The sequence below is a fragment of the Bacillus sp. HMSC036E02 genome, assembly GCF_001836235.1.
Classification (GTDB): Bacteria; Bacillota; Bacilli; order Bacillales; family Bacillaceae_G; genus Bacillus_A; species Bacillus_A cereus.
The window spans coordinates 209,757-267,427 of record NZ_KV827850.1 but is presented as its reverse complement, the minus strand read 5'-3'; the positions used below and the strand labels follow the sequence as shown (position 1 = coordinate 267,427).

Below are 57,671 nucleotides of genomic sequence, written 5' to 3'. Positions count from 1 at the left end.
AGTCGTGCATAATGTAAATGTAAAGGACCTCGCGGATGAACAACATAATAAAAAAGGTGTTTTAGAAGCGAATCGTGGCACTATCTATGACCAAACGGGAAAGGTGTTAGTACAAGATTCTACAACATATCGAGTTGTTGTGAATTTAAAAGGAAAAGATAAAGTGAAAAATAAAGATGAAACCGCACAACAATTAGCCGATGTGCTTGAAATTGATAAAGAAGAAGTATTAAAAAACTTTCATGAAGGGCGTACGCAAGTTGAAATTGGGAAAATTGGTCGGAACTTATCTAGGGAAACGAAGGAAAAAATTAACGATTTAAAAATACCAGGTGTATCTTTTATGTCGGAAAAAGCAAGAGTGTATCCGAATGAAGATTTTGCATCCTATATACTGGGTTTTGCTAGACCAGATGATAAAGGGAATACGGAAGGAAAGTTTGGGCTTGAAAAGAGTTTGGATAAATATTTGCGCTCTACAAACGGGAATATAGAATATGTGGGTACACGAAGGGGGATTCCGCTTACAAATGATATAGGTAAAGTAGAACCTGCTAAAAATGGGAATAACGTGTATTTAACGCTTGATAAACAAATTAATAGCTTTTTAGAAGAAGCGATGAACAAAGCACAAGAGCATTATGATCCTTCTATGTTAATTGGAATTATTGCTGATCCAAAAACAGGAAAGGTTTTAGCGATGTCTAGTAAACCTAGTTACAATCCTAATGTAGGTGATATCGAATACTTTTTAAATGATCCGATTGCAAATGCATATGAACCAGGTTCAACTATGAAAGTTTTTACGTTAGCAGCTGCCATTAATGAAGGTGTATATAACGGAAAAGAATATTTTCAATCTGGAAAATATTCCGTTGGTTCCTCTGATATAAAAGATCATAATGGTGGATTTGGATGGGGGTCAATTACATTTGATGAAGGTTTTGAAAGATCATCAAACGTAGCTTTTTCTATTTTAGAAGATCAGTTACTGAAACCAAATAAATTTAAGCAATATATGAATAAATTTGGATTCAATCAAAAAACAGGAATAGATTTACCTGGAGAAAGTAAAAATACTTTATTATTAAATACGCAAATTCAACAGGTTACAACTTCTTTCGGTCAAGGTTCTACAGTAACTCCGATTCAATTAATCCAAGCAGCTACTGCTATAGCAAATGACGGGAAAATGATGCAACCATATATCGTTGATAAAGTTGTAAATCCAACAAATAAAGAAGTTATTATGGAAAATCAACCGAAAGAAATTGGGAATCCGATAAAAAAAGAAACAGCGGACAAGGTTAGAAGCTTAATGGAGCGTGTTATAACATCTTCAAAAGGAACTGGTACAATGTATAAAGTAGATGGTTATCCAATTGGAGGTAAGACAGGAACAGCACAAATCCCGAATCCTGAAAACGGCCGATATATGGAAGGGAAAGAGAATTACATTTTCTCCTTTTTAGGAATGGCTCCAATTGATGATCCGGAGTTAATCGTATACTTAGCTATTAAGCAGCCAAAGTTAAAAGGAGATGAGTATGGAGCTCAGCCTCTTGCTGAAATATTTAAACCTGTTATAAAAAACAGCCTTGAATATTTAAAGGTGAAACCGTATACAGAAAAACAAATAGCTGATGCAACGAAGCAATCTCAATTAAAAGTACAAAATTATGTAAATCAATCGATGGGTACAGCAGAGAAAAGTGTAGAAAAAGAGAAGCTACAGCCGGTAATTTTAGGAGAAGGAAAAATAATAAAACAATATCCACAGTCTGGCGAGGTAATGAGTGAAGGTGATCGTATATTTTTATTAGGGAATAACGCACAAATGCCAAATGTAAAAGGTTGGTCCATGCGTGATGTTATGTATTTCTCTAAGCTTTTGAAATTAGATTTGAAAACTTCTGGTACAGGTTATGTAACGAGCCAAAGTATTGAAAAAGGACAAGATTTACATGAAGGAGATACACTAGAACTAGAATTAGAACCGCCGTTACAACCGTTAACAGAGGCGAATACGAATTAATTCAGGTATTTGGAAGGAGCTAGATGCAAATGGCTCTTTCTTTAGAGCTGTAAGTAATTTCACGCACCGTAATTTTCAGAAAAAACAATAAATAAATGAATTAATAGAGACACGTTATTAAATATCTGATTATTTTTTATTTACAGTTAAAAATAATTGTGATAATATGGAAAAAATCAAATGCAGTGAAGAGAAGAGTAAATAAAATGAATTTTTTACAGAGAGCTCCATTTAGCTGAAAAGGAGTAAAAATTCTTTATTGAACCAAGCCTCTGAGCAGCGCATCGGAACCTATTATTAGGGGATGGTGTGACGGGAGCTCCCGTTATAGAGCTATGGTATAAGCATGAGTTAGAATGCAGTACCTGATAAGGTTAATATGGTGACATATTAACAAACTAGGGTGGCACCGCGATGATAAATCTCGTCCCTAAGATTAAAAGTCTTGGGGGTGGGATTTTTTTATTGTTTTAAAACAATTTTGAAAGCGGGGGCCAAAAATGAAAAACTTTCTTAAAGATTGGAAATATCCTTTATTACTACTGTCCGGTGTTGGTATTGCGAATTTAGGGGCATGGATTTACTTAATAGCACTGAATGTACTTGTCTATAATATGGGTGGCTCAGCCTTAGCTGTTGCTGCTTTATATGTAATAAAACCATTAGCCACTTTATTTACAAACGCTTGGTCTGGGAGTATGATTGATCGTTTAAATAAACGGAAGTTAATGATTCACCTCGATATATATCGTGCGTTATTTATCGCTATTTTACCTTTACTTCCGTCAATTTGGATTGTTTATGTATTTGTATTCTTTATAAGTATGGCCAGTGCAATTTATGAGCCAACTGCTATGACGTATATGACGAAATTAATTCCAGTAGAACAAAGACAACGTTTCAACTCATTACGTAGTTTAATAGGATCTGGTGCATTTTTAATTGGTCCAGCGATAGCAGGGGTTTTATTAATTGCGAGTACACCAGAGATTGCTATATATATAAATGCTATAGCATTTCTCTTATCAGGATTCATTACATTACTTTTACCTAATCTTGATAAGAAAGAAGCTTCGGATACAACAAGTAATACATTATCTCTTACAGTATTAAAAAAAGATTGGAACACTGTTATAAATTTTAGTAGAAAACATGTGTATGTCGTATGCGTGTACTTCTTATTTCAAAGTATGTTCGCATTAGCAACCGCTACTGATTCACTTGAACTATCGTTTGCGAAAGAGGTATTACTACTAACAGATAGTGAATATGGTTTTCTAGTTAGTATAGCTGGTGCAGGATTTATTTTAGGTGCCATAACAAATACAATTTTGTCAAAGAAATTAGCACCTTCACTTCTAATTGGAATAGGATCATTATTCATTACAATTGGTTATTTAATTTATGCTTTTTCAAGTGTATTTTTAATAGCTGCTATTGGATTCTTTATTTTATCTTTTTCAATGGCATATGCAAATACAGGATTTTATACATTTTACCAAAATAATATCCCTGTTCATATGATGGGACGGATTGGGAGTATATATGGACTTGTTATTGCGATAGTAACAATCTTTATTACAATATTATCTGGTGTTGCGACTCAGTTCATTTCTATACAACTTGTAGTTATTGTAGGTTCATTGATCATGTTATTTATTACTATCGTCTTATGTGTGTTTACTTTATTCCCAGCACAATCTAAGTTGTATTCTACTGAATCAATAAAGTGAAACTTTAATCAGGGGGCATCCCCCACTGATTATCAGCCCTCACCAATCGGGCTTTTACGGGCAGCAGGGTCCCCACTTAACTTTTTTGCTTTCGCTGAATTTTGAGATGGGGGTCTTACTGCCCACAAATAGCGGGATAAATTCGAAATGAACTTTGTGTTCTCATTAACAATTTATCGTATTTAATAAAAGGGTTCTTTCCCCTTTATATGGAAAAATTAATAAGGGGAAAGAACAATACCGAAAGATAAGGGTGGTTGTCGTGATAAAAACAAAAGATGAAATTGATAAAATTGTAAAAGAAATACAAAAGAAAATAGATTTCTCTGGAGTAGTTTTAGTAAAAAAAGAAAAAGACTTAGTCTATGAAAAAGCTTTGGGTTACGCAAACCAAAGTGAATGTATAAACAATACGATACAAACAAGATTTGGCATTGCCTCAGGATGTAAAATTTTCACTGCAATTGGGATCTGTCAACTTGTTGAAAAAGGTTTTATTTCTTTTCATACAAAATTAAAAGATTGTCTAGAGATAAAATTTCCAAACTTCGATGAAGATATTACAATACATCAACTACTAACGCATAGCGCTGGTATACCAGATTATTTTGATGAAAGTATTATGGATAACTTCGAAGATCTTTGGAAACAAACACCTATGTATCTATTAAAGAGCTTAAAAGACTTTTTATCATTATTCCAAAAAAGTAATATGATGTTTGCACCTGGAACTAAGTTTCACTACAACAATGCAGGTTTTATCATACTTGGATTAATAATAGAAGAACAGACGGGACTTAAATTTACGGAGTATATAGAAAAGAACATTTTTAATCCGATTGGCATGAATGATTCTGGCTATTTTTCGTTAGATAGATTACCAAGACATACAGCTCTAGGATATATAAAGGACGAAACCAACCAAAATTGGAGAACAAACGCCTACTCTATACCGATAAAAGGAGGAGCTGATGGAGGTGCATATGTTACTGCACCAGACATGCTGAAATTTTGGGCGGCCCTATTTAATAATGAAATTTTAGGAAAGGAATATACAAAATTACTTTTAACTCCTCACATTCAAGTAAATGATAAACAGTCCTACGGCTATGGAATATGGATTGAAACACGAGAAAACAAGGTATTCAAATATCATGTAATGGGATATGATCCAGGCGTCAGTTTTCGCTCGGCTATATATCCAGAATTAGGAATCACTTTAGTTATTCCATCGAATAAAGGGGCAGGACCTGAAAAATTAATGACAGAAATAGAAAGAACTTTTTAATTATATGGATTTAAAAGAAGAGATACGAAAATAATTTAAACGAGTTCATGATTGTTTCCGTTTTGAAAAATATTTTAGTTAACGAGGAACCCTTTATTTATTAAATAAGGGGTTTTTGTAATTCTGTACAATTATATATAATTATATGGATTTTTAAATTAGAAAACATTACTATATAATTGTAAATTTTTATTATTAATGCCTTTAGGATTTTTAGCACCTATCCTATGGGATAAATATAAGAAATTCAAAAGTACAGTTTTATTAGGATTTTCTATATCAGCTAGTATTGAATTGCTACAATTAATTGAGTCTTTATTTAGTGGAGTGGGACGTATTACTGATATTGATGATATGATCTGTAATGTTATAGGTTCTATTGTTGGATATTGTATTTATAATATTTTTTTAAAAGCCATTAATAAATTTAACATTCGAGTGTTGGGTAAAGCTAATTCTAAAGGTGTGGAATTAGTTGATAAATAGGAGTTTAAACGAGTTATTAAAGGCGTACGAGTAAAAAGTACGTCTTTTTATTTTTATAAATAATGCTTAAGGCTGATGAGAAATCACATTTTCCGTCTTACACTTGAAAGTAGCTATCGTATTTCAAGTATGGAATGAAAAGAGGAGAATATAATCTTTAAAGATAAACAAGTTTATAGGAGGATTTTAAATGGATATTTTACTTGTTGTTCTTATTATTGTTTTGATGCAAAGTAAAGAACGAAAAGTGAAAATAAACCGTATTTGGCTCATTCCGGCTTTGTTGTGCTTTGTAACAATCCAGTCCATTATTCATATGGGACAAATAACTTTGCTGCAAGGACTACTGTTTGTTGTAATGCTTGGAATTGGCTTAGGTCTAGGAATTATACGGGGAAGAGCTTTAACATTTCGATTTGATAGTAAAACAGGTCATGTACTACGAAAAGGAAATTGGGTAAGTACAATAATCCTTCTTGTTATTTTAGGAGCAAAAATTATGATTAAACAAAGTATGTTTTCTGATAGTACGCACCAGACATTAATGGTTGTAACAAATGCCTTTTTATGTATTACATTAGGCACTGTGATTAGTAGACGTTATTATATTTGGGAAAAATATAATGAATTAACACAAAAAACGTAAATACATTCACCCCTTGTTTAACATTGCTAAGAACGGTAATACTAATTAACATTGAACTTTTACAACAAGGGATGATAATATGATATACATTTATACAGATTTTGGTGGAACACATACTACCTCACTAGCTGCAGCGTATCATTTAAATAAACTACCAACGGATCGTAAGTTAACGAAAGAAGAAATTTTGAATGTAGATTACTTTAATAAATTGAAAACAGAAGATATGGGAAAAATTATTTTTCATGGAATCGATGAACATGGTCATCCTGTATATACGATTGGATGTGGCGCATCAAAAGTTGTTGTACCAGCGATGAAGCATTTAGGAGAAATCTTGCAAAAACATTATCAAAGTCATGAAAAGATTATTTTTTCTAATACATCACCAACCGTACCTTTACCAATGACTTTCGGTGGGCTGTTTTCTAGAAGGTTCCATATCGATTTTATTGGTGTACCGTTACTCGTATGGGGAGCAAAAATTTGCTGTGATAATATACAAAGGCTTGTTAGTTATACAAAAGAAGCTGGCCGATTAACGAATGATTATGTTGTAATTTTAGATAATGAAACTTTTAAATAGTATATGATAACAAGAAAATCGAGCAAATTCCTTGATTTTCTTTTTTATTTGTGAAACAGACAAGAAATAGTCACATTTAATATGCATCTACTATAGCCAAAACAATAAAGTCCTGTTACTATTACAGGGATATTCTCTTTTCGTAACATAAATATATAGAAAAGTCAGAAAAGAGGAATTGAATTAAGGGAGGAACAACATGAAGCGTGTTGCTTGGATTACTGATAGTACAACTGCGAGTTTTAAAACAGAAGGAGATAACTTTGTTATCCCAATTGAAGTTATTATTGATGGTGTGTCGTACAAAGATTGTGAAGAAGGTGTGCGTGAGCGCGTTTATAATGCTTTGAACGAAGGTAAAACTGTCACTACATCACAGCCTAACATAGGGGAAATGGTAGAGTTATTTTCGAAATGCAAAGAAGAATATGAAGAGGGATTTGCAGTTGCTATTAGCGGAAAAGTAAGTGGAACCTATCAAAATATGAAGTTAGCTGCAGAAATGGCAGGTTTCCCATTAACGGTATTAGACAGTGAAACAACAAGTTATCCAATGGATGAACTAATTAGAAAAGCGAAATCGTTATACAATGATGGTATGACTTTACAAGATATACACAAAACATTAGTAGAGGAAAAAAGAAGACCTTTTCATGTATTTCCAAAGAGTTTAAAAGGTCTATATGCAAGTGGCCGTGTAAAGGGTATTCAATTTTTACTTGGAAGTTTATTAAGTGTCAACTTAATATTAGAAGTAAAAGGTGGAGAGCTTTTACTTGAAAAGAAAGTTCGTAAAATCCAAAAATGTCGAGAATATATTAAAAATGAACTTGAAAAAGAATTACCAAAAGTACTTCACATGTTCCATGCTAACGATAAAGCTGGAGCTGAAGAATGGATTGCAGATATTAGACAAGCATTCCCTGAAATGGATTTCAAATTATATCCATTACCAATTTCATTTGCGGTTCATGCAGGTGAAGGTACAATTGCAATTAGTTATTAAAGTAAAACCCGTGAATGATTCACGGGTTTTTTCAGAGTGTCGGGAAAGACCTTATATACTATAAGGTCTTTTGTACCTCTTAAAATGGCTTGAATAGCGTTTATTTGAGGTCATTAGGTAGTTAGAGATTGATGACTATCTTTAACGAAAAAAGTTGAAGTCATATTTTTTAATGTTAATAAATCAGAATCTTCTTTCTTTTATTTCTGCAGTTACAATCTATTTACATATAATATTATTAGGATTATATTGACAATGAAAGAGAAAACAATAGATGGAAGGGGATGTTTTTATGTTTAAAAAAGCAGCACTAGGGATTTCATCGTTAGCAATCACAGCGTTCGTCGGATTAGGGATGGCAACAGAAGCTTCAGCTGGACCAGCAGCACCACTTACTTCACTAAACGTCGTACAAGTAGAGTCTGAGCTAGGCGGGGTAGAAACAATTAATCAGAACAGCTTCAGTACATCGCGTAACCACGGGGGAAAATATTTATATATTACAACGAAAGAAATGGGTTATGGCCAAAACCCATTTGTTAAAATGAATGGTTCTAATGTAAAAAGTATTGATTCCACTATAATTGGGGGAAGACCAATCGTTGGCTGGTATTATAAATGGGATGCTTCTGGACACCAACAAGGAACCTTTGAGTATCAAAAGACATCTATAAATGCACCATTTAATACAATGCGTACATCAATTTATATCCAATAATTTTGAAAGCGTTCGCACATATAGAATAGTAAAAAAGGTACTTCTAGGAGTACCTTTTTTTGATTTGAATCATGTTCATCTATATTTATAATCCCGATTCCACAGCAAGAATGCTTCCCATAAAACAAAATCCTAAATGTCTATAAAATTGTTATGAACGCGTAGTACAAGTCCTCTACAATAAAAGTGCGTAACCTTAAATATTTTAAACTCAATAGTTATTTATTAAGTTCGTTTATTTTATTTAATAAATTTAGTATAAATAGCCAAATTGCACCTAGACTCAGAGTGAATTTTACATCTGTAAAAGTAACGAAAGAAATCCAAAGTTTACAGTTTCAATCGATTGATGAAAGTACTTCAAATTATTTGATACGAGGGGGAAAGTACGAGGATTTCTTTGTTCAAGGAGAAGAAATTTATACATATTCATTTTTCGGAAAAAGATGGGGTTAACCCCGTCATAAAAAGTCCGTTTTTATAACGGGACTATTTATGACGATTCCTATTTATACTTTTTACGATTAAAAGAAAAAGAGAATGTTAATCTAAATGTTTAGCACTCACTGGACAGTCTCTTGTCGGTGTATGTCTAGTAAGAGAAAAGATAGCCAAACCTAAAGATAATAAAACTAAAGATCCACCAACCCAGGCCATATTGGCGACATTATGTACTTGTTTTAAAGCTATACCTCCAACTGCAGAGCCGAGTGAAATTCCTATTTGTAGGGCTGAATTATTAAAACTTTGCTGTATATCTGACGTATCCGGGGCAATTTGGATTAAATAACTTTGTTGAGGTGGTGCAAGCCCCCAACTCAATGCAGCCCAAACTATCATAACAGGAATAAATAGGATAATAGAAACTGCAGTAAACGGTAATATAAATAAGATTAGAGCAAATAGAGTAATAACTATCACAATACTTTTTTGAGCGCCTATTTTATCTGATAATACACCGCCAAACGCTCCGCCACTTACTGCAGCTATACCAAACACTAAATAAAATATGCTAATCCAATAAGGGCTTAGGTGAAACTTATTTTCTAAAAAAGGAGTAAAATAAGCATATAGAGTATAGTGTCCTGCTAACATAAACATGGTAGCTAGATGGGCAGATCCTAGTTTAAGACTACAAACGGCCTTTAATTGGATAGATAAAGGAGTTCGGTTTTCCTCTCCAGGTATTTTATCTAAAAATACTGAAATTAAGATAATAGACCCCAATGATAAAATAGCTATACATAAAAAAATAATCCTCCAGCCAAATGTGTTTGAAATTAATATGCCTAGTGGTACTCCTAGTACAAGTGAAGAGCTAATACCCATATAAATTAATCCTAATGCTTTTGCTCGATAAGCGGGATTAACAATTTTAGCTGCAATTGTTAGGGAAAGTACTACAACTAAAGCAGTACTCATAGCAGTTAAAATTCTTGCTATCATCATAAAAGTAAAGTTCGGACTAAAATAAGTAAGTAGATTACCAATTAGAAAAATGTAAAGTGAAATAATATATAATTTTTTTCTTTCCACTTTACTTGTGAAAATCAATAATACAGGACCTGCTATTGCATAAGTAAAGGCGAAAATTGTAATTAATTGACCAGCGGAACTTAATGAAACATTAAAATCTTTAGCGATGTCTGGCAATATTCCTCCAACGATAAGCTCTACAAGACCTACCGCTATCGTTGCTAAAGCTAATATAAATACTTTGAAATTCATTTTTTATATTCCCTTCTCTGCATTATTTACCGTAGAACAAAAAAACTCCTGACTACAAACGCTAAAAGACGCATTTTGTAGTCAGGAGTTGTTGGTTCCTGGTAGAGACCCCCAAGCCATATTCTTGGAGTTATACATGATTCTCATATGTAATTAATCAACGTAATAGAAGATACCATATTATTTTTTAGATTTCAATAAAAAATTTGCATTTGTACATGTGATCTTATTAATCATTTTATTTTTTATCGTTGTAGGATGCACTAATATCTTCAGTTGATGTGCACGGGGTTAATCCCATCTTTTTTCATTTCTTTGTAGTAATTTTTAAACACAGTGTATTGATATTGGGTTAACCCGAGAATTTACACTTTATGTAATACAAAGAAAAGTGAGGGGAAAGTGATGGGAAGTTTACGATTACATATAGAAAATAAAAAAAGAAACCAAGGACTAAGAAATATTTGTTTATATTCAATTGCAAAAACAGTATCACTATTCGGTAGCTCTATTTATAGTTTTGCATTAGGATTGTATGTTTTACAAATAACCGGATCTGCGTTAAATTTTGCGATTACGCTCATATTAGGAACAATTCCAATGATTGTTATGAATCCATTTGCTGGTGTCATTGCTGATAAGGTTGATAAAAAGAAACTCGTCGTTTGCATGGATGTATTAAGCGGGTGCTTATTAATAACTGTTTATATATTAAGCAGCTATTATGGATTAAACTTATTCATTATTTATACTACTACCTTTCTTATGACAGTATTTACAACGTTTTTTGGAATAGGATTAGAGGCCGTAAAACCGAATATGGTTACTAAAGAACGGTTAATGCGTATTAATTCTATAAGTAAAATTATCGATTCTATATCTTTAATTTTAGGGCCTATGTTAGGGGGCATTGTTTTTGCAGTCTTTGATATAAAAACTTTTATCATTATTAACGGTATTTCATTTATCCTTTCGGCTATATCCATATTGTTTATAAACTTTAAATTGTGCGAGCAAAACATAAATGAGGAATGTTCAATTAGAGAAATTAATTTTATTGAAGATATAAAGGAGGGATACTCTTACTTATTGGAGCGGAAAAGCTTAAAAAATACTTTTAGTATTTTAATTTCCCTTAATTTCTTTTTAGGCTTTGCTGTAACTGTTCCATTGCCATACATTATTAACACAGTTCTCAATCTTAGTTCTAAGCAATTTGGTATGATTCAAGGGACTTTTCCGATAGGTATGATAGTTGGTGCAATATTAGTAAAAAAGATAACTAATTGTTTTTCTTATTCTTATCTATTGAAGAAAATAAGTTTTATGTTGGCAATTTTTATGATAGTTTCAGGAATACCTGTTTTATTTAAATCTATTGTAGTAAATAATTTGGTATATGTTACTACGTATTGCATGATTATGTTCTTTTTAGGATTTATGATAGCACAAATTGATATTCCTTTAATGTATTTCATGCAAAATGAGATTCCTGAAGAATATAGAGGAAGAGTTCTTAGTATTGGATTAAGCTTAGGTAAAATAATGCAGCCAATAGCACTTGCAATATCAGGACTATTATTAAATTTCATTCCAGCCTATACGCTTCCCATTGCAGGGGGGATTGTATTTTTTATTTTGAATAAAATTTTAGCAAATAAGTTAAATTTAGAAATTCATTCAAAAGATTATAGTGTTTAACGTAACTTAAAAAGCGCAGGATTCTAATCCTGCGCTTTTCTATCGTAATTCAGCTGTTTTTCTAATAACAATCTTATCAATTTCATCTTCTTCATCACCAATAAATAATCCTCGTTCTTTTAAATATGCTTCAAAATATAAATCTGCTTCAGCGCGTTCGTCATATGGCTTTACAGAGAGAACGAAACCTAATTTGTTTTGTTCTTCTAAATGAGAAGTGGAGATGTAAGCCGGTACATTATGGCGTAAAAAGAGTTCTTTAACCGGAATAATCATATCTTTCATTAATTTCGTTAGCATACCCATTTCAAACTCGAAATTAAAGCGATCTATACTAGATAAATCAGCAAATACTACACCGATAAAACCTGTATTAAATACTTCTTGATATTCTACATCTTCGTCATGGCCGCCGTAAAAATTCTTTTCGATTAAATAATTGACAAAATAAGCAACGCCATCACTTTGTTCAAATGGTTTCGTTGAAAGAACAAAGCCAATTTTCTTTTGTTTATGTAAATACACACATGACATGTATGCTGAAATGTTATGTTCTTTAAATAAAGCACTTGTTGCTCCAGAGAGACCATCTAATACGTGATGAACAATTTGAAGTTTTTTACGAGCGAAATAATAGGATTTCTTTTGTAACTCCAATGTATCAATAAAGACAGAGCCGATAAAGCCTGTATTTGAAATAATAGGTGCTTGCTTTTTTCTTCCTCTGCGCTTTAATGGAGCCATTGTTAAAATCATCCCTTCATGTACGTTTAAAATAAAAAGAACATTTGTTCGTATGTTTATATTTTACTATTAAAACGCTATAAAGTAAAGGGTTTTTGATGAAAATATAACAAAAAAGACACCTTATAAAAGGTGCCTTAAACGCTGTAGGGAATAGGGTTTACCCTAACTATTTATATTATGATACAGAAACAATCTCTTCTGTATCTTCTACATCTAAATGACAGTCCATAGTACGAACATCTTGATCTTCATGACTTCCGAAATAAATAGTAATTTTCATATGTATCGCTCCTTTATTCTAGGAATACCTAAAATAATTACTAGTAATGTTAATATTTATTATATACCACTTTTTTCATTCCGACAACGTTATATCATTTTTAATTATTTTAAACTATAGAGCACAATTTAAAGAGGTACTTTTTATAGAAAAAGGTAAATTTCTAATATGTTATATTTAATATAGAAGAATTCGAGGAGTACTTTTTATGAAAAGGAGAACTATTGATGAATTATAAACAACTACTAATAGATAACTTTGCATTTAAAACTTCATATGTTGCGCAATTTGTGCCCGGAATGAGTATAAAAGAAACGCAAGATTATATTGCTGTTGATTGCGGATTACCTGCCGATACATTCAATATCATCACTCTACTAAACAATAATTTAACGGTAGGGATAGAGAAATTATATAAGGAGGTAGAATACTATAATCAAAAGAAATTTCCAATGAGTGTTTGGTTATGGGATGAAGAGCAAGAGTGGGATATAAAAAGTGAGTTAATTAAAATTGGTTTAAAAGAAGCGGAACAGAATATTGCGATGGTAGCAGACTTAAAAACAATTTCTCCAACAATAAACATGCCAGTAAGTTTTACAATTCAACAGGCATCATCACCTGCACAAATAAAAAAATTTGGAGAAATGTTAGCTAATCTATTCGGCACATCAGAAGAAGGTATACATGTACAAGCATTCTATAATCAAATTTCTAATCTTGATTTATGGAACAGTGAAAATATGAAACTATTTTTAGGATTTTATGAAGGGGAAGTCGTAACTGTTGGTTCATTGATATGTTCAAAAGATAGTATTGGTATTTATGACATCGCAACTAAAGAGGAAATGAGAGGACGAGGATTCGGATCTACTATGTTCAATTTCCTTCTGCAAGAAGCACAAAAATTAAAAAATATGTATTGTGTGTTACAAGCTTCACCCGATGGAATCAACATTTATAAAAGATCGGGATTTCAAGCTATTGGCAAAATGACTGTATTGGAAAATCGACATTTAATTGAGTAAATCATTCAAGTTAAATCGTCTTTATATAGGAGCTTATAAATCGTTATGAAAAAGATATATCTCGTTACAATAATTTGTGCCTTTATAGTAATAAGTATCTTTGTTTTTCAGAAAATAAATAAACATAAGTATACTAAAGCTATTAATCAATCAAATCATATAAAAAATATCGCACATAGAGGTGCTTCTGCGTATGCACCTGAACATACAATAGCAGCATATCAATTAGGCCAACAAATGAATGGAGATTATATAGAAATTGATCTTCAAATGACAAAAGATGGACATTTAGTGGCTATGCATGATGAAATATTAAACCGTACAACGAATGGTACTGGGCTGGTAAAAGAGCATACATTAGAAGAAATAAAGCAACTAAATGCTGGCTCTCTTTTCAATGAAAAATATCCGAACTTAGCAAAGAAAGAATTTGAAAATGCAAAAGTCCCAACATTAACAGAAATTATTGAAACGTTTGGGCATAACGCGAACTATTATATTGAAACAAAAACACCTGATGAATATCCAGGAATGGAAGAAAAATTATTAGAAATTATTAATCACTACGAAATACAGGATAAAGTTATTATTCAATCGTTTAGTGAAGAAAGTCTACAAAAGATTCATAGCTTAAATAGTAATATATCCATAGTACAATTATTACCTTATAAAAAAGCAGTTCAATTAACAAAATTAGAGATAGAAAAGTATAAAATGTACTGCATAGGTCTTGGCATGAATTACAAATATATTGATTCAGATTATGTAAATAAAATAAAGAAAAAGGGATTAGAAGTTCATCCATTTACAGTAGATAATGAAAAAGATATGAAAAAGTTACTTTCATGGGGAGTCGATGGGATGTTTACTAATGATCCGGATCGTTTACATTCAATATTATTGGATTTGAAAAGTCATGAATAAGAAGTGTTATTCATAAAGGAAAAATTTATACAACCTGTATATTAGGATTATCAATGCAAGAAGGCATGTGGCATATAAAAAGAAAATACCAAAAACCGCAACTGGAAGACTTAAGTTGTGGTTTTTTTATTGCTTCGATTTCAACTTACAAAGTTTGAAGCTAGAAGTGAAAACCTTTTTAGCTGAATTGGCTTCCTATGTATTTGTACTTCGTATCGTTGTAGGTATATGTACAACCCGTGAGAAGAGTTTTGCATAGGATAATAGAAAAGGAGATGTTGCATATTGAAATACCACAATAGAAATGTAAGTAATCTGAATAAATTAGCGGATAATACGAAAGCTGCAGCTTTTAAGTGGTATCAGTACTGTATCGACAATGGAATTGAAGTATTAATTTATGAAACAATCCGAACGGTCGAGCAACAACGGGAATATGTTCGTAAAGGAGCATCACAAACGATGCGCTCATATCACTTAGTAGGACAGGCATTAGATTTTGTTCCAATTCAGTCGAATGGTACAGAAGATTGGAATGGCTATAATAAAGAACCGTGGGCATCAGCAATTCGTTATGCTAAACAAATTGGTTTTGAATGGGGCGGTGACTGGAAAGGATTTGTGGATAGCCCGCATTTGCAATATAACTACAAAGGATATGGAACGGATACTTTTGGAAAAGGTGCTCAAAACGTAGTGACTCCTTCCACGTCGAATGATAGTGTAGGGATTGCTTATATTAACGGTAGTAATGTAAATTTACGAAAAGGACCTGGTACTGGATATGGCGTTATTCGTCAATTAGGGAAAGGAGAGTCCTACAAAGTATTTGGGCAATCAAATGGCTGGTTAAATCTCGGTGGCGATCAGTGGATTTTTAACGATCCATCATATATTCGTTATACGGGAGGAAATGTGCCAACACCTTCACAATCATCAAATGAGGGTATAGGTGTAGTTACTATAATCGCTGATGTATTACGTGTTCGTACCGGCCCAGGAACAAATTACGGCATTGTGAAAAACGTGTATCAAGGTGAAAAATATCAATCATTTGGATATAAAGATGGTTGGTATAATGTTGGTGGAAATCAATGGGTTTCTGGTGAATATGTTACGTTTGTAAAGTAAAAATAAGAGCCGTCCTGTTGGGCGGCATTGTATTTTAAATATTCATAGGGCGAGCACTCATGATATCATTCGTGATACATAGATTATAATTTTTCATTCTAATAATCAGAAAGTAATCAAAATGTAATTAATTTCAACTACGCTTTTTATATTTTTTTGATACACTGGCTACGAGGGGGATACCAATTAAGGTGGGTAAAAACCAAAACCATATTGGCGGAAGTAAATTTATAATGGGAATATGGATGCCGACATTTACTAAAAGTGCGGTGACTGCACCTATATAAGAACCTAACATACCTCTAATGTGGTGATGGAGCCAATTTTTCCAACGTTTTTTTCGTGCAAGGTATCCATAAATCGCAAATGAATAAGAGAAGATTGCTACATAAAATAAATATGCGATTTTATCCCAGTTTATAATGGATAATATAATGGCAGTAACGGTGATAACGACATAGGATGCGTGATATATTTCACCCCATTCCGTATGTTTACCTTTCTTCTTTTGAGCAACCATCGCTATTATCCCAGTTATTAAACATATCGTTCCAAATAATATGTGGATGGTTAAAAGAATGTTGAAAATGCTCATCATAATTCCTCCCTTTTTATTTTTATAGTATTGCAGCATAGGAGAAAAGTTGAAACATATTGTTTATTCACTTTAATATATTGAAGTAAAGGTACTTCAAGAACAAGTTTAAACGGACAAATTTTTCTTGAGTTTAGTGAGACACGTATTACGTGAAATGAAGGAGAGACTTCCATGTTTACATCTATTACATATTTACAATCAGGGAATGACAAGCAACAAAAAGTATATGATGTTTTGAACAAACTAAATATTATGGAGGGTTTAGCTTTATATAATCCCGTTCTTTGCGGGACAATCCCGATAAGAATTGATACTTCTCAATCTGACTTAGATATTGTAATGGAAGTATATAATTTTGATGTTTTTGAGCAGGAAATGAGATCTTTATATGGTTCTTATAGAGGGTTCAATATAAAAAAGAAAAAAATGAAAGGTACTGAATCGATAAAGGTGAATTTTGAATTCGAAGGTTTTGAATTTGAATTATTTGCTCAACCTAAGCCAGTGCGTAATCAATATGCATATAGACATATGATAGTGGAACACATGTTATTAATGCAGCATCCCCATATAAGGGAAGAAGTTATTCACTTAAAGGAACAAGGTTTAAAAACAGAACCTGCTTTTGCTCAAGTATTAAATATTGACGGAGATCCTTATGAAGAACTTATTTTATTAGGGCAGGAAATGAAATTGTGGTAAATAAGATACGTAAAAAAATCCTCCAAAAACAAAAGAGGATTTTTTTATGCTGTTAACTTCCGAATTAATTCACTGAGCAATTTAATTCCGTTAGTCATTTGTTCTGGAGAAGCATATCCATATGATAAACGAATGTACTGATCTGATTCTTCTTCATAAATACGTCCCGGGTTTAAAAGAATTCCTTTTGATAGTGCCTCTAAAAATAGTTTTTTCATCGGAATGTTATGTACAACCTTTAGCCATATAAAAACTCCACCACTAGGAATATCCCACGATGCAATATCTGCACAATATTTATTTAAAGCTCGTATCATTATTTGTCTTCGTTTTTTCAGGTGCATTCTTACGTTTGCTACATGTTCTTCATAAAAACCTTCATTTATCCATTCAGCAGCTACTCTTTGAGATAAAGAGCTTGATCCATAGTCTGTTTGCATTTTTATATCTGACAATCTATCAATAACAGGCTCAGGTCCAATTATCCATCCAATTCTAAGTCCAGGGCTAAGTGTTTTAGAGAGACTACCAATATATAATACATGTCCATGTTTATCTATTGACTTTAAAGGAGCTGGAGGTGATTCATCAATCCATAACTCTCGGTAAATATCATCCTCGATGATAGGCAACTGCTCTTTTTTACATATTTTTAATATTTCTTTTCTTCGCTCTTTGGACATCAATATCCCCGTTGGATTTTGAAAACAAGGGATTGAGTATAAAATATTATTCTTTTGACTATATTTAATTCGTTTTAATAAGTCATTAGGTAAAATACCGTGATAATCCATTGATATACCGGATAAATTTATATTTGCTGATTGAAAAACATGAAGTGAATATAAGTAAGAAGGTTGTTCAAGTAAAACAGTTGATTTTCTATGTAAAAGACCAATTGATATTAATTGTAATGCTTGGAGTGCACCAGACACTATTAATATAGAACCCGGTGATGCATGTATTCCAAATGATCTTACATATTTGCTTATTGCTTCACGTAACGGATAAAAACCTTTTTGTTCTTCGTATCCGAAATAATCTAATTCCTCACTGACGTTTTTTATTATAGATTGCATAGTTTCGAGCGGGAAAAGATGAGGTGCAAGTTCACCTTTACTAAGATGGATAAGCGTTTTATTTGCTTCTGCTGCATTTATTTCTCGCACCATTAACTTACTTGGTTTATGAATACCTGCCTTTACATATTCACTCCAATCAGGCGGGGGATTAGTTGCTAATAATGACCATGTATTATTTGTTACAATTGTTCCTGCTCCGATTTGTCCTTGAATTAAACCATCTGCCATAAGTTCATCTAGCGCAGTTATTACAGTACTTCGATTTACATGAAATAATTTTGCTAACTGCCGCTGACTAGGGATTTTACTTCCAATTGGCCATTCTCCGTTTTCAATTTTTTCTTTCATATAGTCTATTATCTGCCGATATTTGGGCACTTTTTTATCGTTTGTCATATAAAAAACTCCCTCGTTTATTTAAAAGATTCAAAGTGGTTGGTTTTTCCGATAAATAACTGGTTGAAGACATTGTATCAACTATTAAATATGATGAAAAGAAATAATTGGTAATTTAAAAATGGTTGGTTTATTAGGGAGGGAGAGAAAACATGCATAATAAAAAATGGGATTTACGCATTATATGTGCTCACGCTTTTACAATTCTTATATGGGGAACTGCTTTTCCAGCAATTCGTATGGGGCTTGAATCTTATACGCCTGAACACCTTACTTTACTACGCTTATTAATCGCTTCATTTATACTTTTGTTATTTTCATTTATATACAAACTACGACTACCGGATTTAAAGGATATCCCAGCATTTTTTATATTTGGTGCTTTAGGGTTTACTATTTATCACATCGCATTAAACTACGGCGAAAAAACAGTAAATGCTGGATCTGCAAGTTTAATAATTTCAGTCACTCCAATAGTGACGGCAATTCTTGCTTTTGTTTTTTTGAATGAAAAAATGAAATTAAATGGCTGGATCGGTGGTGTAATGAGTTTTGCAGGAATTGCCTTAATTTCATTTAGCCAAGGCGACGCTATTCAATTAAATAGCGGGGGATTATTTATATTATTAGCGGCGATTTCAGAAAGTCTATTTTTCGTTTTCCAAACATCTTACTTAAAAAAATACGGCTTCTTACCATTTACCATATATACAATTTTGTCTAGTACTATATGTATGCTTATTTTCTTACCTGGAGTTTATCAAGAAATACTAGCAGCTCCTCTTGAAGTTAACTTGAGCGTTATATATTTAGGTGTCTTTCCAACAGTACTCCCGTATATTGCATTGGCCTATATTATATCTCGTGCTGGTGCTTCTGAAGCAACAAGTTCTCTATATTTAACGCCAATAACTGCGTGTTTCATTGCTTGGATATGGTTAGGAGAAGTGCCAACTTTAGTTTCGATAATTGGCGGAGTGATTACTATACTTGGAATTGTGATTGCTCATATACCAGTATTAAGAAAAGAAAAACATGGGAATTTAGCAAATAATCAATCCGTATAATGTAATTCAATAATGACTTTAAGATACTTTTTTATATAGTTTCTTTCTTATGTTGATAAATATAATATTTTGTATTTCAGTTAAATATTGTATGTTACATTTTATGTAGTAAGCATTTTAAAAGGAGCTGACAACATAATGAATGGAAAAAGAAAAATTTTCACATGTATTTCTATTGTAGGAATCGGACTAGCTAGTTTTTCTAATTCTAGTTTCGCAGCAAGTGTAACGGACAATTCAGTACAAAATTCTATTCCCGTAGTTAATCAACAAGTAGCTGCTGCAAAGGAAATGAAACCATTTCCGCAGCAAGTTAATTATGCAGGTGTTATAAAACCGAATCATGTTACACAGGAAAGTTTAAATGCTTCTGTAAGAAGTTACTACGATAATTGGAAAAAGAAATATTTGAAAAATGATTTATCTTCTTTACCTGGTGGTTATTATGTAAAAGGAGAGATTACAGGTGATGCTGATGGGTTTAAGCCACTTGGAACTTCAGAAGGTCAAGGGTATGGGATGATAATTACAGTATTAATGGCTGGTTATGATTCGAATGCTCAAAAAATCTATGACGGTTTATTTAAAACAGCAAGAACTTTTAAAAGTTCTCAAAATCCTAATTTAATGGGATGGGTTGTCGCAGATAGTAAAAAAGCACAAGGTCATTTTGATTCTGCTACTGATGGAGATTTAGATATTGCGTATTCTCTTCTTCTTGCTCATAAGCAGTGGGGATCTAATGGAACAGTGAATTATTTGAAAGAAGCAAAAGACATGATTACAAAAGGTATTAAAGCTAGTAATGTTACAAATAATAACCGACTAAATTTAGGAGATTGGGATTCTAAAAGTTCACTTGATACGAGACCATCTGATTGGATGATGTCACACCTTAGAGCATTTTATGAATTTACAGGTGATAAAACTTGGCTTACTGTTATTAATAATTTGTACGATGTTTATACGCAATTTAGTAATAAGTACTCTCCAAATACAGGACTTATTTCAGATTTCGTTGTAAAAAACCCACCACAACCCGCACCTAAAGACTTCTTAGAGGAGTCAGAATATACAAATGCATATTATTACAATGCTAGTCGGGTACCATTGAGAATTGTAATGGACTATGCGATGTACGGCGAGAAAAGAAGTAAAGTCATTTCTGATAAAGTTTCTTCGTGGATTCAAAATAAAACGAATGGAAATCCTTCTAAAATTGTGGATGGTTATCAATTAAATGGATCTAATATTGGTAGTTATTCAACTGCTGTATTTGTTTCACCGTTTATTGCTGCAAGTATAACAAGTAGCAATAATCAAAAGTGGGTAAATAGCGGTTGGGATTGGATGAAGAATAAGAGAGAAAGTTATTTTAGTGATAGTTATAATTTATTAACTATGTTATTCATTACAGGAAATTGGTGGAAACCTGTACCTGATGATACAAAAATACAAAATCAAATAAATGATGCAATTTATGAAGGATACGATAATTAATTAAATTTGAGAATGGTTACTCAAGAAAGGAATTAGCATACGCTAGTTCCTTTTTAATATTTTGTAAAACATTATCCATTCTAAAATTTGCATAGATATACTTGCTTTTTTCATATACATAGTTACTAATGACTCGTTTTTTTCGTGAGAGGAGCGTATTTCTTGGAAAAAGTATTATTTTTCGGAGACCCAGGTATTGATGACTCATTTGCCATTATGTATGGCTTACTGCATCCCGAAATTGAAATTGTCGGTATTGTAACTGGATACGGAAATGTTGAGCATATACATGCTGCACATAATGCAGCGTATATTTTACAGTTAGCAAATAGACAAGACATTCCTGTCATTAGTGGTGCAACAAAACCACTTACAGAAGAAATCACTACGTACTATCCTGAAATTCACGGAGCAGAAGGATTAGGGCCCATCCATGTTCCAGAAAATATATTATCTATTCCAATATACAATTTTGGCAGTATTGCTGCGATTCTTATAAAGTACGGAAAAGATTTAACGATTGTTGATGTAGGAAGATCTACCTCGTTAGCAATTGCTTTTAATTTGTGGAATGATTTAATGCTAAATGTAAAAGGAATCTATTTCATGGGTGGTGTTTTTTTAGAAGTAGGAAACGTTACGCCGTTAGCAGAGGCAAATGTGTATGGAGATCCTATAGCAAGTAAAATTGTTTTCCATCAAGCAAAGAATTTATTAATATTCCCTTTAAATGTAACAAACAAAGCTGTGTTAACACCAAATGTGTTTGACTATATTCAAGCTAATTCAAAGAATCCATTCCATACGATAATGAAACCAATGTATGATTACTATTTTTCTGCATACCAAAAACTTAATCCATCTATCGAAGGGCCATTGCTTCATGATGTGGTTGCTATAAGTGGATTAGTAAATCCAAACTTTTTTGAATTTGTACATCGTACAGTGAATGTTGATACATACGGAGATACGAAAGGACAAACATTTGCTGATTTTCGCCTTAGCTCTATATCTGAAGGAGCCCGTATAGCTTTAGAAATAGATGCAGAAAAATTCATTCAAGATTTTATAAAAATTATGTTATAAGTTGTTGTCGAAAAAGGGAATTATTTCAATGCGTTGAATATAAACATACATCCTCTATATAAGGGAGCTTACAATATTGAATATCCAGTTAAAGGTTGTTACGAGAGAAAATTGGGAAGAAGCATTAAAACTACAAGTTAAAGAAAATCAGTTGAAATTTGTTCCATCCGTAGCAGTTTCGCTTGCTAAAGTATATATAAAACCAGATGGTGACAATGTAGAGTACATACCATTCGCTATATACCATGGTGACCTTATGGTTGGTTTTGTTATGCATGCTGTTGTAAGAGAGACATCGGATATGTATTGGATTAACGGATTTATTATTGATCAATCGCAGCAAGGTAATGGTTATGGAAAAGCAGCATTACAAGAAAGTATTAATATAATAAAAAATACTTTTAAATCGTGTAAAGAAATTAGATTAACAGTACATAAAGATAATCTCTCTGCAAAGAAATTATATGAACGATATGGTTTCATATCATTAGGACAAGAGTATGATGGTGAGCAAGTATATCGTTTATTTGTTTAACTATTAGGAAGTAAAGGTGTAAATGAAATATGCAATTTACTGAAGTGAAAATTGAAGTGTTCATTCCTGAAGAATATATTGAAACATTAAGGGATGAATTAAATAAAATTGGAGCATGTAAAACGGGCGAATATGACCATTGCCTTTCCTATAGTTCAGTGAAAGGATATTGGAGACCTTTAGACGAAGCATCTCCTCTTAATGGAGAAATTGGGCGAATATGCGAAGGGCAAGAATGTAAAGTTGAAATAAAGTGTAAACGAGAACTTGTAAAAGATGCTCTTGAAGTTATTAATGATATTCATCCGTATGAAACACCTATGATTTATATTATACCAATACTAAATGACTATTTTGAGCAACTATACATTGAATAACTAGGAGGGATTTCAATTGAAAAGTAAATTCCATCATATTGTACGAGCAGTCATGATAAAAGATGGGAAATTATTAGTTGCTGAATATATCGGCCATCATTATTTTTTACCTGGTGGCCATGTTGAAATTGGAGAATCAGTAGAGAATGCATTAATAAGAGAGTTAAGAGAAGAACTTGGAGTAAACTGTAGTATACAACAATTTTTAGGAGTCATAGAAAATCAATGGCAAGATAAAGAAGTGCTCCATCATGAAATTAATCACATTTTTGAAGTAGAGTCACAAGATTTACATACGGACTTAACACCGAAATCGAGCGAGTCTCATTTAGCATTTCACTGGATAGATTATAATAAAGAAGCCTTAAATCATTATGAAATCATGCCAATGCCTTTAGTGAAGGAATTACTAGAAAGAAAGTTAAGTGATGAACTACTAAATTGTTGGATTAGTAATTTTTAAATCACTTTATTTATAGTAAATACGTCCATCGAATAAATATAAAGAAAATAGGCTGAAAAACAAGGTACATCACCTAGTGTAAGTTCATATTTTGTTGATGTACGCATTTAGTCTATAGTCTTGTTTCTATTTTGTTTACAAAAATATATAAACTTTAACGTTTGGGCGAAATTTATATTTATAAATGGAGGGGTTCGTAATGAATCAGTTTCAACATGAATTACAAACATTAAACCTTAATGATTATCAAACTGGTAATGTTGTGTATTGGGATCAACAACAAAGCCAATATCCATATTATTACATCCAAGGCGATGCACGTCGTTGTGGCGGATGCGGAGGTTGTGGTGGACGCTGTGGCGGTTGCGGCGGTGGCAGATGTGGTGGTTGCGTAGGTTGTGCCGGATGTTTTGGTTGCTTTAATTGCTGGAACTGGTGGATTATTTAAATATAGTACATCATTAATATTTTATATGAAAGAAAGGTGTAAATACTGTTTATACTTTTCTTTCATGCTGTAATTTTGATGTGTATTAAGGGGGATTTATTTGTATACATATGATAAGTTGATTTCTTGGGTAGAGAATATAAAAGAAAAAAATCATAGTTCTGCTACAGCAATTTGTATTATAAAAAATAATAAAGTCGTATTAGAGCATTATAGCGGTTATCACTCAAATACATCGACTAATAAAAAAGTAACCGCATCTTCGCAGTTCAACGTTGCTTCTGCTAGAAAAAGTTATTTAGGATTAATGATAGCGTATGCGCTTTACGAGGGGAAAATAAACTCTATTGATGATGAAGCGATAAAATATTTTAAAGACTTTAATCCTGCATTGCTTGGTAAAACAACGATAAGACATTTAGTAACACATTCGCACGGATTAGAGGAAATGAATGACGGGACAATTTTTCGTGAATTTGAACCGGGACAAGCATGGGCATATAGAGATATTAATGTAAGAATGATGACACGTCTTATTTATCAGCTATATAACAAAAGTTTTCCTGAATTGTTAAAGGAGCGTGTTTTTAAGCCTGCTAATTTTCAAGAAACAGGTTGGAGAGTTCAGCGAGATGAAAATTTAGTTGACGTTGTTAATAATCCAAATGAAGACGCGACTAGTGAAATTGGTACGGTAGATGACGGTACTGAAAAAAATCTGTTTGTCTCAGCTAGAGAATTTGCTTATTGGGGCAATCTTCATTTAAATCAAGGTGTGATAAACGGTAAGCAAATTGTTCCAAAAGAAGTTATAAAAATCGCTACGAGTTTGCAGAGTCCAACATATGTAAATAAAGAGCTACCACAAAATGGCTTGTTTTGGTTCGTTCAAAATGAACCTGCACAATTAAGCGAACTTGGTGAACGTGTTCCAAAAGGGTCATATCAAATATTAGGGATTACTGGACCGACTATTTTAGTAATACCTGAATATAATGTAGTTGTTGCAAAAATGTATAACAAAAGATATAACTACGGCGGTGATAATTACTTATATTATTTACGTGAATTTAGTAATTTAGTCGCTGATACATTTAGTAACGGTAATAGGGCATAATTACTCCTATAACAAAAAGGAGTGATTGTAAGTGAAAGATAAAGTGAACAAAAATAAAAAACAAAATATAAAAGATGTAAATACAGAGCAAAATGCAATTTATAGCGATCCTAAAGATGCAGCTAATATGCAAACTGTACCGCAGCCGAAGGATTTTGATGAAATCGAATATTAATTTTTCATCCGACTATATGATGAATGAAAAATACGTCTTAAGTCTCATCACATATAAGAAATTATTTGATAACATATATACATAAGCATTCGAAAATGGCTTATCTTAACAAAGCTTTCTTTAGAAACATCTGATATAACCTGCAAAAGACACTTCTTTATGAAGTGTCTTTTTGTGTATATGAACTTAATTACCATTTTCCGTACAGTATCTTGCAATTTACGATGGATATACTAACTGTGAAAATCTATGTCAAGATAAAAGAAGGGGACAGTTAGTATGAAACAAACTTCTATAAATCCGTTACTAATTGTTCTAGGTACAATCATTGTTCAAATTGGCCTTGGAACAATTTATACATGGAGTTTATTTAATCAACCCCTTGTAAGTAAGTTTGGATGGAATCTTAATTCAGTAGCGATAACTTTCTCTATAACAAGTTTTTCTTTATCATTCTCAACTTTATTTGCAGCAAAATTGCAGAAAAAATTAGGACTTCGGAAACTTATTGCTACTGCAGGAATTGTTTTAGGACTCGGCTTAATACTTAGTTCACAAGTTTCTTCCTTACCACTATTATATTTATTAGCTGGTGTTGTTGTTGGTTATGCGGATGGAACAGCTTATATTACATCACTATCTAATTTAATTAAATGGTTTCCAAATCGGAAAGGGCTTATTTCAGGTATATCTGTATCAGCGTATGGAATGGGCAGCTTAATCTTTAGATATATAAACGGAAATCTTATCGATAACCTTGGTGTATCACAAGCATTCTTATATTGGGGTATTATCGTGTTACTTTTAGTGTTAATCGGATCGTTCTTCTTACGTGAGGCAATTGTAAGTAATGCTGTAACTGAAACATTGCACAATGACTATACTCCGCGTGAAATGATGCGAACGAAACAAGTATATCTGCTATTTTTTATGTTATTCACCTCGTGTATGGGTGGTTTGTATTTAATCAGTATGGTAAAAGATATCGGTGTACAACTCGTTGGCCTTAGCGCAGCAACCGCTGCAAACGCCGTTGCTATGATTGCAATTTTTAATACAGTAGGTAGAATTATTCTTGGGACGTTATCAGATAAAATCGGCCGAATGAAAATTGTCTCTGCAACGTTTATTATTATAGGATTGTCAGTCTTTACTTTAAGTTTTATTCCGCTAAATTACGGAATCTATTTTGCTTGTGTAGCAAGTGTCGCCTTTTGCTTCGGCGGTAATATAACTATATTCCCAGCTATTGTCGGAGATTTCTTTGGATTAAAAAACCATAGTACAAATTACGGGATTGTCTACCAAGGTTTCGGATTTGGTGCGCTTGCAGGATCATTTATTGGAGCGATACTCGGGGGATTTCAACCAACTTTCATTATAATCGGTGTTTTAAGTGTTATTTCCTTCATTATTTCAATATTAATCCGCCCACCAAATGTAGAAAAGAAAAAGGAACTAAAACATTTACATCGGAAAGTAGCTTAATTTTAAAAAGAGTCCTCATGTTAGGGCTCTTTTTTATTCCATTAACTTTGCTTCTTTACGAACTTATTAAAGACAGGACAATTTCATTATAAAATTGAATAGATAAGTAAAAAGGAGCGTGACACTTAAAATGAAAATAGTACAGCAGTGGGTACAAGAAGATAGTGATTACATAAGAGAGAAAGTAATTGAATACAATCAAAAATATCTTGCAGATGAAGAAAAAACACCTTCAGAAAAGGTTAGTTTCATAGTAAGAAATGAAAAAGAAGAAATAGTAGGTGGGGTAACAGCAATAACTTTTTGGCACCATGTACACGTTGACTTTCTATGGGTTTCTGAAGAATATAGGCATGAAGGTTACGGAAGCAAGTTAATAAAGCTTATTGAAGAATTTGCAATTGAAAAAGGGTGTAGGTTAATTAATTTAGATACTTTTAGTTTCCAAGCACCTGATTTTTATAAGAAACATGGATATAAAGTAATTGGAGTAAGTGAAGATCATCCGAAAGGACATAATCATTATTATTTAGAAAAACGGTTAAAAAGTATATAGAATTTGTTAACGTTAGTATTTGAAATACAAATGCAATAAGGGCGAGGTTATTATTAATTTCAGTATTAATTGAATCAATTTTTATACTAAAACTGCAAGAACGTACTTTGGATAATCTTCCTAAGGTACGTTCTTTTTTTATATCAGTAGCCTATTCTTATTAACTCCAACAATAGCGGTAAAGGCAAGACTTAACTAACTTATATATATTAAAAGGAGTTAATGGTAGAATGAATAGAAGGCAGAAAATTCCTTTTATTTAAAATAGAGGAGGTATATATGAAAAAAGTTAATGTTACATACGCGATTTTGTACGATAAAACTAATGAAAAGATCTTAATGGTAAAAAACAAAGGGGAAAATGGTTCTTATTATACATTACCAGGTGGCGCAGTTAAACTAGGAGAAACATTAGAAGAAGCAGTAATTCGAGAAGTAAAAGAAGAAACAGGGTTACATATAAACGTAAACGGGATTTGTTCTATCAGTGAAGCCTTTTTCGAGGAAAGAGATCATCATGCAATTTTCTTTAATTTTCTAGGCGAAATAATCGGCGGGGAGACATATATATCAAGGCCAAAAGAAATCGAAGAGATTACTTGGATGGAATTACATATAGCAGCACCGTATTTACGCATACCAGAACATTTACTATATTTATTACAAAAGAAAGAAACAGTACCTTATTTTTTTAACGGAACAATCGTTCATCAATCTTCATAAAAATATTATTTCATGTAAGGCGGGGGAAACATGGAGTTTATCGTTAATCACAAACAATTCACTCAAGCACTTTCAGAAGTCAACAAAGCAATATCAACAAAATCTTTAATTCCTATATTATCTGGTATAAAAATAACTGCAGATCAATCTGGAATTACTTTAATTGCAAGTAACTCAAATATTTTTATTGAAAAATTCATTCCTGTTTCAATTGAAGACGAAAAGATTGCAACTATTTTAAAGGTAGGAACTATTGTTGTACCTGCAAAGTATTTCATTGAAATAATAAAGAAAATGCCAAGTGATATCGCAATAAAAAGTAAGAATGAGCAAATTATTAAGATACAATCAGAAGAAATCACATTAAGTTTAAATGGATTTCCTGCAGATGAGTTTCCGAATGTACCGCTTATAGACAATCATGCAGAAATCAAGGTAGAAACAGAGCAATTGATTGAAGTATTTAAACAAACAGTCTTTGCGGTAGCAAAAAATGAGTCTAGACCTGTTCTTACTGGGGTGCATATAGAGTTATCTAATAATAAGTTAATTTGCGCTGCAACTGACTCACATAGACTAGCGATACGCGAAACATTACTTTCCTCAGATGTAAAAGCAAATTGTATTGTACCAAGCGCAACCATTAGTGAACTTCTAAAATTAATGAACAGCAATTCGGAATTCGTATATATCTACCTTTCAGAGAGTCATATTATATTTACGATCGGAACAACTACATTATATTCAAGACTAATTGAAGGGAAATATCCTAATATTTCTAACCTTATTCCAAATGATTTTAAAACGATTATTAACGTAGATAGAAAAAAGATATTACAAGGTGTAGACCGATCAAGTTTATTAGCAAGTGAATGGGCTAATAACAATGTTAACTTAGAAATCATAAACGAATCCACAATTAAAATTTCTTCAAACGCTTCTCAAATTGGGAAAATATCTGAAACGCAACAAATAGATGCGATTCAAGGTGAAAAACAATTAAATATATCTTTCGATGGGCGTTTTATGGTTGATGCTTTAAGAGCAATAAAAGAAGAAACGATTACTTTAAGTTTTGGAGGTTCTATGCGACCGATATTGATTGAAGCAGGAGAGCAATCTGCAGCAGTACATCTTATATCGCCAGTAAGAGCTTATTAGGAATAGAGAAAGGGATTTCATTATGTGCAAGCAGACTGTTGTTTTATGAAATCATAAATTAATACATTATAAGAATGATGTATTAGTAAAGCAAACAGTTTACTAATTCCTACATAATATAATTCATAGACAAAGCAGAAATGGTAATCTGAAATACAAAGCAAAATAATAATAACCTGAATATAAAAGCCATAGATTAATAGATATGGGGTGAGTACGATGAAGAAAATAATTGTTTTACTCATGGGTATAGTTTTAATTATTTTTGCTTTTTATCAATACAACAAAAAAGACTATGCAGCTAAAAGTACTAACTTGTATGTAGAAAACTTTAAAGGGGAAAATGATTCAATAAAAATACAATCTGCTATTAATAAAGCAGAGTCTAGTAAAATTAAAACTGTATTGCTTGATGATAAAAAGTATAAAATTACGTCACCAATCATTGTTAAAAAAGGTGTGAAATTATTATTTGGTTATGGATCCCAATTTGTAGTTGAGGGAAACTTTAGAGTTTTAGAACTAGAGAAAAACGCATCCATTGAAGGAGCGTATATAGCTATTGACGATCCTAAATTTAACTCTGAAGTTATTTATTTAGACGGTAAAAATAAATATTATAACACTTGGAACAAAACACAAATAAAAGATATAAATATTATCAATTGGACGGAAACGAATAAAGGTACCGGAATTTCTTTATACTCTGCTGGAAAAGAAAATGAAATTTCGTTTGTTAACTTCGAAAATATTAAAGTTGTAGGAATGGAAACTGGACTGAAATTAGTAGCGAAAAAACCGAGCACCGGACAAGCTTGGATAAATGCCAATCGTTTTATGAACTTTTCTTTAGAAGACTGTGTAAATATGATTTATATGGATAGTCAAGTAACTACACCAAATGAAATTAGTGGGAATCAATTTACAAACCTTCAAATACAGCCTTCAAATAAAACAAAAAGCATTATACAGGTAAGTGGTCAACATAATGAATTTCATGGGATGGTGTGGGATTTAAATAAAATAAAACATGAAAACGAACTCATTGAACTGACTGATAAGAGTATGAATACAGTGGTTGAAATGTCCAGTGTACCAGCAAATAGAGTATTAGATAGTGGGAGATCCAATATAGTGAAATAAGTTTAAATACAGAAAAAAGAGCGAATTCTTTATAAGAGGATTCGCTCTTTTTATATTTTAAAATTAAATTTCCTTCCACCAAGCGGATAAAGGATAGTCTGTAGATTTTAACGTAATAGATTCGCCAATTTGTGGCGTTGTAATTTTAACTCCTAAACGGTTAGCTTCTTTCGTAACACGTTCTATCGGGTCACTCCATTCATGTAATGCTAACGTAAAAGCACCCCAATGAATCGGAAGAAGTAATTCTCCTTTAACATCAATATGAGCTTGTACCGTTTCTTCAGGCAACATATGAATAGCAGACCACCTCGGATCATATTGCCCGCATTCCATTAATGTAAGATCGAATGGACCGTATTTATCACCAATTTCCTTAAAGTGAGGGGCATAACCGCTATCACCACTAAAGAAAATTTTAGTCTCTTGACCAAGAATAAGCCATGAACACCATAATGAACGATCTCTATCTGTCATACCACGTCCAGAGAAATGCCTTGCAGGCGCACATACTAACTTAATATTATCAAACGTAATTTCGTCCCACCAATTATGCTCACTAATTTTACTAGGTGAAACACCCCATTTAATAAGATATTGTGCAACTCCAGTTGGAACATAAAAGTGTTTTGCGCGATTTTTTAACTGCATAATACTTTTGTAATTCAAATGATCATAGTGATTATGAGAAAAGATAATCGCATCAATTTCTTGAAGGTCATCACGTTCTAAAGAAAAAGCACCACTATAACGCTTACTATTAAACAAGGGAAATGGGGAAGAGGCATCTCCAAACATCGGGTCTAATAACAGTTTTTTACCTTCTATTTTCAAAAGAGAAGCAGAATGGCCAAACCATGTAACACTCTCTAACGCTTCATTATCTTTATTTGATAAAACAACAGGCAAATCCTTTATAGGACGCAGCTTTGATTTTATTTTAAAGTAATCCGTCATTAAACTTATAATATCTTTCGGTTTAAAACTCATATCAGTATGAATTTGATTTGTATATTTCTTATTCATTCGTTCTCCTTTTTACGATTAACAATTTACGTATGTTGTTATTGTAGCTATTTGTAGTTTAAACTATATTATTTTACCTTTCATCTAAAATGCCTTCTATTTCATAAATCCGTCAAATTCATTATTTGTATCTATAAAGTACAAATCGCATAGCAGCAGCTAAGACAAATATTAAGTACATGTAAATTGTTTTTATTTAGTAAATTCCTTCTTATACGCAACAAAGAACATATGTTTCATTGTATGTTATAGAAGAAAATATGTCTCTAATAAAAGAAAGGAAGGAGAGGATGTAAGTGCACATAGAGCGAAAAAAGAAATCAAAATGTAAACTATCAAAATCTGAAATCATGCATTTGTATACTGAAGGGAAGAGCACCTCAGAAATCGCTATGCTTGCTAATGTGTCTGCAAGGTATATTCGTATGGTTTTATCAGACAGCAACGTCCCAAGGCGCGCTATAGGGAGTTGGAAGAGAAAGTATGACATAAAAGAAAATTATTTTAAAACTTGGTCAAATAATATGGCTTATATTTTAGGATTTATAGCAGCTGATGGCGTTATACAAAAAGAAAATCAATGCGTCAGTATATCACAAAAAGAAAGTTATATTTTAGAAGATATAAAAAAAGAATTAAACACCAACCAGCCACTTTATCAAAACAAAAAAACAGACGTATATATGCTAAACATTAATAGCAAAACAATAAAAGACGACCTTATGAACATACATGGAATCATGCCATGTAAATCATTAAATATTAAATTTCCATTCGTGCCTGAAGAATATTTACATCATTTTGTTCGTGGATATTTTGATGGGGATGGTTACGTCAAGTATGAAACGTATACAGTAAGCTTTGTAGGAGGATCATATAGCTTTATGAATTCTTTAAATCAGGTACTACAAAATCACAATTTACCAGCCGATTTACTAAATCAAAATAAACATTATCGCGTCATTTTAACCGGGAGAAAATCAATACAACTATTTTCAAATTGGATTTATAAAGACAAAGATATTTATTTGCATAGAAAATATGAAGAATTTCAGAAAGAAAGTCTAAGTCTAGATCAATTAAAAGATCGAAACCTAAAAAGAACCCAATCTGCTGTTAAGCAGAGAAAACAAAATTTCCTTAAGGAATATATGAAAAATAAATGTATCGCTAAAACTTGTTCAATTTTAGAAATAAAGGAACCAACTTTTAAAAGTTGGTTAAAAAATGATAATCAATTTAAAAAAGACTATGAAAGAATTCATTCATTATAAAAATACAAAAAACCTTAGTATATCTATGCTAAGGTTTTTAATTTGAGATTATTAGAGGATACTTATTTTCGTTTATAGAAGTTAGTAAATACATAAATCTTACAATGAATTTACTAGTAAGGGAGGGGTTATGAAGTGTTTACTAATAATATTCCGGAGAATATATTACATACAGCTTATGAAGCTAAAATGATTTTCTCTGGAGATAATTCGCCATCTATAAAAATAAAAGGAACGAAACTTCAATATTTACTTGTAATGCTTCATCTTGGATCAGTAAAGATTTAGTCTTATTGTTTATCTTATTGTTTAATGAAAACGATAAATCTTTAAAAGAATACTTTGCCAGCAGCAGATACTCAAAAGAAATTACTTATGAAGAGTTTTTTATCTGGTGGTATCACTTTTTCTATACAAAAGTAACTGAAGAATTAATAAAACAAGGTGTAATTATAACAAGCACAAAAAAATCAAACGTACATAATCCATTAATAACTTTAAATTAAAGTGCTAATACACTTTTACAAATGTAGCAGCTAAATCGATAAATAATTATTAGTAAATAGAGGATAATCTGAAATCAAAACCTAACATTAAGAAAATGAAATGTTTAAAGGGGAGAAGAGCCTTGCAAAAGAAATTTATCAATCCAGAAACGATGCCACCAACTTTTGGATACTCGCATGTAGTCGAAGTTACAAACGCTAAACGAACAATTTACATATCTGGACAAGTAGCGATTAACACTGACGGTCAAATAGTTGGAATTGACGATTTAGCTACACAAACGCGACAAGTATTCGAAAATATTAAAAGTGCATTGGAAACTTCGGAATTAAAATTTAATGATGTAGTCAAATTAACATTTTTCTTAACAGATATTTCTCAAATGGCCATTGTGAGAAATATTCGAGATCAATACATTGACACTAATAATCCACCAGCAAGTTCAGCTGTAGAAGTTAGAAAGTTAATTAACGATAACTTATTAATTGAAATCGAAGCAATCGCTGTAGCAAACTAGTTATAAAAAAATATTCGTCATCATAATACAATTCGTTTAAAATGAACAGATTAAACGAATTGTATTTTTATTATTTAAAATCTAATTTATATCCGAAAATATTATTATCAATAGCTAATAAAGCGAATAAATACATAACCAATCACACATTACTAATTCGGTGGAAAAGGGGATCATAATAAACACAACTGAAACTTAGTAAGTTTATTACTTTTTTACAGTTAACATAATATATATTATAGGCAGTTATAGAAACAAAGCAATACCAGGTATCAAAACCCAAGTAAACTATACTTAATGAGACGAAACAGAGATTTTTAGTGAGATTCACATGAAATCTTATCTAAACAAATTTCTTCAGTTTTTATCGTTTTTATTTGTTATAAATTCATCACAGCAAATCTTAATCAATAATCACTTAAGATTTAACGAATTAAAAACATTTTTGATTGGTAAGAAATTTTTATACAGAAAAATTATTTCTATACAAAATATAAATTAGTAATTTTATTTTATGTTTTACTTAATGAATTTATTGCTATTTGCACATGTTTTACAACTTTACATTATTTGTTGTTATTTCTGTTATTTAGGCTTGACTTTCATTATACTCATTGTTTTTTATTCTAGTTAACATAACGCTTATTTTTAACATAAAAAAATCCTCCTCACCTTCAGGAAGATTTTTTGTTTGCTATTATTTTATTTATATCCTCTAGTAACAATCCCAATTGTAAATGACATTGGAAAAATCTAGATTTAACAAATCTTCCTTACGTATAAAGAAATTAGCAACGCCAGAATCTCCCCACATAATATTTAATGAATCGTCTGTATCGATTTGCAGTAATAATATATCATGTTGTTGGTATTTTTCTTCCCATTCTCTCGGATCTGTCTGTGTGAAAAATGGATAACCACCAATTTTATGTCCTTGATCTTTACATAAATCATAATACAGTTCGCCTAATTCTGTATTATTTTCTTCATCAACAATTTCTTCCCAATCAATTTTATCACTAAAAATCATTTCAAATCGATAATCTCTTGGTGTTACTGGCTGATATGCCAACTCAAACTTTAGTTTTGCTGCTTCGGGTATGATAAAATTCTCTAAATCTAAAGTGTTTAAATAACTAAAATCAGTAATCACCTTAGTTAAATCCGCTGTGATTGTAGAATGATAAACAATCCGAAAGTCTTTTTGGCTTGTGGGATGATCAAAATCTGCTCCAAAAAGATCTTCTTCAGCACTTATGAAAAACTGTAACATTCCATGTTGAGGCATATGTTCAATGTTAGGTATTTCTTCAAGGTTTAACTGCGCAAGTAGCATCATAGGTTGTCCGTTTGAGTCTTTAGGATGCTCTTGATCTATAGGTAAATACGGATATCCACCAAATTTACTTTCAAAAAGCGTTGTCTCTGCTTGCGTTCCAGACACTTTAATATACGGTTTCACACTTTCTTCTAAAATACTACGATACTGTTCTAGTTCTTTCGGAATTTGAAGTTGATACGTATTCTTCACTACATTTGCCTCCCTTTAGTAATGAATTGAAAATGCCTAACTTAATTATATAGTAAGCGATAGCTTAATTGAAAATCGTTAAAAATCCATTTTCACCCTCATTTTTTGCGCGCTTGGCGGACAAAGTAAATTATGCTCTAAAACCTTTTTATTAATAGTTCGAATTAATTCCGCTGCTTCTGTAGTATTTGTATTTTCTTTTAGTCTTTCTTTTAAATCGTCAATTTCTTTTGAAAGCTCAATCCACCTAGGCAAAACATGATTATTTGCTAAAGTTCTATAAAGTTGCTTTTCAGGATTGTAAGAAAGATCGTTATCGAGATTAAGAGGTTTACCTTTACCAGGTAAATTATTAAATGACCCTTTCTTTTCTGCCTCTTTAACGATAGAACTAATATGATCCTCATACGTATAGGACCAAACTTTTTCATCTTTTACTAAAATCTCTTGCTTTTTTAGTTTTTTATCTAGTTCTTCTTGATTCATAGCTTTTCTCTCCTTTTTATTTTTAGTGTCGTTTTTGTAAATTCCAATGCCCTTAATCCTTCGAATAGCTTTTCTCGCCACCACACGCTATCATGATCGCCTTGAAACTCTTCATAAGTAATGTGGTATTTCTTTTCTTTTAAAGCTTTATACAGACGTCTATTAGCCGTTAAAAGAGGTCTGTTTTCAAGTTCTCCTACTGCTATGTAAGAATAGAGATGAGTCGCATTAGAATCTATTGATTAAATTTGATTTTCAATCCAAGGAATATCGTTTTCAAAAGTTAGTTCTTCTAGCTGATTAACATGATCTACAGCAATACATGGCGGTATTCCATTTTCGTAAATTAAATAATTGAGTGTTTTTGCGATTGAAGATTACTTAATGCATGGATTTTTATTAAAGACAATGAAATGTTCTTGAAGATGTGAAGTTTAAGAATAATTATGAGGTAGATCAAGATGTTTTGCCCTTGCTGCAATGTGGCAGTAAGGATATTTAATTTTGATAGAATAATATAAGAGCCTTGCTACACTTTTGTAATAAGACTCTTTAAATGAGTTATTTACTAGAATAAGTATCTATTGCTTGAATAGAAAGTTCCAACGATTTTATTCTTCTTTCTAAAAGCGTTCTTTGAGGACTCCCAAGCTTCGACTTAACGTAAATCTTTTCAATTGATGGAAGCAAACCAATCAGAACATTACGAGCTTCTGCTAAATCTTCCTGAGTATAATGATGAGTTTCTTGCTTCCAAACACTTTCTAACATAGCTAAGCCGATACTAGCTGCTTTGAGTCTTTTTTTCACTAAAGTAGTATTTGATCCTTTGTGAGTCATCTGTGATAAGGCATTTTCAAGTTTACTAATTGTTGACTGTAAAGATTTTATTGATTCTACTTTATCTATATTTGATACGTTTTTCATGTTAATGTTATCCCTTCTACGTTGCTAACTTGTTTTGTTTAATGTTTAATGAAATCCTTAAAAGCTTGATTTCACTCGAAATATTTTAACATAAATAACTAACTGTATTCGAGTTGGACAATAACTTAAAGTAAAACAGCTATTCCTCTCTCCTCCCCTGCATCATTCTATTATATGTACTTCTTTCTTCTCATTAGAATTCCTATATAAACTAGTTGTTAATATTGAATGTTTTATGAACAAAAAAACGTACAAGTAATGTAACCTGTACGTTTTCGCTTTTATTCAGTAAGGTAATAAAGTAATAGCTTTCTGGTCTTCTCATAACTTATGAAATCTCTATACAAAATGGGATAATTCACAATTTCTGTTTCTAGAAAACGATATTGCGGAAACCACTCGAAAAACGATTTTCTTAACCACTTTATTTGTTGAAACGTAATGTTCTGTTCGTTTCCATTTAGTACAGAATTTAAAGTAGCTGCTGGATGCATCCAATAATGATTAAAATCAGCGTTTATACAGTCATCTTCGGTAAATTTACTTTTTAAGTCTCGCTGCAATTTTGCTGTAGCACGATAAGGAAACGGTTTATGAAGTGGAATATGCATTTTCTGCAATTCCTTAAAAATAATTTGTTTTCCTAACTTCAACTTTCTCCTCCTTTATTTCTCTATCCAATTTAATAAGTTTTCATAATGATATTGAGCATCGATATACCCAAGATTATATAGATTAACGAGCTTTTCCTTATTTCTTTCTATTCCGCTTATAGGAAGCTGTACACTTGGTTGAATTACATAAAAATTATCTTTTTGTTCTTCTCGATTCATATAAGATATCGTCTCATTATAAAAACGATAATGGTCTACTAAATTCTCTGCGATTTTCGGATATTTTCTATATAGAATTTTAGCTAGACCAGAAAATTTATTTCGCTGCTTCTCGTATCCTTCTGGCTTTGTCATAATTACAACGTTCTTTTCATAACCATCAGTTTGAGCTTTTAAAACTGGTATAGGATCTATAATTCCTCCATCTAGTAATTTTCGATTATCATATTCTACAGCTGGTGCTATAAACGGCACAGAGCTGGATGCACGGATGATTTTTAAAATATCATTTCCATGTTCTGTTTTATTATAATAAACAGCTTGTCCTGATTCGCAATCAGTCGTCCCTATAACAAATTGTTCATTACAGTTTAAGAAAGTTTGAAAATCAAATGGAACAATTTTATTAGGTACTTCATCAAATAAAAAGTCCATTCCAAATAATTCACGTTTTCGAATTAAATTTCGATAAGATATATACCTGTAATCTGATACTAGCTCTGTATTTACCTTCTTATTTCTCCCTTGTTGACGCGACAAATAGGTTGCTCCCATACAGGCTCCAGCTGATACGCCGACTACATATGGAAAGAATAAGTTCTTTTCCATGAAATATTCGAGTACACCTGCAGTATATAAACCTTTCATTCCTCCGCCCTCTAATACTAAACCGACATTCTTCATTCTATATCCCTCTGCTTCTTTTTTCTTAATTTCATATTAGCATAAGATTTTAAGGTGAGGTTATATAAACTAATCACAACAATAACCAGAAACTACTAAAGTAATGTGATAATATCTTTGTGAGTAACATGTTACAATATAAGTAATTCATTCCACATATATTAAAGGAGGAATTTAATATGGGTTTATTTAGCGGTATTTTAGGAAATGCATCAAATACGAGTTCTGAAAGTGTAGAACGTGATTTAGAGAAGATTATGCTAGACGATGAAAAAGTAGAGCATGCTTATAAATTAATTCGTGATCTAATCGTATTTACAAATCGTCGTCTTATATTAGTAGATAAACAAGGAGTAACTGGCAAAAAAACAGAATACCATTCTATTCCTTATAAAAGTATTACACAATATAGCATCGAAACGGCTGGGCATTTTGATTTAGATGCAGAACTTAAAATTTGGGTGTCTAGTATGGAGGAACCAATTACGAAAGAATTTAAAGGTGACGATAGTATTTTAAGCATTCAAAAAGCGCTAGTAACCTTTACGACAAAGTAGTGGTTTTTGTATCTTTATTCATTTTCAAAATTACTAACCCGAGTATTTTGGAAGAACATACATTATTTTTGTATATTTAATCTAAAATAACATAAAAAGGTAAAGCGTATTTTAAATGCTTTACCTTTCTTTTTTGTAATAAACAAGTGTAGTTTTATCATTTAATTTCTTTATTACTTCTGTTCTTTTATACCCCATTTTCTCGTATAGAAAACAATTTCTTTCTTCTTCTAAAATCGTAGCAAGTTCAAAACTTCGTGCTTCTGGAAACATTTCTTCAATTAAAATAAGTACCTTCTGAGCAATTCCTTTCCCTTGATAGATTGGATGAATAAACATTGGACTAATCCAAAATTTATAAGGTAGTTCTTTTGCGGATATACATATCGCTCCAACAAGTTTCGAATCTATTATCACCTTATAAAAATTACTGCTGGGATTATTTATTCTAAAAATAGTTTTTTCAATAGTTTCATTTGCTGGATTTGTTTCATAGTCTTTATATTTATGTAATAAAGAGCTAAATGAGTCTATTTGCATTTGAAATATAACTTCTGCATCAGTTTCTGTCACCTTTTCTAATATAATCTCCATGTTACCAATTTAGACGCTTTCTTAAAGAAGTAATATGAGCGGTATGGTGACGCCCATGCCATGCATATAGTCCTATTGCAACAGCAAGTTTTGTTTCACCAGTTTCAGGATGGTTAAATGTCTTTTCTAAATCTTCAATTTCTAGAGAATATAAAAGATTAACCCATCTTTTATGTAATGAATCTAGCATTACTAGTGAAACATCTACCGGTAATTTTGAATCGGGTAACTCTGCCCACTTCTCTTCTTTATACGGCTTAATAGTTGGATTCTTTTCTGTCAGTGCTAATTTAAAACGTATGTAGCTATTCATATGGCTATCAACGACGTGATGAACTACTTGACGTACAGTCCAACCTCCAACGCGATATGGTGTATCTAACTGCTTCTGATCTAAATCTTTAATTGCCCTTGTTAGTTCATTAGGTAAATCTTCAATTTCTTGAATCCATGTATCAATCATTTCTTCAGTTATAGGACGTTTGTATGTAAATTGGCCAATTGGATAACGTAAATCATTCATGAATAAGTCCTCCTTATTATAAGTGTGAAGTATTTCTCCAAATATAGTGTACAAACTTCACATGTTCTCCATTTAATTCTACAGATGTTATATCTGATTCGTTTTGATAAGAAGAAAATCCGCTTTTTTCTAGTACAATTTGTGATGCGAGATTATTAGTCGTTGTTTTAGCATAAACTTCAGTAATTTCATTATTTTTCACTACATCTAAAATTAATTTTACGGCTGCTGTTGCAACTCCTTTTTTAGTAAATTTTTCTCCGACACGATACCCGAGCGAACTAATTCGAGTTTCCGTATCTATATCTACTAAATTGATTCGCCCTACAATTTCTTTTTCTTCATTACGAATTAAATAAAAATAAGAATCTCCATCTGCCTGTTCTATTAATAAATCGTCTAGTAGTTTTTGGAAATATTCAAATTCAAAATATTTCGAGCCACGATTTGGTACCATTGTTTCAAAAAAAGATTTATTTGTAAGTTCAAACGTAAATAAATCCTTAGCATCTTGTTTCTTTAGTTGCTCTATGTATATTTCCATTCCGTATTCTCCTTCTTGATTTACTAACTGTTATACATTCTTTTTTAATCAATTATATTCCTGCTATTTCTTTCGATTAAGTAATACAGATAGTAGCACTTTCGGATGAAAGAGATGAAATGGACTACGAATTAAATTCATCACTCGTACTAACCGAATATAAACATCAGAATTACTTGCGGATAGTCGATATATTTGCTTCGTATACCATAGTTGAAATTTTTGTTTTGTAGTTAATTCTCTCTTTAGTTGCGGGTGACGTGATATTTCTGTTGTTGTCATATCCCAAGGGGTTTCTATTATAGTAGCTGCCTTTTTATAAAATTGTTGTGTAAATGTTTTATCAAGTTGTTTTCTATCTTGCAAAAGTAATTGCAATTGGTGAGCCTCCATAGCAGCAACTGATACGCCTTGGCCGAAAACGGGATCAAAACGACATTGCGCATCTCCAACAACTAATAATCCTTCTGGTACATTATTCACTAAATCAAATCGCCGGCGTACTTGATAAGGGATTTTGTATGTCTTTATATCAGTAATTCCCTCAGCCTTATTTAAGAAGTCTGTAACATTAGAAATTGATAGATTTTCAGCAAAATCATAAAACTCATCATCTGTTTGTGGTGCTTTCTCATTTGCGTATCCACTAAAAGTAACAAAATAACGATTATCTTCTATCGTTTGAATAAGAACGCCATAAGGGTTATCAGGGAAACTAGGAGACATTAGCATATTACAACAGTCTAACTCCTCATTTTCTTTAAGTTTGAACATTTTCGTTGCGTAAAATAAATCAATACGAACTTTCTCTTCTTGTACTTTAATTTCGTATTCTCGTAGCCACTCTATACTTTTTGAGCCAAATCCACTCGCATCAACTACAAGATCCGCATGAACTTCTTCTTGTGTGTTTGTCTCTAAATATTTAACTTTTACTCCACACACCTTGTTAAGCTTTGCATCTACCAATAACCCTTTAACCAATGTTTCATATTTAATAGTAATATTTGAAATTTGATGTATTCGTTTTTGAATATGCCATTCTAGCAAAGGACGACTTTGTTGAATCATATGTACTTCCCCTATGAACGGTTGTTTCCATAGACCGAATTGATGCCATTTCAAATCACGCGTAAAGTTGTTTATTATACTACCCGCTTCTATTAATTCGTTCGTAATATTAGGAAACAATTCTTCAATTGCGTTTTCTCCACCTTTTAATAACACGTGAGGATGATTACTTTGTGGAACTCTTTTTCTCGAAGACTTTCCATCCCATCTTTCACCAGCTTCTATAATGATTACTTCTTTAAAAGAAGTTGATAATGCTTTTGCTGCAAACTTTCCTGCCATACTTCCACCAATAACGATAGCCTTATTAAACATATTTTCCCCCTTAATAAAAAGAGATCCTGCCTTGTATGAATGAAACAGGATCTTAAACTAATTAACTTCTTTATCATTATACTTAAAATACATCAGTAAATTGCAACATTAAAATTAAAATACCTAATCCCCATACGTAATACGCGAATACTTTTAAGGAGTGACGTTTTAAATATTGAATCATCCATGAAACGGCTATGTATCCAAAAAAGGCTGCTGATAACGTTCCGACAATTAAAGATGTACTAGAAATAGATTCTGCTTTCCCTTGAAAAACGTCTACAAATTGCAAAACGATAGCTCCAACGATGGCTGGTGTCGATAGTAAAAAAGAAAAGTAAGCAGCAGTTTCACGGTCTAATTTTCTCCATAATGCAGCGACAATTGTCATTCCAGAACGGGAAATGGCTGGAAAAATAGCAGCAGCTTGAAATGAACCGATAATTAATGCGTCTTTATATGTTATGTCATCCATTTTTTTACGACCATTCTTTTGTTTATCTGCCATGTAGAGAAAGAATCCGGTCACTAAAAACTCCCAACCGATCGTGATTCCTGTTTTTGAAATATCTTCAAAGAAATCTTTAAACAATAAACCAATTACAACTGCGGGTATTGTCCCAACGATAAGTAATAACATGAGCTTTGAAAATGGGTTTTTAATTAAATATATAAATTCTTTTTTGTAATAAATAAAAACCGCAAGTAAAGTCCCAATATGCAGCAGCGTATCTAAAAATAAGCCAGCCTCATCTAATCGGAACAAATGCCTTCCTAAATAAAGATGTCCGGTACTACTGATTGGTAAAAATTCTGTTAAACCTTGAATTATACCTAGTATGAAAGCTTCTAACCAATTCATGATGGTCTCCTTTCTCTTTTGCTTGTACCAATATATGAGGGTTAAATTTTCGATATGAAAAAAACTATATTTCTCTATGAATTTACTTTTTATTTATGGATATATATGTAAAGAGGGTTAAGGAGGGTTATTATGTGGAAGCACACAAAATTCGGTAATGTATTACTTTGGGTGGGCCCTATCCTTGTATTTTTAGGACTATGTATGACAAATGTTATTTCAGATATTCCTTTCTTTGAGGGAAAACATAAAACGGTTGGTATTGTACTTATATTTATAGGTGTAATCTGTTTTGTTGCTGCTAATCATTTGAAAAAAGGAGAAAGATATGAAGAATAAATCTAAATAAAAAACAATCCTTGCATATTAGCTAGGATTGTTTTTTATTAATGTTGATTATTTGTAGAATACTTTATCAACGTTATATTTCGCTTTGTATTCATTAATGATATATGTTTCGTAAATTTCTCTTTCTGTTGGATCTTCTACGATACATGCATCAATGCGGTATACTTCATCACGGTGATTTTTAATTGGTGAAACATTATCTTCAAAATGCTTCTTAATACGTTGTCTAATTTTACGAGCTTTACCTACGAAAAGAAGTTCGTCATTAATATTGTAAAACATAAAAATGCCGCCTTTATCTCTAGGGAACAAGTGGAAATCGATAAATCCATTAATTGGAGTAATGATTGGCTCGTCTCCTTTAATAACTTGTTTACGTTCAGTAATTGAAACATCAGCTTCAGGAATATTAATTTTAATCAAGTTCATTCACGTCCTCTTTTATTATAAAGATAAATAATAGCATACATAAGTAAGAAAAGCTATGTTCAGAGGCATATTTCATTTTATAATTCAAATATTATAGGTGTATCATGTAAACTTTTCTTCCAAATCATATGATCACTGGATTCTCCCCAGTAATCTTTCAATACATAGTTAGGTTTTCCAAACTTTTTCGTCCATATACTTTGCGCATTTTTATATCCACTATCTAAACAATATTCTGTTATCCCTCTGCTAAGTAATGTAAGAAACATTGTATGTAGTAATAAACTCCCTATTCCCTTTCTTTGATACTCCGGAAGTATGAATACAGTTCCTATTTCATACAAATTTTTAAGCACACCACCTGTACAACTATTAATCAATGTACTTGCTGGACCGATTTCGATTGTTCCAATGATTTTATTGTTACTTGTATCAATTGCTAATAAAAAGTAACGACTTTCTCCGTTACTATCAAAATCACTTTTCAAATACTGCTTTTTTGAGTTAATTTCATTTTCTATGTCATCCAATAATTGTGACAATCCTTCATTTTTGTATGTATTCGTAATAACTATACGGAAAAATAAATATAGTTCATCTACATCATTCAAATTCGGTCGTCTAACTGCAACGTTAGTCATGAATTCAATCTCCAATCCTCATTATGCCATTGTCAATACAACACTTTATATAATCTATTCATCATTATTCTGCAAAAACCTGCATAAATCCAACAGTATAGAAAGCTCATTATAAATATTGATAAAATAATTTTTATATCCATAGTTGTATGAACAGCAGGACCAAGTACCGGAAAGTGGAAAACATCGAGAACGATCATAATACCTATAAGTAGACAAGTTGCTGAAAAAGAAACAATCCAAATTCTCCTCTTTAATTTTAAAAAGGATACTCCTAAGGCTAGACCTAATAAGCCTGTAGTAAAAGGAAAGACAATTAGTTCACTGGGCTCAATAATAAATAATAGAAAAATAGTAAGAATATAAGAAAGTATTCCCTCACGAATAGAATAAAAAATAGCAAAAAAAATCGGTAATGTCGAAAATGGACTAATGAGCAAACCTATACCAGGAACTAAGTTCCCAGCTGCTTGAAACATGGTGGCTAATGCACTCATCAAAGCTGTAAGTACTAACTTATTCGCAAGGGACAATTTTCTTTTATGAACAAAGCTCGTATCATGTTCTATCATCAGTTGATACCAATAACGTACAAACCAATTCATTAAAATACCCCCTAAAGATACCACATTCATTACTTTCTATATTATTCATACACTTATGGTTTATGAGTTGCTTTCTACTAGTTATAAATCACTATATAAAATAGATACTTATAGATTGAAGATTTTTAGGGGGACAAGTCAAGTTGTGCGTTTTGGAAGCAGAATAAACTCTTTATGTTTTTAAACTGAGAATTTATATCGTATCAAGGAATAATTTCAAAAATGGTACCTTTGTTAAAATCAGTTACTTTCATAGAACTGTAAACTCCTAAATATAACTTAGTTTGATTCGAATTTGTTCCTAAACTCATATAATAAGCTGCTTGCGTACCAAAATCATAATTGGTTTCAATAGCATAAAAGTCAGCATGTTTACCGTCTGTACCTGCTCTAGTATAGGCTAAAACACCCTTAATTGGAGACTGGGATTCTCCTTTCTTCGCAAGGTCAGTAAAAACAACGCTACCTGTTAAATTTGGAATTGCATTTCCCATATATGGCTGAACTCCTGTAAGTGAAGTTCCTCCAAACTTATCTGTTCTAGAATCTTTATGAAAATAACTAAGTAGAGGCAGAATACGCTTCACTGAAGTTTGTATTGTTTCATCATAATAAACCATCGTTCTCTCATCCAAAGTCTGATTCTCAGAACAATGTCGTATAAAAGAAGTAGGTAAATCCCCTTCCCATCCTCGCCACCCAAAATTGATAAACCCATCTTGATTGGGAGTTAACCTCATAAAATGCATTTGAACAAGTTCTGTTACCGGTATAGGTTTATATTGAACAAATGAAAAAATAGACTCTACAATATCTTGTCCGACATTTCCGGCGTATTTGATATATTGATTATAAAACCTTTGAAATGAAATGCCGGTTATATTACGTACTCCTTTTGCAATTACTGTAAGTGTTTCTTGTATAGATAAAGGAAGTTCATTAAAGCGTGTAACTACAGGAGGGTTATTTATAAATGTATTTTTACTTACATCGATTTCAATTATTTTTCCTGCTATTTCTAAATCATCTTGGCTTAAATTAAATGGATCATAACCTGATCCACCATCTCCATTTGTAAAAACAAGTTTTCCAGTCTCAGGTGAAAAGTTTAAACTATTGACTCCGTTATGATTAAAAAATGGTCTTCTTACATTCAGTAATGTTCGTCGCTTTTGAGCTTGACCATTAGATTGTAAAGTCCATTCTTCCACTGTATCAATGTGATCATATTGCGTATTTCTATTAACCCACTTCAAATTTAACGTTTTAGGGTCACAAGGATTCGGTTTAAATTGTTCAGAAAGTGCACCTGGTCCTTGAGTTCCGGCTACTGAATAATGAAGATAAAATAACCCATTTTGATAAAATTGTGGATGGAACGCAAGTCCTAGCAATCCGCGTTCATCATAACCGCTACTAGAAACACCTTCTTCAAATGTACCTAATTTAATAATTAGGTGACGAATATCTAAAAATGTCTTTATAACTCCGTCCCCTATGTAAAAAATCTCTCCTAATTGAGTTGCGATAAATAGTCTTTCGGTCGATTCACCTGGAAGTATCGTTGTTTTCAATACAGTTGGTAAATTTACGTTATGAACAATGGGTCGTAAACTAACTTTAACTTTTGTCAATTAACTGTACACCCCTTTTTCTTCTTTTTTATAGAAGAATATGATTAGAGTAGTTCTGTTAGTATCAAATAAGTTTTCTTCCTTTTTATTACAATTTTGTATATAATATAATTATAAATAATCTGGGGGACGAACTATGATAATCGTACTACAAATCATCTTACCACTAATTTTCGCAGTCTATTTATTTACCCTCTATCGTAAAGGGATGTATGGATCAGCTTCATTCCTTTTAGCAGTCATGATAGGAATTTTCGGTTTAGAGAATATTTTTCAGCATGCTAGTCTAACTGATCATGCTATTTATCCATATTGGGGCAGTTTGAAGGCTGTTGTTATCGTTTTATCAGTCGTATTTCTATTTAAAAAAGGTGGTTTAACAGGAAAATATTGATTTTTAATGCGTTACATATTTTCTTGTTAAATTGCTTTTATTTTATAAAAGAAGCAATATTTATGTGAAAACAAGAAGGGATGTGTTACATATGTCTATAAATATTATTTCAATAGTTTCTATCATAATATGGATTGTGTTAATTACAGAACTTATAAAACCTTCAAAAGAATAGAACGTACGAAAAATAGTAACTTTAGTAACTGCTGGTTCCGCATCAACACTTATTTTGACGGTTTCATTTATTCAAAATATCCCGTTTTGGAATTGATAGTGATATATATAACTAACAAAAATATGTATAAATAAAAAGATTAGGGTTCACTCCTAATCTTTTTATATTTTGAGGTAGCACCACATGCTCAGCAAGCTAAGGTCTTGAAGTAGCCCCTAAACAAAATTTAAAATTTTTCTAAAGTTATTTATGTGAATTTAACTCGTTTTCAGGAACATATGTGGTCCTTTTATAATTTGAAGTTCTTTTTAAGCTTCTTATATTTTCTATACGAACGTCTAACAATGTTTAACATAAAATACGGTATTTTAACAGAGAAAGGCAATTTATAAATGAAAGGAAAATAAAAGGTGAAATATGCCTTTTCTAGATCCCTCCACTTACTATCTTCTTTTGTTTTTAAGAAATCAGATACATCGACTACATATCCCCTTCCTTTTTCCATCATCACATTTTTCCCGTGAACATCACAAGGAGTTAATCCTTGTTCCCTCGCATACTCTAAAGCTTTATTTATATCAAGGATCACCTGCTTAGGAATTTTAATCCCCTTATGAAGGGCATCGTATAAGGTAATTTCTTTTAAACGTTTCAATACTATGAAATTTTTCCCTTTATATATAAGCTTTGAATAAGAAGGATGATCTCCAATTCTTCGGTATACTTCTGACTCTTTTTCAATTCCTTCTCCTTCTCGCACGTAAACTTTCACTACCCAATCTTTGTATTCTCTGTGCATGAATACTGCGGCATAATTACCTGTTCCTAAACACTTCCAAAGTCTAGGAATATCTTTAACTACTACAGGCTCGAATTCATCATCACTTCTTATACTTACCTCTTTTAATAATTCGTCATTTATCAATCCCACAAAACTATTTATACTCATCATTCCCACTCCGGTTTTGCTAAAAGGGGGCCCACCCACATTTTAACGAAAATATACACTAAGCGAATTTTAGCATAACATGCCAAATCTATATTACTCTATTTTATAACCTAAAACATTGTTTAGAAATGTAGCAAGGGTTTGTTAATGGTTCAATTCTTCTTCCACAACTATTTTTGTTAGCAAAAACTTTTATTGTTTTAATAGTCTTTTGTTTAATTCCCACAATGCTGTTTTGTTGCTATCCCATTTCAAAAGCGTTACTGCTTCCTCAAAGCATAACCATTTATAATTAAAGTGTTCTTTAGATAATGATATGTTTTTTGTAGGGACTTTAACTCCAAAAGAAAATTCTTTTATTACATAAACCTCTTCTCCCCAAAGGAATCCTCTAACTACATCCTCTACGGGTAGTGAAGACACAGAATCTAATTGTATATATGGACATTCTCTTGTAATACCAGCCTCTTCAAACGCTTCCCGTTTTGCTGATTCAATAGGAATCTCACCGACTTCTCCGCCACCAGCTATTCCTTGCCAATAACTATAATCACTTCGGTTGAAAATAGCATATTGAATGGAATCAGTAGTTTTTATATAAGGAAATATCAATACTTGATATGGCGCTCTCATTGCTTAAGCTCCTCTCAAAAATAAGTTTTAAATAAATATAAATAAAGAGCCGACATCACAATTCTACATTATTAATGCAGGTTTATAATGTCGGCCTTCTATTTTTAAAGAATTTTATTTTTCATAAACAGGCTTACTCTTAACAGAGGGAAAACTGCTTATTCCTTGTCGAATTTGTTTAGCATGGTTCTTCCTAAATGTTAGCAGTACCCTATATTATTCAATTGCGCCAGCAACATCATAATCATTTAAATCTAATTCAATTGGTTGTCCCAGCGCTAATTTAGCAAGTTCCGCTCCTAAGTATGGACCAGCTGTTAAACCCGAAGCTCCTAATCCATTCGCAACGAGAATTCCTTTAAAGTTAGGTAGTGGTCCGATAACAGGTAAGAATCCTGGTGTAAATGGTCTGAATCCAACTCTCGTTTCAAGCACTGTAGCATTTTCTAAGCCAGGTGCAACTGCTAATGCCTTATGGAATACTTCATGTAAACCACCTGCTGTTACACGATGATCGAAACCAGTATCATTCTCATGTGTTGCACCAATTACGACATGCCCATTGTCAAACGTTAAAATATATTGATCGTTCGGTGGCATAACAACTGGCATATTTTCTGTTGCTGTATTCTCGATTTGCAGATGAACAATTTGTCCTTTTTGGAATGTAACTAAGAAATTAATTCCTAATGGATTCAAGATTTCGTTCGCCCATGCGCCTGCAGTTACAATAACCTTTTCCGCTAAAATTGTTTCATCGTTTACTGTAACTCCCGTAATATGATTTCCTTCACGGACTAATATAGCATCGCCTTTTATTAAAGTTGCACCATGTTTTTTCGCAGCACTTATTAATGCATTGCGTAATAATCTTCCATTTACTCGTGCAGCACCACTAATATGAACAGAACTATATTCGTCTGATAATGCTGGGAATAATTTTTTTGTTTCTTCAGCTGATAAGCGAGTGATTTCACCAATCTCTGGGGCATCTTCACGTCGTTTATAAGCTCGCTCTTCCATTTGATCTAACTTTTTCTCGTCAGTATGTAAACTAATTGCACCTACACGATTATATCCTGTGTCAGTTTCACCGTCTTCTTCTAATTGCTGAATTAACGAAGAATAGTAACGTGCACCGCCTTTAACAATTTTATACCATGCTTTATTACGACGCTGCGATAGCCATGGACATACAATACCTGCTCCTGCATCAGTTGCTTGCCCTAATTGTTGGCGATCCACGATAGTAACATTCGCACCTGCCTTAGCAAGATGATAAGCAGTAGACGCTCCTAAAATTCCAGATCCAACTACAATATACGATTTCATCTCAAACACCTTTTCTCTTTTGCTAATTATATAAATATAAGAACATTCCTTAGTATAATAGAAGGAATACTTTTTTCAATGTACTCATCACAATTAATTGTTGCAGCATTGTGACTTTCTTAATCATTATTTTTTCTTCTTACGGAATAATTCAATTGTTTTATAGCCTTGTGAAAGGATCTCTATCATTTTCTCTAGACGTTTTTCACGTGTTTTTTCTTGTTTTACAGAAAAAAGATTACGTGCCCAATCTTTCTGATATCCAGGCGTTAAACTTTGATAAAACTTAAGTTCATTCGGATGATTAGCTAATAATGCTTCAACATCTTTAATTCGATCTGCATAATCGGCAACACATTGACTCATAGCAGATGTTTTCGTTATTTTTTTCTTCTCGCGTTTTAAACCTACAACAGTAAAGACTTCATCCATACTTACCATTCGTGCAAATTTAATATCACTTTCTCCCACATAACCATCTTCTCCAACATTTAATGCCGGAAACATCTCATCACGGTGAATAAACGTACTATAACGAGCATTACCTTTTTTCGGATATGCGAAGAATACGTAACCTTTTTCAATTAGTAATTCTTCATTACTTATAATAAAATTCGTTTGTTTCACCATTTCATCAAGCGTTTCTACAAATATAAAGATAGCATCGTGTTCTTTTGAGAATGCAGTTTCTTTACCTGTAAAAATGTCATAATCACTTGGTTCGTTAATAACGACCATATTTGTATACTTATTAAGTTTCAATTTATCAATAACTGACATATTAATCTTCCTTTACATTCAAAATTCATTGTACATACTTTTGCGTACTGTTCTAGTGTATTATATGTATTAAGAAAATCAACTTTAAATCGTATTATTCTGCTGCAAAAGAATATAATTCTTTACTAGATGGGGTGGTTTTATGCCATATGTAATCCGAGATGAAGGGCTAGTTTTACAAGGGGATGATGGAAAAGAACCAATTTTTCATACATATGAAGAAGCGAAGGAAACATTAAAAACATTAACTATACCGCAGTTTCCGAAACATATTAGAAGAAAACCATTTACACCAAAAATAATAAAGATAGCCGCTTCTGAATAAGAACCGGCTATCTTTATTATTCATAACTTAATAGCAAATAAAGTATATAAAAACTCTTTATATTGATCTTCTGTAATTTCACGCTTAGTTTTTTCCCCATGAACAACTTCAGTTAAACTTGTATTCGTTAATGAAATATGACCAGAGTTCGTCAACTTTACTGCAATTGGTCCTTTATTAAAAATAGACTTCTCATCTTCTATCACTCTTCTTTGAACATCGTTTATTACTATCTCATCAATATTAGGTTTATAAAAAGCATGACAAATTTTCCATTCTCCATCAGTATCTATTCTTTCTAAAACATAATTTCCTTTACTTGTATCTTTTCGTCTCACTCGGTACGAACCATTTTTTGAAGAAACAGACTCGCCAGTAAAAGGTACAGGAACAAGAGGTACTAACGAAGCTATACCTACATCAATTAAATACTGTAGATTATCATAAGTTAAAATAATTGTTATATGGCCATCCTCCAGTGCCCATGCATTTATATCATTTTTATACACCGTACCTAATGCCAGTTGTACATCATAGCCACAGTCTTTTAAGAAATAGTAAAAAAGAGTATTTAATTCGTAGCAAAGTCCACCACGGGAACTAGTTAAAATTTTCTCTCGTAAGTTTTCCAGAGAGATTTGATTCGTATTTCGTGCTATAACATCTAAATTCTCAAATGGTATAGTGTGTGCAAATGTAAAGAGAATTGTATTCAATTCTTCAAACTTCACTTCAGTACGCTTTGCAAGATTCAATCTTGTAAAAAGCTTATGTTGTAGACTTGTCATAGTCAGCACCCCTTAAAATGTATAAGTTAAAATATTATATGCTGATTGTAAATTTTAAGAGGCACTGTAACAACGTACATTTCATTTAACTGTACCGGTACAAAAATTACGATTCACGGGGTAAATTAATAGAAGGCGTCATTACAAATGCCTTTTCTGTAATTACTTCTTTTTGGAGTAGATCAAAAGCTACGAATATAAATTTAATAGTTTATCTATAGGCAAATTATTACTATCACTTAAATCAACAAAATACTGAAGTTGCCACATTTGACTCTTTTTAGCTTGATTGCTAACAGTGGTATCCCAAACAGGATAAATTCTCATTGCCATTTTCCCTGTTTGATTTTGTGTTCTCAATATTTTTTCTTTAAGAAGAATCTCTTTAGGAAAAATAAATTGTCCTAGTTTATTATCAGCAATACAAGTGATTACTAATAAATCAGGAGCAGCTTTATAAGAGAACGCTCTATTTCGCATATTTTCATCTTTCTCCCAAAAAGAAACAAATTGACCAGTTTTATTAGGTGTAACTTTTGATTTTCTAAAACGAATGGTTTTGTTATTTAAGTGGAATAAACATCCTGCATATTCTGCGTTTTGCTTTTCTTCTTTTAGATTCGTAATCATTAAATTGTTAGGTTTGTAAACTATATTATTTAAATTTTGGATTATATTATTAAAATTGTTCAAGACAACTCCCCCTTTATTCATCTCTTAGTTTACCACAAACATCAGTTCTTCTATATCGTATATAATTATAAACTAAGTGCAATGGGGGAATTTAGCAGGATATAATTATTACTTTAATGTACTTAGTTTTTCAATTTATACAGTACAAGTAAAATTGTTTTACAAAACTTCGTATTAATCATAGATTAAATTAGCCACAGCTATAAAAAATTGCCTCTATTTTTATTGTAAATATATATTTTTTATTACTAATACGGTCAATGAAATTAATGATAGTTTCTCTTTTTTATATTTTTGAATATGTATATACAGAATTACTTTTACTTGTTATAAAAATATTGTGGAGTAATATAACTTAACAAACTATCCAAAGTGTTAATCTCGGCATATGGTTGTATTTTGGTAGTATTCTTGATTTTCTGAGGGTTAAACCACACACCTTTTATATTTGCATTTTGAGGACCAGCAATATCCTTTTCTAAGTCATCTCCAATAAATAATACATCTTCTGATTGCACATTAAGCTTATTTAATGCTAGTTCGAATATATGTTTATCAGGTTTACTCAATCCTACTTCTTCAGAAATAATAATCGTATCAAAGTAATTGTTTAAATTCGTGTTAATTATTTTAGCTTTTTGTCTATGCGTTGAGCCATTTGTTATAATTCCAACTTTAAAGTGCTTCTTTATTTGATTTAAGAAATGAATAGTATTTTGGTCTATTGAAAAACATTTAGGTAAATTTTCATTCCAAAAATCTTGGATATAATTGTGTGGCAATCTATATTTCGGCGCGAATTCATCAAATAATGATTCTAAAACTATCGTTTTATCACTAATGCCGTATTCCCTTTTATCGTATTCTTTGAATTTCTGTAACATATTGTTTTTGACTGTATCACTAACATCCTCATAACATTTTTCTAAAACTAATAAAAACAAGTTATCTACTGCCTTATCCCTATCAATTAACGTATCATCTAAATCAAACAGCATCGCTTTATAACCCATCAAATAATTTCACAACCTTTCTCACATGATTTAAATAATCCCTTGTTTGCACCTTAGGCCTTTACTAAATTAGCAAAAAAACTAAAAAATTTGTGGCGTAAGCTCTAAAATTTCGCTGGCTTCTTTTATATTTAAATTCATCTCCCTTTCCCTTTCCCCTTCTAGTAAAGTATCAAAAGTATATGTTCAAACAGTTTAAAAAACTACATGCAATTTACATTATTATACATTAGTTTTTTGTAAATATTAATTGTTTAGCTTTTTATATAATAAGTTTTTTCAAGCGCACAAATATTTCTCTATAAAAAAGGAATATGGGTAATAATACTTTTTTATGGAGAATACACAATCTTGAAAATGGAGCTACTACGTTAAACGTCCTATGAAGTTCCTATTGTATCTCCACATAAACTCCAGATAGTACGGCTATAATGACTACCAGAGGTGATATTATGAAAAACTATCATATTCTCGTGGTAGAGGACGATCAAGAAATTCAGGAATTAATTAAACAATTTTTAATGACACAGCATTATACAGTGTTAGTCGCTTCAGATGGACTAGAGGGTATGACACAATTTAATAAGCAATCATTTGATTTAATTCTTCTAGATGTCATGATGCCCAATCTTAATGGGTTTGAAGTTTCTAAAATGATCCGAAGTCAGTCAAACGTACCAATTATTATGCTAACTGCGTTAGAAGAAGAGGAAGATCAAATGAAAGGATTCGACCTTGGGATCGATGACTATATAACAAAGCCCTTTTCATTTCATGTTTTGATTAGACGAGTCGAAGCTGTACTTAGAAGAAGTTATGATAAAAATGTAAATAATCATTTGATATTTAAAGAAGTGCGTATTGATGTGGATGCATATAGAGTATATGTAAATGACGTTGAAATTATATTAACGACAAAAGAGTTTGAAATTCTACAACTACTATTTCAAAATGAGAGAAAAGTACTCACAAGAGAAAATATCGTTGAAAAGGTTTGGGGTTACGATTATTTTGGAGAAACACGAATAATTGATACACATATTAAAAACCTACGCAAAAAATTAGCTATCCCTTATATTAAAACAATAAAGGGTATTGGATATAAAATTGATGAATAGTATTGTGAAACTCATGAAAATGAAGCAAATTACTTATAAACTCTTTATGACTACATCTCTCATTTTATTATCCTTTGCAGTATTGATTTATTTAACTTTATACTTCTTTCTTCCGACGTTTTATGAGCAATATAAAACAGATCAACTTCAAACAGGGATAAACGAAATCATTGATAAATCTAAAAATCTTATGTTTCAAGATGCGATACCACTTTTTGATGAATACGCCAAAAAAAATAATGCGATGCTTTATCTTCAAAATAAAGAAGGAGTAATTATTTACTCTCCTTCATTTTCTTTTATTCAAAGTGGTACGCAAAAAACAGTAGTTACTAAAGCAACACGATTCGAGAATGCAAGTACCCTTAGCAATTCATATAACGTTACGAAACCAATTCAATTTCAAGATGGTAGTTTAACGCTTATAGTGTTTGCTACATTTCAACCGATTGATGAAGCTTCACAGGTTTTAGTACGCTTTCTCCCCTATATTAGTATCATTGTGCTCGTTATTGGTATAGGAAGTGCTTATTTTTATTCCAGGTTTATTACAAAGCCACTTATTTATATTAATGAAGGTGCACAAAAGATGGCAAATTTAGATTTCTCCGAAAAAATTGAGGTTCGCTCTACAGATGAGTTAGGAGAATTATCTAATAGTTTGAATGACATGTCTATTAACTTGCAACAAGCTATGTTTGATTTGAAAAAAGCAAATGAACAATTAAAAAATGATATTGAAAAAGAAAGAGAAATAGAAACAAAACGCAGAGAGTTTTTTGCGATTGTAGCACATGAATTAAAGTCCCCTCTTACTGTAATGAAAGGATACTTAGAAGGAATGATATACAATATTGGCCCTTATCAAAATCGCGATCAATATTTAAAGAAAAATCATCAAATTATTGAAAGTATGGAACAATTAGTTCGTGAAATTTTAAGCGTATCGAAATTAGAACAACACACCTTCAAACTAAAAGTAGAGGAAGTTAATCCTTCAAAGTTAATAGGTGCAATCACAAAAGATCTTGAATTTTTTGCTTCTCAAAAAAGCATCGAAATAATAAAAGAAATTAATTCTGACCTTTTTATTTATACCGATTGTGCTCTTTTAGAAAAAGCATGTAAAAATATTATTCACAATGCGGTTATGTATTCACCACATAATGAAAAAGTCTATATAAAGTTAAGTGAGGATTCGAAACAAGGTCAAATCAAAATGCAAATTATAAATACAGGTGTCAATATTAAAGATGAAGATTTACAACAAATTTTCAAACCATTTTATCGAATTGAAAAATCAAGAAATCGAAATACTGGAGGAAATGGTTTAGGGCTATATATTGTTAAGCAAATTCTTGAAACGCTAGATATAAAGTATTCAATAAAAAATATGGAACATAGTGTGCAATTTTACATGAGTATTCCATTATCTAAACATAAAAACAAACAAACTCTCCTTTAAATAGGACGAGTTTGTTTGTTTTTGTAGTAAGTATAAATTTATTAACAGGTTTTTCATTTGATGATATGTATGTTCTTAGAGCTGGTTTTGATAAGCAATCTATGCAAAATCTTCTTGAGAATTTAATAGTTGTTCGCCAATCTACCTTGTATTTACTTAGAAGCTTAGATAAAGAAGCTTGGTCACAAAGAGGAAATGCGAATAATTCTGAAGTTACAGTTCGTGCATTAGCATACATTATTGCTGGTCATGAGCTTCATCATCTTCAAATTATAAAAGAACGTTACCTTGGTTCTGATTTATATCCAGCAACTTAATATTTGAAGAAAATGAGTCCTATTTATGTAGTGCTCTTTTTCAGTATTTATAACGAATTAGCGCTTAGAACCATGGCAATTAAATGCATTTATTTATAAAATTCACCACATAATATTTATGCTATCCCTTCTTATTCTGTACATAATTTTCTTTAGGCTGATATACTATAAACGCAATAGTTCTGGAAAGGTGATGATAGTATGTATGAACAACAAAATAATAGAGATAGAGATCAAAAAATGATGTTTTCTATGCAAGGAGTTCCCACAAATAAAATTAACATGCATCAATTACCTAAATGGATTAGAATTTTTGGCTATTGTGCGTTTGGTTGGATAATAGTATTTAGTTTAATTATGATTGTAGGTTTAATTCTGCAATAACTATACAGAGTAGGTAAACGGGACGATATTTAGGTCATACATCTAGGTAATGTCCCGTTTTTTATGTGTGATTATCCCATGATATAGGTAACCAATTATAATAAAAAGAACTTGTAGAATATCCTACAAGTTCTTTTTCAAATATTATTAAAACGGGAACGACAAACTATTTTAACATTCAGTACAGGGAGACCATTTTGATTATGGCTTGATATTATTATAAATCAAATATAAACTTTTGAAAGGTATAGATTTCGAAAATTATGTGAATTAAATAACTACGATGTTTATATTAGATTTCATTTACGACCAACTTCTTCTTACTTAAATACACTGCACGATCTGATTTTTTAGCAACCGCCTGTGAGTGCGTCACAACAATAATGCATTTATTCTCTTTATGTGCAAGTTCTTGAAATAGTTCTATTATATCCATTGCAGTTTCCTCGTCGAGGTTTCCTGTCGGCTCATCTGCAATCAGTAAATCAACATTACAAGATAGTGCTCGAGCAATTGCTACACGCTGTTGTTGTCCACCGCTTAGTTGCAGGACGTTTCGTTTCGCTTCAACTTCTGTGAGTCCTACCCTTTCTAACAATTCTAATGCTCTTGCTGTTTTATTTTGCACTTTAACACCTGTAATTTCCATTGCTGTTAAGACATTTTGAAGAGCTGTCATATAGGTTATTAAGTTATAAGATTGGAAAATTACAGATACATTTTGATTACGGTATCGATCCAAA

General features: G+C 31.8%; 62 protein-coding genes, 6 pseudogenes, 1 riboswitch and 1 other annotated feature (1 of these 70 only partly in view). Of the genes and pseudogenes, 41 read left to right on the top strand and 27 right to left on the bottom strand.

Annotated elements, in window-relative coordinates; all coding sequences use genetic code 11:
- The 9 genes and pseudogenes from HMPREF2590_RS15525 to HMPREF2590_RS29065 form a co-directional block, all read left to right on the top strand.
- Positions 1-2,035: the 3' portion of a penicillin-binding protein gene (locus tag HMPREF2590_RS15525; protein ID WP_044584505.1), read on the top strand. It extends 104 nt beyond the left edge of the window; the window shows 2,035 of its 2,139 coding nt (coding positions 105-2,139); its start codon lies off the left edge, out of view; it ends in the stop codon at positions 2,033-2,035.
- Between the two features lie 176 nt (positions 2,036-2,211).
- Positions 2,212-2,470 (top strand) — a binding site (T-box leader).
- 65 nt (positions 2,471-2,535) lie between these two features.
- A complete protein-coding gene (locus tag HMPREF2590_RS15520) occupies positions 2,536-3,768 on the top strand; it encodes an MFS transporter (protein ID WP_000787866.1) in 1,233 nt (410 codons plus the stop codon).
- Between the two features lie 262 nt (positions 3,769-4,030).
- Entirely contained in the window at positions 4,031-5,056 is a 1,026-nt protein-coding gene (locus HMPREF2590_RS15515) for a serine hydrolase domain-containing protein (RefSeq protein ID WP_000598046.1), read from the top strand.
- A gap of 189 nt (positions 5,057-5,245) precedes the next feature.
- Positions 5,246-5,542: pseudogene (locus tag HMPREF2590_RS15510) on the top strand (VanZ family protein); the annotation flags it as partial.
- A gap of 190 nt (positions 5,543-5,732) precedes the next feature.
- Positions 5,733-6,188, top strand: a complete 456-nt coding sequence (locus HMPREF2590_RS15505; RefSeq protein WP_000353708.1) for a CcdC protein domain-containing protein — start codon at positions 5,733-5,735, stop codon at positions 6,186-6,188.
- Positions 6,189-6,267: 79 nt separating this feature from the next.
- On the top strand, positions 6,268-6,774 hold the full coding sequence (locus HMPREF2590_RS15500) for a DUF3189 family protein (RefSeq protein WP_000639421.1): 507 nt from the start codon (positions 6,268-6,270) through the stop codon (positions 6,772-6,774).
- Positions 6,775-6,973: 199 nt separating this feature from the next.
- Positions 6,974-7,780, top strand: coding sequence for a DegV family protein (locus HMPREF2590_RS15495; protein WP_000831933.1), 807 nt, complete (start codon positions 6,974-6,976; stop codon positions 7,778-7,780).
- 292 nt (positions 7,781-8,072) lie between these two features.
- Positions 8,073-8,498: a DUF4879 domain-containing protein gene (locus HMPREF2590_RS15490; RefSeq protein ID WP_043328671.1), complete on the top strand. Its 426-nt coding sequence runs from the start codon at positions 8,073-8,075 to the stop codon at positions 8,496-8,498.
- A 204-nt stretch (positions 8,499-8,702) separates the two neighbouring features.
- Positions 8,703-8,954: pseudogene (locus tag HMPREF2590_RS29065) on the top strand (MerR family transcriptional regulator); the annotation flags it as partial.
- Between the two features lie 87 nt (positions 8,955-9,041).
- On the opposite strand, the gene HMPREF2590_RS15485 reads toward HMPREF2590_RS29065, so the two are convergent.
- On the bottom strand, positions 9,042-10,226 hold the full coding sequence (locus HMPREF2590_RS15485; protein ID WP_001009823.1) for an MFS transporter: 1,185 nt from the start codon (positions 10,224-10,226) through the stop codon (positions 9,042-9,044).
- Positions 10,227-10,284: 58 nt separating this feature from the next.
- Positions 10,285-10,384: riboswitch (purine riboswitch) on the bottom strand.
- Positions 10,385-10,631: 247 nt separating this feature from the next.
- Here HMPREF2590_RS15485 and HMPREF2590_RS15480 point away from each other — a divergent pair.
- A complete protein-coding gene (locus HMPREF2590_RS15480; RefSeq protein ID WP_000535178.1) occupies positions 10,632-11,927 on the top strand; it encodes an MFS transporter in 1,296 nt (431 codons plus the stop codon).
- A 39-nt stretch (positions 11,928-11,966) separates the two neighbouring features.
- On the opposite strand, the gene HMPREF2590_RS15475 is transcribed toward HMPREF2590_RS15480, so the two are convergent.
- Positions 11,967-12,671 (bottom strand): hypothetical protein, encoded by a 705-nt coding sequence (locus tag HMPREF2590_RS15475; RefSeq protein ID WP_000035356.1) that lies wholly within the window; start codon positions 12,669-12,671, stop codon positions 11,967-11,969.
- Positions 12,672-13,181: 510 nt separating this feature from the next.
- On the opposite strand from HMPREF2590_RS15475, the gene HMPREF2590_RS15470 reads away from it, so the two are divergent.
- From HMPREF2590_RS15470 to HMPREF2590_RS15460, 3 genes are all read left to right on the top strand, one after another.
- Positions 13,182-13,982, top strand: a complete 801-nt coding sequence (locus HMPREF2590_RS15470) for a GNAT family N-acetyltransferase (RefSeq protein ID WP_001107066.1) — start codon at positions 13,182-13,184, stop codon at positions 13,980-13,982.
- A gap of 45 nt (positions 13,983-14,027) precedes the next feature.
- Complete coding sequence (locus HMPREF2590_RS15465; protein WP_070861467.1) at positions 14,028-14,906, top strand: glycerophosphodiester phosphodiesterase; 879 nt, start codon at positions 14,028-14,030, stop codon at positions 14,904-14,906.
- A gap of 285 nt (positions 14,907-15,191) precedes the next feature.
- Positions 15,192-16,037: an SH3 domain-containing protein gene (locus HMPREF2590_RS15460; protein ID WP_000873742.1), complete on the top strand. Its 846-nt coding sequence runs from the start codon at positions 15,192-15,194 to the stop codon at positions 16,035-16,037.
- A 133-nt stretch (positions 16,038-16,170) separates the two neighbouring features.
- On the opposite strand, the gene HMPREF2590_RS15455 is transcribed toward HMPREF2590_RS15460, so the two are convergent.
- The gene (locus HMPREF2590_RS15455) at positions 16,171-16,632 is read right to left on the bottom strand and encodes a DUF2306 domain-containing protein (RefSeq protein WP_000021727.1); all 462 of its coding nucleotides are present in this window, start codon (positions 16,630-16,632) and stop codon (positions 16,171-16,173) included.
- A gap of 174 nt (positions 16,633-16,806) precedes the next feature.
- Here HMPREF2590_RS15455 and HMPREF2590_RS15450 point away from each other — a divergent pair, with 174 nt between their 5' ends.
- Positions 16,807-17,337, top strand: a complete 531-nt coding sequence (locus HMPREF2590_RS15450; protein ID WP_070861466.1) for a DUF4269 domain-containing protein — start codon at positions 16,807-16,809, stop codon at positions 17,335-17,337.
- A 44-nt stretch (positions 17,338-17,381) separates the two neighbouring features.
- On the opposite strand, the gene norG is transcribed toward HMPREF2590_RS15450, so the two are convergent.
- The gene (gene norG / locus HMPREF2590_RS15445) at positions 17,382-18,815 is read right to left on the bottom strand and encodes an efflux pump transcription regulator NorG (protein ID WP_000180303.1); all 1,434 of its coding nucleotides are present in this window, start codon (positions 18,813-18,815) and stop codon (positions 17,382-17,384) included.
- A gap of 152 nt (positions 18,816-18,967) precedes the next feature.
- On the opposite strand from norG, the gene HMPREF2590_RS15440 reads away from it, so the two are divergent.
- The 14 genes from HMPREF2590_RS15440 to HMPREF2590_RS15375 all read left to right on the top strand — a co-directional run bounded on the left by HMPREF2590_RS15440 (position 18,968) and on the right by HMPREF2590_RS15375 (position 30,654).
- Positions 18,968-19,882 (top strand): DMT family transporter, encoded by a 915-nt coding sequence (locus HMPREF2590_RS15440; protein WP_000551611.1) that lies wholly within the window; start codon positions 18,968-18,970, stop codon positions 19,880-19,882.
- Positions 19,883-20,020: 138 nt separating this feature from the next.
- Positions 20,021-21,382 (top strand): family 8 glycosyl hydrolase, encoded by a 1,362-nt coding sequence (locus HMPREF2590_RS15435; RefSeq protein ID WP_001013596.1) that lies wholly within the window; start codon positions 20,021-20,023, stop codon positions 21,380-21,382.
- A gap of 162 nt (positions 21,383-21,544) precedes the next feature.
- Positions 21,545-22,468: a nucleoside hydrolase gene (locus HMPREF2590_RS15430; protein WP_000416775.1), complete on the top strand. Its 924-nt coding sequence runs from the start codon at positions 21,545-21,547 to the stop codon at positions 22,466-22,468.
- A gap of 76 nt (positions 22,469-22,544) precedes the next feature.
- Positions 22,545-23,003, top strand: a complete 459-nt coding sequence (locus HMPREF2590_RS15425) for a GNAT family N-acetyltransferase (RefSeq protein ID WP_001025614.1) — start codon at positions 22,545-22,547, stop codon at positions 23,001-23,003.
- Positions 23,004-23,032: 29 nt separating this feature from the next.
- The gene (gene cutA, locus HMPREF2590_RS15420; protein ID WP_001160790.1) at positions 23,033-23,380 is read left to right on the top strand and encodes a divalent cation tolerance protein CutA; all 348 of its coding nucleotides are present in this window, start codon (positions 23,033-23,035) and stop codon (positions 23,378-23,380) included.
- Positions 23,381-23,396: 16 nt separating this feature from the next.
- Positions 23,397-23,843 (top strand): NUDIX domain-containing protein, encoded by a 447-nt coding sequence (locus HMPREF2590_RS15415; RefSeq protein ID WP_000836837.1) that lies wholly within the window; start codon positions 23,397-23,399, stop codon positions 23,841-23,843.
- A 199-nt stretch (positions 23,844-24,042) separates the two neighbouring features.
- Complete coding sequence (locus tag HMPREF2590_RS15410) at positions 24,043-24,291, top strand: heterocycloanthracin/sonorensin family bacteriocin (RefSeq protein ID WP_001071345.1); 249 nt, start codon at positions 24,043-24,045, stop codon at positions 24,289-24,291.
- A 100-nt stretch (positions 24,292-24,391) separates the two neighbouring features.
- A complete protein-coding gene (locus HMPREF2590_RS15405) occupies positions 24,392-25,408 on the top strand; it encodes a serine hydrolase domain-containing protein (RefSeq protein ID WP_000288900.1) in 1,017 nt (338 codons plus the stop codon).
- A gap of 31 nt (positions 25,409-25,439) precedes the next feature.
- Complete coding sequence (locus HMPREF2590_RS30390) at positions 25,440-25,583, top strand: hypothetical protein (protein WP_000653680.1); 144 nt, start codon at positions 25,440-25,442, stop codon at positions 25,581-25,583.
- Between the two features lie 279 nt (positions 25,584-25,862).
- A complete protein-coding gene (locus tag HMPREF2590_RS15395) occupies positions 25,863-27,071 on the top strand; it encodes an L-lactate MFS transporter (RefSeq protein ID WP_000815136.1) in 1,209 nt (402 codons plus the stop codon).
- A gap of 130 nt (positions 27,072-27,201) precedes the next feature.
- The gene (locus tag HMPREF2590_RS15390) at positions 27,202-27,627 is read left to right on the top strand and encodes a GNAT family N-acetyltransferase (RefSeq protein ID WP_000706906.1); all 426 of its coding nucleotides are present in this window, start codon (positions 27,202-27,204) and stop codon (positions 27,625-27,627) included.
- 279 nt (positions 27,628-27,906) lie between these two features.
- Positions 27,907-28,350 (top strand): NUDIX hydrolase, encoded by a 444-nt coding sequence (locus tag HMPREF2590_RS15385; protein ID WP_000757608.1) that lies wholly within the window; start codon positions 27,907-27,909, stop codon positions 28,348-28,350.
- Positions 28,351-28,380: 30 nt separating this feature from the next.
- Entirely contained in the window at positions 28,381-29,511 is a 1,131-nt protein-coding gene (gene dnaN / locus HMPREF2590_RS15380) for a DNA polymerase III subunit beta (RefSeq protein WP_000394480.1), read from the top strand.
- A gap of 219 nt (positions 29,512-29,730) precedes the next feature.
- A complete protein-coding gene (locus HMPREF2590_RS15375) occupies positions 29,731-30,654 on the top strand; it encodes a hypothetical protein (protein ID WP_000721087.1) in 924 nt (307 codons plus the stop codon).
- A 63-nt stretch (positions 30,655-30,717) separates the two neighbouring features.
- Here the strand turns inward: HMPREF2590_RS15375 and HMPREF2590_RS15370 are convergent, their stop codons facing one another.
- Complete coding sequence (locus HMPREF2590_RS15370; RefSeq protein WP_001037069.1) at positions 30,718-31,680, bottom strand: MBL fold metallo-hydrolase; 963 nt, start codon at positions 31,678-31,680, stop codon at positions 30,718-30,720.
- A 296-nt stretch (positions 31,681-31,976) separates the two neighbouring features.
- Here HMPREF2590_RS15370 and HMPREF2590_RS15365 point away from each other — a divergent pair, with 296 nt between their 5' ends.
- The 4 genes and pseudogenes from HMPREF2590_RS15365 to HMPREF2590_RS15360 all read left to right on the top strand — a co-directional run bounded on the left by HMPREF2590_RS15365 (position 31,977) and on the right by HMPREF2590_RS15360 (position 33,978).
- Positions 31,977-32,954, top strand: coding sequence for an LAGLIDADG family homing endonuclease (locus HMPREF2590_RS15365; RefSeq protein ID WP_000546832.1), 978 nt, complete (start codon positions 31,977-31,979; stop codon positions 32,952-32,954).
- Positions 32,955-33,089: 135 nt separating this feature from the next.
- Positions 33,090-33,242 (top strand): hypothetical protein, encoded by a 153-nt coding sequence (locus HMPREF2590_RS30385; protein ID WP_002005131.1) that lies wholly within the window; start codon positions 33,090-33,092, stop codon positions 33,240-33,242.
- Positions 33,227-33,446 (top strand): annotated as a pseudogene (locus HMPREF2590_RS29050) (hypothetical protein); the annotation flags it as partial. The gene HMPREF2590_RS30385 and the pseudogene HMPREF2590_RS29050, both read left to right, overlap by 16 nt.
- Positions 33,447-33,582: 136 nt before the next feature.
- Positions 33,583-33,978: a RidA family protein gene (locus HMPREF2590_RS15360; RefSeq protein ID WP_001169714.1), complete on the top strand. Its 396-nt coding sequence runs from the start codon at positions 33,583-33,585 to the stop codon at positions 33,976-33,978.
- Positions 33,979-34,693: 715 nt separating this feature from the next.
- On the opposite strand, the gene HMPREF2590_RS15355 is transcribed toward HMPREF2590_RS15360, so the two are convergent.
- The 5 genes and pseudogenes from HMPREF2590_RS15355 to HMPREF2590_RS15335 all read right to left on the bottom strand — a co-directional run bounded on the left by HMPREF2590_RS15355 (position 34,694) and on the right by HMPREF2590_RS15335 (position 38,439).
- Positions 34,694-35,509, bottom strand: a complete 816-nt coding sequence (locus HMPREF2590_RS15355; RefSeq protein ID WP_000799788.1) for a YwqG family protein — start codon at positions 35,507-35,509, stop codon at positions 34,694-34,696.
- Positions 35,510-35,587: 78 nt separating this feature from the next.
- Positions 35,588-36,468: pseudogene (locus HMPREF2590_RS30560) on the bottom strand (DnaJ family domain-containing protein); the annotation flags it as partial.
- A gap of 88 nt (positions 36,469-36,556) precedes the next feature.
- The gene (locus HMPREF2590_RS15345) at positions 36,557-36,922 is read right to left on the bottom strand and encodes a hypothetical protein (protein ID WP_000800298.1); all 366 of its coding nucleotides are present in this window, start codon (positions 36,920-36,922) and stop codon (positions 36,557-36,559) included.
- Between the two features lie 281 nt (positions 36,923-37,203).
- Positions 37,204-37,575 (bottom strand): YxiJ-like family protein, encoded by a 372-nt coding sequence (locus tag HMPREF2590_RS15340; RefSeq protein ID WP_000765912.1) that lies wholly within the window; start codon positions 37,573-37,575, stop codon positions 37,204-37,206.
- A gap of 12 nt (positions 37,576-37,587) precedes the next feature.
- The gene (locus HMPREF2590_RS15335) at positions 37,588-38,439 is read right to left on the bottom strand and encodes a patatin-like phospholipase family protein (protein ID WP_000799975.1); all 852 of its coding nucleotides are present in this window, start codon (positions 38,437-38,439) and stop codon (positions 37,588-37,590) included.
- Positions 38,440-38,618: 179 nt separating this feature from the next.
- On the opposite strand from HMPREF2590_RS15335, the gene HMPREF2590_RS15330 reads away from it, so the two are divergent.
- On the top strand, positions 38,619-38,996 hold the full coding sequence (locus HMPREF2590_RS15330) for a PH domain-containing protein (protein ID WP_000522476.1): 378 nt from the start codon (positions 38,619-38,621) through the stop codon (positions 38,994-38,996).
- Between the two features lie 120 nt (positions 38,997-39,116).
- Here HMPREF2590_RS15330 and HMPREF2590_RS15325 read toward each other — a convergent pair whose 3' ends face one another.
- From HMPREF2590_RS15325 to HMPREF2590_RS15305, 5 genes are all read right to left on the bottom strand, one after another.
- The gene (locus HMPREF2590_RS15325) at positions 39,117-39,590 is read right to left on the bottom strand and encodes a GNAT family N-acetyltransferase (RefSeq protein WP_002005126.1); all 474 of its coding nucleotides are present in this window, start codon (positions 39,588-39,590) and stop codon (positions 39,117-39,119) included.
- A gap of 1 nt (position 39,591) precedes the next feature.
- A complete protein-coding gene (locus tag HMPREF2590_RS15320) occupies positions 39,592-40,113 on the bottom strand; it encodes a YfiT family bacillithiol transferase (RefSeq protein ID WP_000999082.1) in 522 nt (173 codons plus the stop codon).
- A 16-nt stretch (positions 40,114-40,129) separates the two neighbouring features.
- The gene (locus tag HMPREF2590_RS15315; protein ID WP_050821877.1) at positions 40,130-40,657 is read right to left on the bottom strand and encodes a GNAT family N-acetyltransferase; all 528 of its coding nucleotides are present in this window, start codon (positions 40,655-40,657) and stop codon (positions 40,130-40,132) included.
- Between the two features lie 63 nt (positions 40,658-40,720).
- Positions 40,721-42,043, bottom strand: coding sequence for an FAD-dependent oxidoreductase (locus tag HMPREF2590_RS15310; protein ID WP_000482051.1), 1,323 nt, complete (start codon positions 42,041-42,043; stop codon positions 40,721-40,723).
- 82 nt (positions 42,044-42,125) lie between these two features.
- Entirely contained in the window at positions 42,126-42,905 is a 780-nt protein-coding gene (locus HMPREF2590_RS15305) for an undecaprenyl-diphosphate phosphatase (protein WP_001104291.1), read from the bottom strand.
- A 132-nt stretch (positions 42,906-43,037) separates the two neighbouring features.
- Here HMPREF2590_RS15305 and HMPREF2590_RS15300 point away from each other — a divergent pair, with 132 nt between their 5' ends.
- On the top strand, positions 43,038-43,244 hold the full coding sequence (locus HMPREF2590_RS15300; protein ID WP_000265477.1) for a hypothetical protein: 207 nt from the start codon (positions 43,038-43,040) through the stop codon (positions 43,242-43,244).
- A 57-nt stretch (positions 43,245-43,301) separates the two neighbouring features.
- Here the strand turns inward: HMPREF2590_RS15300 and HMPREF2590_RS15295 are convergent, their stop codons facing one another.
- The 4 genes from HMPREF2590_RS15295 to HMPREF2590_RS15280 form a co-directional block, all read right to left on the bottom strand.
- Positions 43,302-43,682: a nucleotide excision repair endonuclease gene (locus HMPREF2590_RS15295; RefSeq protein WP_001048941.1), complete on the bottom strand. Its 381-nt coding sequence runs from the start codon at positions 43,680-43,682 to the stop codon at positions 43,302-43,304.
- Between the two features lie 77 nt (positions 43,683-43,759).
- On the bottom strand, positions 43,760-44,323 hold the full coding sequence (locus HMPREF2590_RS15290) for a GNAT family N-acetyltransferase (protein WP_000185963.1): 564 nt from the start codon (positions 44,321-44,323) through the stop codon (positions 43,760-43,762).
- Between the two features lie 32 nt (positions 44,324-44,355).
- Positions 44,356-44,928 (bottom strand): YybS family protein, encoded by a 573-nt coding sequence (locus tag HMPREF2590_RS15285; protein ID WP_001103993.1) that lies wholly within the window; start codon positions 44,926-44,928, stop codon positions 44,356-44,358.
- A gap of 203 nt (positions 44,929-45,131) precedes the next feature.
- Entirely contained in the window at positions 45,132-46,562 is a 1,431-nt protein-coding gene (locus HMPREF2590_RS15280; RefSeq protein WP_000170006.1) for a PQQ-dependent sugar dehydrogenase, read from the bottom strand.
- Between the two features lie 136 nt (positions 46,563-46,698).
- Between HMPREF2590_RS15280 and HMPREF2590_RS15275 the strand changes: the two genes are divergently transcribed.
- The gene (locus tag HMPREF2590_RS15275) at positions 46,699-46,956 is read left to right on the top strand and encodes a hypothetical protein (RefSeq protein WP_000587701.1); all 258 of its coding nucleotides are present in this window, start codon (positions 46,699-46,701) and stop codon (positions 46,954-46,956) included.
- Between the two features lie 91 nt (positions 46,957-47,047).
- Positions 47,048-47,227 (top strand): annotated as a pseudogene (locus HMPREF2590_RS15270) (hypothetical protein).
- 193 nt (positions 47,228-47,420) lie between these two features.
- On the opposite strand, the gene HMPREF2590_RS15265 reads toward HMPREF2590_RS15270, so the two are convergent.
- From HMPREF2590_RS15265 to HMPREF2590_RS15250, 4 genes are all read right to left on the bottom strand, one after another.
- A complete protein-coding gene (locus HMPREF2590_RS15265; protein WP_000026531.1) occupies positions 47,421-48,080 on the bottom strand; it encodes a protein kinase family protein in 660 nt (219 codons plus the stop codon).
- A 192-nt stretch (positions 48,081-48,272) separates the two neighbouring features.
- On the bottom strand, positions 48,273-48,713 hold the full coding sequence (locus HMPREF2590_RS15260; RefSeq protein WP_001202618.1) for an NUDIX hydrolase: 441 nt from the start codon (positions 48,711-48,713) through the stop codon (positions 48,273-48,275).
- 216 nt (positions 48,714-48,929) lie between these two features.
- Positions 48,930-50,045 (bottom strand): NAD(P)/FAD-dependent oxidoreductase, encoded by a 1,116-nt coding sequence (locus HMPREF2590_RS15255; protein ID WP_000844391.1) that lies wholly within the window; start codon positions 50,043-50,045, stop codon positions 48,930-48,932.
- A 126-nt stretch (positions 50,046-50,171) separates the two neighbouring features.
- Positions 50,172-50,825 (bottom strand): YdeI/OmpD-associated family protein, encoded by a 654-nt coding sequence (locus HMPREF2590_RS15250; protein ID WP_000110843.1) that lies wholly within the window; start codon positions 50,823-50,825, stop codon positions 50,172-50,174.
- A gap of 142 nt (positions 50,826-50,967) precedes the next feature.
- Between HMPREF2590_RS15250 and HMPREF2590_RS15245 the strand changes: the two genes are divergently transcribed.
- The gene (locus HMPREF2590_RS15245; protein ID WP_001147162.1) at positions 50,968-51,150 is read left to right on the top strand and encodes a hypothetical protein; all 183 of its coding nucleotides are present in this window, start codon (positions 50,968-50,970) and stop codon (positions 51,148-51,150) included.
- A 20-nt stretch (positions 51,151-51,170) separates the two neighbouring features.
- On the opposite strand, the gene HMPREF2590_RS15240 is transcribed toward HMPREF2590_RS15245, so the two are convergent.
- The 3 genes from HMPREF2590_RS15240 to HMPREF2590_RS15230 form a co-directional block, all read right to left on the bottom strand.
- Complete coding sequence (locus HMPREF2590_RS15240) at positions 51,171-51,938, bottom strand: arylamine N-acetyltransferase family protein (RefSeq protein ID WP_000202771.1); 768 nt, start codon at positions 51,936-51,938, stop codon at positions 51,171-51,173.
- Positions 51,939-52,127: 189 nt separating this feature from the next.
- Positions 52,128-52,631, bottom strand: a complete 504-nt coding sequence (locus tag HMPREF2590_RS15235; protein ID WP_001058867.1) for a MepB family protein — start codon at positions 52,629-52,631, stop codon at positions 52,128-52,130.
- Between the two features lie 320 nt (positions 52,632-52,951).
- Positions 52,952-53,644: an HAD family hydrolase gene (locus tag HMPREF2590_RS15230; RefSeq protein ID WP_000540704.1), complete on the bottom strand. Its 693-nt coding sequence runs from the start codon at positions 53,642-53,644 to the stop codon at positions 52,952-52,954.
- A 452-nt stretch (positions 53,645-54,096) separates the two neighbouring features.
- On the opposite strand from HMPREF2590_RS15230, the gene HMPREF2590_RS15225 reads away from it, so the two are divergent.
- The 4 genes and pseudogenes from HMPREF2590_RS15225 (at position 54,097) to HMPREF2590_RS15210 (ending at position 56,928) form a co-directional block, all read left to right on the top strand.
- The gene (locus tag HMPREF2590_RS15225) at positions 54,097-54,762 is read left to right on the top strand and encodes a response regulator transcription factor (RefSeq protein ID WP_070861464.1); all 666 of its coding nucleotides are present in this window, start codon (positions 54,097-54,099) and stop codon (positions 54,760-54,762) included.
- Between the two features lie 13 nt (positions 54,763-54,775).
- On the top strand, positions 54,776-56,227 hold the full coding sequence (locus HMPREF2590_RS15220; protein WP_065845536.1) for a sensor histidine kinase: 1,452 nt from the start codon (positions 54,776-54,778) through the stop codon (positions 56,225-56,227).
- A 41-nt stretch (positions 56,228-56,268) separates the two neighbouring features.
- A pseudogene (locus tag HMPREF2590_RS15215) lies at positions 56,269-56,544 on the top strand (DinB family protein); the annotation flags it as partial.
- 201 nt (positions 56,545-56,745) lie between these two features.
- A complete protein-coding gene (locus HMPREF2590_RS15210; RefSeq protein ID WP_000273232.1) occupies positions 56,746-56,928 on the top strand; it encodes a hypothetical protein in 183 nt (60 codons plus the stop codon).
- A gap of 292 nt (positions 56,929-57,220) precedes the next feature.
- Here the strand turns inward: HMPREF2590_RS15210 and HMPREF2590_RS15205 are convergent.
- A partial coding sequence (locus HMPREF2590_RS15205) for an ATP-binding cassette domain-containing protein (RefSeq protein WP_070861462.1) occupies positions 57,221-57,671 on the bottom strand: 451 nt, incomplete at its 5' end.

What these genes read in the sequence shown, in the direction of transcription:
- HMPREF2590_RS15385 (WP_000757608.1), top strand. Translation starts at nt 27,907, where the DNA reads ATGAAAAAAGTTAATGTTACATACGCGATTTTGTACGATAAAACTAAT.
- HMPREF2590_RS15250 (WP_000110843.1), bottom strand. Translation starts at nt 50,825, where the DNA reads ATGTCAGTTATTGATAAATTGAAACTTAATAAGTATACAAATATGGTC.
- HMPREF2590_RS15320 (WP_000999082.1), bottom strand. Translation starts at nt 40,113, where the DNA reads ATGAATGATTTACGTTATCCAATTGGCCAATTTACATACAAACGTCCT.
- HMPREF2590_RS15285 (WP_001103993.1), bottom strand. Translation starts at nt 44,928, where the DNA reads ATGAATTGGTTTGTACGTTATTGGTATCAACTGATGATAGAACATGAT.
- HMPREF2590_RS15330 (WP_000522476.1), top strand. Translation starts at nt 38,619, where the DNA reads ATGGGTTTATTTAGCGGTATTTTAGGAAATGCATCAAATACGAGTTCT.
- HMPREF2590_RS15490 (WP_043328671.1), top strand. Translation starts at nt 8,073, where the DNA reads ATGTTTAAAAAAGCAGCACTAGGGATTTCATCGTTAGCAATCACAGCG.
- HMPREF2590_RS15505 (WP_000353708.1), top strand. Translation starts at nt 5,733, where the DNA reads ATGGATATTTTACTTGTTGTTCTTATTATTGTTTTGATGCAAAGTAAA.
- HMPREF2590_RS15495 (WP_000831933.1), top strand. Translation starts at nt 6,974, where the DNA reads ATGAAGCGTGTTGCTTGGATTACTGATAGTACAACTGCGAGTTTTAAA.
- HMPREF2590_RS15245 (WP_001147162.1), top strand. Translation starts at nt 50,968, where the DNA reads ATGCCATATGTAATCCGAGATGAAGGGCTAGTTTTACAAGGGGATGAT.
- HMPREF2590_RS15240 (WP_000202771.1), bottom strand. Translation starts at nt 51,938, where the DNA reads ATGACAAGTCTACAACATAAGCTTTTTACAAGATTGAATCTTGCAAAG.
- HMPREF2590_RS15230 (WP_000540704.1), bottom strand. Translation starts at nt 53,644, where the DNA reads ATGGGTTATAAAGCGATGCTGTTTGATTTAGATGATACGTTAATTGAT.
- HMPREF2590_RS15470 (WP_001107066.1), top strand. Translation starts at nt 13,182, where the DNA reads ATGAATTATAAACAACTACTAATAGATAACTTTGCATTTAAAACTTCA.
- HMPREF2590_RS15390 (WP_000706906.1), top strand. Translation starts at nt 27,202, where the DNA reads ATGAAAATAGTACAGCAGTGGGTACAAGAAGATAGTGATTACATAAGA.
- HMPREF2590_RS15370 (WP_001037069.1), bottom strand. Translation starts at nt 31,680, where the DNA reads ATGAATAAGAAATATACAAATCAAATTCATACTGATATGAGTTTTAAA.
- HMPREF2590_RS15345 (WP_000800298.1), bottom strand. Translation starts at nt 36,922, where the DNA reads ATGAAAAACGTATCAAATATAGATAAAGTAGAATCAATAAAATCTTTA.
- HMPREF2590_RS15435 (WP_001013596.1), top strand. Translation starts at nt 20,021, where the DNA reads ATGAATGGAAAAAGAAAAATTTTCACATGTATTTCTATTGTAGGAATC.
- HMPREF2590_RS15500 (WP_000639421.1), top strand. Translation starts at nt 6,268, where the DNA reads ATGATATACATTTATACAGATTTTGGTGGAACACATACTACCTCACTA.
- HMPREF2590_RS15465 (WP_070861467.1), top strand. Translation starts at nt 14,028, where the DNA reads ATGAAAAAGATATATCTCGTTACAATAATTTGTGCCTTTATAGTAATA.
- HMPREF2590_RS15220 (WP_065845536.1), top strand. Translation starts at nt 54,776, where the DNA reads ATGAAAATGAAGCAAATTACTTATAAACTCTTTATGACTACATCTCTC.
- norG (WP_000180303.1), bottom strand. Translation starts at nt 18,815, where the DNA reads ATGACAAACGATAAAAAAGTGCCCAAATATCGGCAGATAATAGACTAT.
- HMPREF2590_RS15440 (WP_000551611.1), top strand. Translation starts at nt 18,968, where the DNA reads ATGCATAATAAAAAATGGGATTTACGCATTATATGTGCTCACGCTTTT.
- HMPREF2590_RS15265 (WP_000026531.1), bottom strand. Translation starts at nt 48,080, where the DNA reads ATGAGTATAAATAGTTTTGTGGGATTGATAAATGACGAATTATTAAAA.
- HMPREF2590_RS15310 (WP_000482051.1), bottom strand. Translation starts at nt 42,043, where the DNA reads ATGTTTAATAAGGCTATCGTTATTGGTGGAAGTATGGCAGGAAAGTTT.
- HMPREF2590_RS15410 (WP_001071345.1), top strand. Translation starts at nt 24,043, where the DNA reads ATGAATCAGTTTCAACATGAATTACAAACATTAAACCTTAATGATTAT.
- HMPREF2590_RS15295 (WP_001048941.1), bottom strand. Translation starts at nt 43,682, where the DNA reads ATGAACTTGATTAAAATTAATATTCCTGAAGCTGATGTTTCAATTACT.
- cutA (WP_001160790.1), top strand. Translation starts at nt 23,033, where the DNA reads ATGCAATTTACTGAAGTGAAAATTGAAGTGTTCATTCCTGAAGAATAT.
- HMPREF2590_RS15325 (WP_002005126.1), bottom strand. Translation starts at nt 39,590, where the DNA reads ATGGAGATTATATTAGAAAAGGTGACAGAAACTGATGCAGAAGTTATA.
- HMPREF2590_RS15300 (WP_000265477.1), top strand. Translation starts at nt 43,038, where the DNA reads ATGTGGAAGCACACAAAATTCGGTAATGTATTACTTTGGGTGGGCCCT.
- HMPREF2590_RS15225 (WP_070861464.1), top strand. Translation starts at nt 54,097, where the DNA reads ATGAAAAACTATCATATTCTCGTGGTAGAGGACGATCAAGAAATTCAG.
- HMPREF2590_RS15395 (WP_000815136.1), top strand. Translation starts at nt 25,863, where the DNA reads ATGAAACAAACTTCTATAAATCCGTTACTAATTGTTCTAGGTACAATC.
- HMPREF2590_RS15315 (WP_050821877.1), bottom strand. Translation starts at nt 40,657, where the DNA reads ATGGAAATATACATAGAGCAACTAAAGAAACAAGATGCTAAGGATTTA.
- HMPREF2590_RS15485 (WP_001009823.1), bottom strand. Translation starts at nt 10,226, where the DNA reads ATGAATTTCAAAGTATTTATATTAGCTTTAGCAACGATAGCGGTAGGT.
- HMPREF2590_RS15210 (WP_000273232.1), top strand. Translation starts at nt 56,746, where the DNA reads ATGTATGAACAACAAAATAATAGAGATAGAGATCAAAAAATGATGTTT.
- HMPREF2590_RS15290 (WP_000185963.1), bottom strand. Translation starts at nt 44,323, where the DNA reads ATGACTAACGTTGCAGTTAGACGACCGAATTTGAATGATGTAGATGAA.
- dnaN (WP_000394480.1), top strand. Translation starts at nt 28,381, where the DNA reads ATGGAGTTTATCGTTAATCACAAACAATTCACTCAAGCACTTTCAGAA.
- HMPREF2590_RS15475 (WP_000035356.1), bottom strand. Translation starts at nt 12,671, where the DNA reads ATGGCTCCATTAAAGCGCAGAGGAAGAAAAAAGCAAGCACCTATTATT.
- HMPREF2590_RS15375 (WP_000721087.1), top strand. Translation starts at nt 29,731, where the DNA reads ATGAAGAAAATAATTGTTTTACTCATGGGTATAGTTTTAATTATTTTT.
- HMPREF2590_RS15305 (WP_001104291.1), bottom strand. Translation starts at nt 42,905, where the DNA reads ATGAATTGGTTAGAAGCTTTCATACTAGGTATAATTCAAGGTTTAACA.
- HMPREF2590_RS15260 (WP_001202618.1), bottom strand. Translation starts at nt 48,713, where the DNA reads ATGAGAGCGCCATATCAAGTATTGATATTTCCTTATATAAAAACTACT.
- HMPREF2590_RS15520 (WP_000787866.1), top strand. Translation starts at nt 2,536, where the DNA reads ATGAAAAACTTTCTTAAAGATTGGAAATATCCTTTATTACTACTGTCC.
- HMPREF2590_RS15255 (WP_000844391.1), bottom strand. Translation starts at nt 50,045, where the DNA reads ATGAAATCGTATATTGTAGTTGGATCTGGAATTTTAGGAGCGTCTACT.
- HMPREF2590_RS15275 (WP_000587701.1), top strand. Translation starts at nt 46,699, where the DNA reads ATGATAATCGTACTACAAATCATCTTACCACTAATTTTCGCAGTCTAT.
- HMPREF2590_RS15335 (WP_000799975.1), bottom strand. Translation starts at nt 38,439, where the DNA reads ATGAAGAATGTCGGTTTAGTATTAGAGGGCGGAGGAATGAAAGGTTTA.
- HMPREF2590_RS15480 (WP_000535178.1), top strand. Translation starts at nt 10,632, where the DNA reads ATGGGAAGTTTACGATTACATATAGAAAATAAAAAAAGAAACCAAGGA.
- HMPREF2590_RS15450 (WP_070861466.1), top strand. Translation starts at nt 16,807, where the DNA reads ATGTTTACATCTATTACATATTTACAATCAGGGAATGACAAGCAACAA.
- HMPREF2590_RS15455 (WP_000021727.1), bottom strand. Translation starts at nt 16,632, where the DNA reads ATGAGCATTTTCAACATTCTTTTAACCATCCACATATTATTTGGAACG.